Here is a 54,481-nt window from a genome sequence, read left to right as displayed (position 1 = left end):
CGCAACGGAAGTTCGCGATACGAGCGGCCCCGCGCCCGGTAGATCAGGTGATGCATGGGGCAGTTCATCGGCTTGAGGTAGTAGTCCTGGCCGGGTTTGCGCACGGTGCCGTCGTCGTTGTACTCCGCGTCGATGTGCATCGGCGGGTACATGCCGTCGGCGTACCACTCCAGGTGACCGGACGTGATGTAGAGGTGTTCCTTGGTGATGTGCGGGGTGTTGACGAACTCGTAGCCGGCCTCGGAGTGCTTGCGCCGCGAGTAGTCCTCCAACTCCTTACGGATCACACCGCCCTTGGGGTGAAACACCGGCAGGCCGGAGCCGAGTTCGTCGGGGAAGCTGAACAGGTCCAGCTCGACGCCGAGCTTGCGGTGGTCGCGGCGCTGCGCCTCCTCGATGAGCTCAAGGTGGCGGTCGAGTGCCTCCTGCGACTCCCAGGCCGTGCCGTAGACGCGCTGCAGGCTCGCGTTGTTCTGGTCACCGCGCCAGTACGCGGCGCTGCTGCGGGTGAGCTTGAACGCCGGGATGTACTTGGTGGTGGGGATGTGCGGACCGCGGCACAGATCGCCCCACACCCGTTCCTTGGTGCGGGCGTTGAGGTTGTCGTAGGCGGTCAGTTCGTCGCCGCCGACTTCCATCACCTCAGGGTCGTCGACACCGGACTTGTCGTCCACCAGCTCGAGCTTGTAGGGCTCGCCGGCGAGCTCCTCGCGGGCCTGATCCTTGGATTCGTAGACGCGCCGGGAGAACAGCTGACCGTCCTTGACGATCTTCTGCATCCGCTTCTCCAGCTTTTGCAGGTCTTCCGGGGTGAACGGCTCGGCGACATCGAAGTCGTAGTAGAAGCCATCGGTGATGGGCGGGCCGATACCCAACTTGGCCTGCGGGAACAGGTCCTGCACGGCCTGGGCCAGCACGTGGGCGCACGAATGCCGGATGACGCTGCGGCCGTCGTCGGTATTGGCGGCCACCGGAGTCACCTCGACGTCGGTGTCCGGGGTCCAGGACAAGTCGCGAAGTCGCCCCTCGCTGTCCCGCACCACCACGATCGCGTCGGGGGTCCCGCGGCTGGGCAGATCCGCCTCGCGCACCGCCGCGCCGGCGGTCGTCCCGGCCGCGACCCGGATCGGTGCGGCGGGGGCTGGGCTGAGGGCGGCGCTCATCGGGGAGTCTCCTACCATGCGTGGGCTAGTGCGAACGCTGTCATGCTATCGGGGTGGGCCATCGGGGTTGCTGATCAGGACCCCAGGCCGATAGGGCTCTTGAGCCACTCCTGCTCCAACCCGACGAGGCCCGCCGCGAAACCGACGACGCCGAACAGCCACAGCGTGCCGACCACGACCAGTCCCGTGAACGCCGCGCTGACCCCTTTGACCGCGATGTGCTGGCGGTCGAACCAGGCCATGACGGCGTCGTAGCGGGCCCGGACGTAGCGCAGCGCCCGCTTCGCGAAGTCGAATTCGCTGGCCAGGATCGCCAGGCCGAGAAACACGATGGCCCAGCCGGGTCCCGGGTACGGGATCGCCACGATGCCGACCGCCAGCACGAGCGTGCCGACGACGCCGACGACGATCCGGTAGGTGAATTCCGCGGCCGGGCGGGCGCGCAGCTGGTCCCGCCAGCGCGCCCAGCGCCGCTTCAGCTCGGCGAGGCTGGTGCCAACGCTCATGGCTGCCCCGGCTTGAGCCTGACGAACAACGCCTCGGCCTCGGCGAGCACGTCGTCGCCGTCGAGCAGTCGTCCCGCGACGAAGATCTTGCGGCCGTCGATGCGGTCGATGCCGGCCTGCACCTGCAGATCCTTCTCGATCGGGGCGATCTTGCGGTAGTCGACGTGCAGATATGCGGTGCGCTGGTACATGCTGCCGGTCAGTTTGGCGGCGGTGTAGCCGAGCAGCGAATCGAACAGCAGCGCCAGCGAACCACCGTGTACCGCGCCGTTGCGGCCGAGGTGGAAGCGACGGAAGTGGGCGGTTCCGGTGATCTGGTTGTCTGCAGTCCGTTCCAGATGCACCGGCACGTTGTTGACGTTGCCGCGGTTGGGAAGGTCCATCCGCCGGCCCGACGGCGAATTCCACTCGTCGGCCTCGTACGGAGCCAGCAGGGCCGACACCTTCTCGATCAGGTCGGCCGCCTCGGTGATGACCTCGTCGGGGGCGTCAGCGCTGCGGGCATGGTCCTGCAGCGTGCGCACCGCCTCGATGAAGCGACCGTAATCGGGGCCCCCACGATCGGTGGGGTCGGGCGGATTGAACCCACCGCCGGGGTGCGCGCCGGCGGTGTCGATTTCTGGGGCCACGAAGCCACCGTATTAGTGCCATGGTGGTGGTGTGAAACTGCACGACCTGGCAGAGCTGTCATTGACCTATCCGGAGGTCGGTGCCACGGCCGGCGAACTGCCCCCGGGCTACCGGCACACCCGGGCCTCCGCGGCGATCGGCACCGGCCGTGACCGCTTCGAGCAGGCGGGCGCCGACGTGCTGCAGTGGGGCATGCAACGGGGCGCGGGCCTGCGGGTGCAGGCCACCTCCGACTCCGCCGCCGAGGGCACCGAGTTGATCGTCGGACTCGGCCCGATCCCGGCACCGTGCCGGGTGGTCTACGTACTCGACGAAGCCGACCGCCGGGGGTTCGCCTACGGCACGCTGGCCGGCCACCCCGAATCGGGCGAAGAGTTGTTCTCGGTCCGCTACGACCCGGAGACCGACTCCGTGCATGCCGAGGTGGCTGCGTTCTCCCGCCCGGCCACCTGGTGGAGCCGGTTGGGCGGGCCGGTGACCCGGCTGCTCCAGCAGATCGTGACACGCCGGTATCTCAGCGGTATCTGAGCTTCAATAGCCCTATGGGATACCGGGTGATTCAGTGGGGCACGGGCGCGGTTGGGGTCGAGACGCTGGCGGCGACGCTGGACGACCGTCCCGATCTCGACCTGGTCGGCGTTCGGGTGTATTCGGATGCCAAGAACGGTGTCGACGTCGGCGACCTGCTGGGCCGGGCCCCGATCGGGCTCCGCGCCACGAGCGATGTCCAGGCCATCTTGGACCTGGAGGCCGACTGCGTCGTGTACACCCCGCGGACCACGAACCTCGACGACGTGTGCGCGCTGCTGGCCGGCGGCAAGAACGTGGTGACGACGGCGTTCCTGTTCCATCCGCAGCGCCTGCCCGAGGCCAGCCGCGACCAGCTGCTCGAGGCCTGCACGGCGGGCGGGACGACAGTGCACGGCAGTGGCCTCAACCCCGGCAACCTGTCCGGTGCCCTGCCGTTGGTGCTGTCGGGTATGAGCCGGCGCATCGACAAGATCACGCTGCAGGAACGCGCCGATTGGTCGGATTACGACAGCACCCACATCACCTTCGACAACATGTCCTTCGGCCGTCCTGTCGACGAGATCGGTGTCGACGCAACCGAATTCCTGGCGTTCAACAACGAACTCTTCACCGAGCAGGTGTGGCTTCTGGCCGACGCACTAGGCGCCGACATCGACGAGGTCACCTCGTCGGTTGAGGCTGTCCCCGCACGCCACGACCACCAGATCTTCGACCACGTGCTGGAAGCCGGTACCACGGCGGGGCAGCGGTGGAACTGGGTCGGGGTTCGCGACGGCGAGCCACTCATCGAGATCGAGACCCTCTGGACCGTCGGCAACGAGTACCCCGATCACTGGCCGCGGCCCAAGCACGGCTGGACGCTGACCATCGAGGGTGACCCGTCCATGCAGACCCATTTCTTCAGCCTGGCCAGCTTCACCCGCGAGGCCACGATGGCCGAGCACGTGCGGGCGGCGAACGTCGCCACGGCGATGCAGGTCCTCAACGCGGTACCGGAGGTGTGTGACGCCGCGCCCGGGTTCGCCACGCTCGCAACGCTGCCACTGATCCGCAGCCACACCGGGTTTCGGCGCCGGTGACTACCTGACGACGGCCGAGCTGGGCTCTCTCGGCGCACCGAGCATGTCCCGGTGCGACGGGGGCACCCGGCCACCTTCGTCGGTGATGCCGTAGCGGGTCGCGAGCTCGGCACCGATCACCGTGTGCCCGGACAGCTGCGTCAGGTCCGGATCCCGGTACAGCGCGTCGATGAGATAGCCGGTGAACTCCGGGGTTTCGGCGTGCTCGGCGGTCTTGGCCAGCGCGCCGGGGTGCCCGGCGAAGGCGGCCTTGAATTTCTCGGTGAGCAGGATGCCCATCCAGATCGAAACCGTCGACACTCCGGTATCGGCGAAGTCCACCGCCATATCCGCGGCGAGCTTGTCCACACCGGCCTTCTGGGCGCCGTAAGCGGGCCCGTGCATGTAGCAGACCGAGCCTGGTGACGAGGTGAACGCGATCAGTCCGTGGTCGGCGGCCAGCAGCAGTGGCGCGGCATACCAGGACGCCACATACGCCGTGCGTAATCCCACATCCAGCACGTCGGCCAGTTCGATCGGTTTCTCCCAGAACGGTTTCGGGTTGACCAGATCGTCGTGGACCGCGGCGGCGTTGTTGACCAGAAGGTCCAGCCGGCCCTCCTGCTCGCCGATCCGCTCGAACAGCGCACCCACCGCGGCGTCGTCGGAATGGTCGAGGCGGACGGCAATACCGCCCTCCCCCGGATCGGTCACCGTGCGTCCGGTGACATACACCCGCCATCCCGAGGCGAGTAGGGCTGCGGCGATCCCGCGGCCCGCGCCGCGACTCGCCCCGGTGACGACAGCGATCGGGGTATCCACGGACATCAACCTACGGGGGTTTTCGACGTGTGGACACACCGGTCAGCGCGACGGCAGGCCGAGCCGTTCGAGTTGCTCGCGGAGCCGGTGCCGCCCGGACAGCGAGTGCGGCCCGGCCAACCGGCTCAACACCCGCTCACTCCAACTGCCCGACAACCCGTATCGGGTGTTGTAGACCGCCAGGCGTTCGTCGTAGCCAGGCAGGTGCGAATCGGCGGACGCGGCGTCGTACTGCTCGTGATGCAGCACCGCGGCCTGGGGTAACCGTGGTTTGATGCCGGCGTTCTCCGTCGGATCGGGTGTACCAACCGCGAGCCCGAAGGTTGCGACTGCGTGCGGCGGTAGCCCGAGCTCCGCCGCGACCTCCTCGGGATGGTTGCGGACGGCCCCGACGAAAACTGTTCCCAGACCCTGGGATTCGGCGGCCACCACGGCGTTCTGCGCAGCCAGCGCAGTGTCGACGAAACCGATGATCGTGGATTCCAGGTAATCTGCGCCGTCCAGCGCGGCCCCGGTCCGCTGCGCCAACCGGCGGGCCCGCCCCAGGTCTGCCACCCAGACCAGGAACAACGGGGCCTCGTTGATGAACTGCTGGTTGTTGGCCAGGACCGCCAACCGGGCCTTGCGCTGCGGATCCCGCACGGCGATCACGCTCCAGGGCTGCAGGTTCGACGAGGTCGCCGCGGACTGGGCCGCGGCGACCAGCGCCGAGAGTTGCGCGTCGCTCACAGGTTGTCCGCTGAACTTGCGCACGGACCGGTGCGCGAGTTGCAGGGCGAGGGTGGCGTTGTGCACCTCGAGCGCAGCGTCGACATCGCCGTAGCGTGCGATGACCGTCATCAGGATCCGTAGAACGGCACGCCGGACACCGACTCGGACGAACGTCCGTCGACACCGGTGGGGACATCGCCTTCGAGGGTGACGCGGTACAGCACCCGGTCGTAGTCGAGGTGACCGGCATCGTCGATCGCCAGGTGCGCGGTGGCCCGGTTGTCCCAGAACGCGATGCTGCCCGGCGCCCAGCGGAACCGGACGGTGTACTCGGTGCGGGTCGCCTCGTCCCACAGCAGCTTCAGGATCGCCTCGCTCTGAGTCGGCGAGTAACCGCGGATCTCCCGGGCCCCGCGGGTGAATCCGGGGCTGACGAACAGTGCGCGCTCCCCCGTTACCGGATGCACCCGGACCGCGGGGTGATACGTCACCAAGTTCGCCTCGCGTACCTTGCGATCCCGCTGGCTGCCGGCCACTGCCCGGGTGTTGAACTGGTGCCTGATGTCGAGCGTGTCGGCGAAGTCACGCAGATCCTTGGGCAGGTTCTCGTATGCCGCAACGAGATTGGTCCAGGCGGTGTCACCGCCGTAGGGCGGCAGGATGTGTGCCCGCAGGATCGACGCCGCGGGCGGGTTCACCAGTGCGGTGACGTCGGTGTGCCAGCTGTTGTCGTAGGAGGTGCGCTTTCGGCCCAGATGGCGTTCGTAACGGCGGCTGTCGATCGGCAGGATCTCGGGGAACCCGTCCGGCGCTTCCTCCTCGTGCGGATGGGCCGGAGTCACCTTGCCGAACTTCCGCGCGAAGGCGACCTGTTCCGCGTGGCCGATCTCCTGGTCCCGGAAGAAGATCACCTTGTAGGTGTGCAGCGCATCGCGGATCTCGTCCACGACACCGGCCTCCAACTCGTCGCGCAGATCGACACCGCGGACTTCGGCGCCGATGTAGCCGGCAACCGGCACGATGTCCAGACCCGTATCGGTGAGCGGCTTTTCGGTGACATCAGTCATCTGTGGACTCCCTTGTGGTGGCGTGATGGTGGGCTGGCGAGGCGTCGTTGACCGTCTCGCTCAGGTCAGAATCGACGCGCAGGTGGTGGTGAACAAGCGTCTGTGGCTACCGGAACCTTTCAGTGCGACTTAACATCTCAGGCACCGCCCGCAGGTGCGAGAATTACAACCGGCGTGATTCCTGCGCCCGGAATGTGCCAAAACCCCTGATCAGGGCGGCGAGACGGGCCCAACCGGCCGCACATGTCAGCGGCCGCGCCGATCTGTTCTGCGATCATCACCTCGCAGGAGGTGCCTGATGCTGGACTTACGTCGGATGATGCTGCTGTCCGATCTCGCAGACCTCGGCTCGGTGACCGCCGTGGCCGAACATCGCAACATCACGAGTTCTGCAGTATCCCAACAACTTCGTGTCCTGGAGGAAGAAGCAGGCGCAGTCCTGTTCCGTCGGGACGGACGAACCCTCGGACTGACCCGCAGCGGCCAGGTCCTCGCCGAGCATGTGCGTCGCGTCCTGGCCGCCGTCGACGACGCCATGAGCGCGGTCGCCGAAACCAGGGACCGGGTGGCAGGGCAGGTCGCCATCGCCACGTTCAACATGGGGATTCCGACGCTGGCCGTTCCCCTGATGCAACGGCTCAGCACCGCCGAGCCGGATCTACGTGTGCAGGTTCAGCAGGACACGAGTTCGGGCGCGTTGCGCCTGCTGCGTCAGGGTGAGGTCGACGTCGCGATCACCTGCCACTACGACGTCCTAGGCCCCGACTCCGCCGGCGGACTGACCACCGTGCCGTTGCTGTTCGAACCACACGTGCTGCTGGCGCCCACGCAGTCCCACCTGAGAATCCGCACCCAGGGCCTGTCCGCCCTGGCCGACGGGTTCTGGGTGACCGGCCCTCAAGGCTCCGGTCTGGAGATCGCCGCGACGCATGCGTGCCAGCGCGCCGGTTTCACCCCACAGGTCAAGCACCGGCTGATCGGCGCCCAGAACATCTGCGAGCTGGCGGCCACCGAGGTAGCGTCGGCCATTGTGCCCCGGTTGTCGGTTCCCTCCAGGCTGGAAGGACTGCTCGTGGACGACCTCACTCTCGGCGGACGCACCATCAGTGCCGTGGTGCGCGCCGGCCGGCAGCGCGATCCCAACATCGCACTGATCCTGCGCACGCTGCGGACGATCGCCGAACAGGCTTTGCCCGGACAGTCCACCGAGCCGCTGGGTGTCGCGTCGTGACCACGGCCCGACCGCTCGTGGTGTACGGGGTCGGCGCGATCGGCGGCGTGATCGCCGCACGGTTGCGGCTGGCCGGATTCGACGTGACAGCTGTCGCCCGCGGAGAGCACCTCTCCGCGATCCGCGCCCGAGGCCTCACCCTGGTGACACAGGCCGGTACCGATGCCGTGGCCCTCCCGGCCGCACCGAGCGCCCGCGACGTGGACTGGTCGGCCAACCCGGCGGTGATACTCGCGGTCAAGAGCCACCAGACCGCCTCCGCCCTGGATGATCTCAGCGCCTACGCCCCGCCGGATACCGCGGTGTTCGTCGCGCAGAACGGAGTGGCCAACGAGCCCGCCGCGCTGCGGAGGTTCGCCAATGTTTACGGCGTCACCGTGATGCTCCCGGCAGCTCACCTCGACCCTGGCGTGGTCATTCAGCAGAGCCACCCGGTGGCGGGAATCCTCGATCTCGGCCGCTACCCCACCGGCCATGACGAGCCGGCCGAACAGGTCGCCGCCACGCTCCGCGAGTCCGGGTTCCATTCCTCGGTTCGCGACGATGTCATGGCGTGGAAGCACCGCAAGCTGATCGCCAACCTGGGCAATGGTGTGATCGCGGCATACCGTCCGGGACCCGACGCCGATGAACTGGTCGCTCGTGCCCGCACGGAGGCCGAACACGTGCTCACCGCGGCCGGCATCCCCTTCGTCACCGCCGAGCAGGATGCACTGCGCCGCGGGGATCTACTGCAGGGCAGGGTCAACGACGATTACCTGAGCTCCACGTGGCAGAGCGTGGCCCGAGGCCACACCCAGGTCGAAACCGACTGGTTCAACGGTGAAATCGTGCTTCAGGCCCGCCTGCACGGTCTGCGGGCGCCCGTCAACGAACTGATCCAGCGAGTCACCGCCGAACATGCCCGGGTGGGCCGCCCGGTGCGTTCACTGGACGCGACCGCCGCCCTCAAGAAGCTCGGGGCGGAGTCTCACCCTAGGCAACCGCGGTCCACGCAACCGGCAGGTGTTTGACGCCGTGCACGAACGCTGAACGCAGGATAGCCGGCTCGCCGATCGCCACGATGTCGGGAACCTGGCGACGCAGTTCATCGAAGGCCACCCGGATCTCCCGCCGGGCAAGATTGGCTCCCAGACAGAAGTGCACGCCGCCACCACCGAACCCGATGTGCGGATTGGGATTTCGCAACACGTCGAACCGCCATGGCTCGGCGAAGGCCTGCTCGTCACGGTTGGCCGAGTTGTACCACATCGAGACCTTGTCTCCCGCCTTCATCTGAACGCCGCCGCGCTCCACGTCCTCGGTGAGGGTGCGCCGCATGAAGATGATCGGTGACGCCCACCGAACGATCTCTTCGACTGCAGTCGGAGAGATCGTGTCGAAGTCGTTCCACCACCTGGCGCGTTCGTCGGGATAACGGCTCAGCGCCACCATGCCGTGGCTGATGGCGTTGCGGGTCGTATCGTTGCCCGCCGCCGTCAGCAGAATGAAGAAGGACGCGATCTCGTTGGACGACAACCGTTCTCCGTCTACTTCTGCCTCGACGAGACTCGTCGTCAGATCGTCTCCGGGATGCGCGCGGCGCTGTTCGGCCAGTGCCACGCCATAGCCGGCCAACTCGGTGGCGACCTGCAGATACCCAGTGAAATCGTCGGTGGACACCTCGTCGTCCCCAGCTCCCATGAGCACCGAGGTCCAGTGAAAGAGCTTGGCCTGATCTTCCTCCGGGACGCCCATCATGTCGCAGATGATCTGCAGCGGCAGCGGCGAAGCCACCTCCTCGACGAAGTCCGCGGTGCCATCCGGGTGTGCGTCCACCATGGCGGACACCAGCCGCTGGGCCCTGTCCCGCACGCTCTGCTCGATCCGCGCGATCACCTTCGGGGTGAAGGCCCGGTTGACGATGCACCGCAGCCGGGTGTGGCGGGGATCGTCCAGTGTGATCATCGACCCGAAGAACTCGGCGATCTCGGCGGGAACGTCGTTGAGTGTCGTGCTGGTCGGGCTGGAGCTGAACAGCTCGGGATGCCGGCTGGCGAAGTGCACATCGTCGTAACGGGTGAACGCCCAATGCCCGGCGCCGCCGGGAAATCCGGCGTATTCGGCCACCTCGAAGAATGAGATCGGCGCGTCGTGACGCAATGTGGCGAAGGCGCCGTCGCGAGCGTCGTCGTCACGCCCCCAGAAGTCGAGCGATCCGAGGTCGATCTCGGCAAGGGGTACCGATGGTGGCACGGCGCCGTTGTCACGGTGGGCGATGCCGGTGATTGCTGTCATCGTGGTCCTCCCGACCTTCCCGACCTTCCCGACGGCCCGGACCCCCGGTCACCGGCCCCACCGCCCTACCGCAGTCTGACATCTCGCACTGCGACGGTCCAGCATTGTGAGCCCAATCGTGCTGCGGCTATTGGCGTTCGCAATCAATCCGCACATGCGCGGCGATCTCGTCGCTGGTCGTCAACCATACGTCGGGTTGAGCAGCCAGAAATTGCAGAACCTGATCGAAGTACTTGTGCCGGAACGGTTGCCCGATCACGAAAGGGTGCAGCGCCAACGCCATCACCCGCCCGCTGATGGCCGAATCCGCGTGCAGCTGCTCATACTGATCGACCACCATCTGCACGAACTCAGCTCCGGTGAAACCTTTCCCGAAGATCAGCAGATCGTTGAGCTCGACCGAATACGGCACACTGAGCATGCCCGGGACCGCCAACGGATAGGGCTGGTCATCGTTGGTCCAATCGAGGACATAGTGAAAACCGAGTTCGGCCAACAGTTCCGGAGTGTGCGCGGTTTCGGTCAGGCCCGGCCCCATCCAGCCCTGCGGGCGCCGGCCCGTCGCATCGGCGATGTCTTCGGCAATGGTGGTGAGAATCCGACGCTCCTCGTCGACAGCCAACCCGGTGTGCAGAATCGAGTTGGTCTGCCCGTGCGCCAGCCATGCCCAGTCCCGTTCCACACCGGCGGCGACGATCTGCGGATGGTGTTCGATGACGGCCGTGTTCAGCAGCACGCTGGGACGGATACCGTGCCGGTCGAGGGCCTCGATGGTGCGCCAAATCCCCACCCGCGCGCCGTAATCCCGCCAACCGTAGTTGAGCGCATCCGGGGTCAGCTCCGCCGTCCCCGGCCAGATACTCGTCGAGGGCCGATCGACGAGGAAATGCTCGACATTGAGTCCGATGTACACCGCCACTCGGGCGCCACCGGGCCAACGGATCGGCGGGCGTTCGGTGATCGGACTGTAGGCGAAAGGCGGTTGCGACGTGGTCATGGCGAACCTTACGAGCTCACACCAATGTCAGGGTCAAGTCGGGTGGGTATAACTGGCATATGCGCATAGGCGAACTCGCGCGTCGCACCGGGGTCAGCCAACGGTCGCTGCGCTACTACGAAGAGCAGGGACTGTTGGCGTCGGACCGCACATCTGGTGGGCAACGCGAGTATCCGGAGAAGGCTGTCGACCGCGTGATCCGCATCCAGGAGCTCTACGCCGCCGGACTGCACAGCCGCACCATCTCGTCGCTCCTGCCGTGTATGCGCGACACCGACGGCGGGCCGGCCCCTCAGGCCACGCCCCGGCTCCTCACCGAGCTGACCACCGAACGCAACCGGCTCGAGCAGGCAATCAGGGACCTGTCGACCTCACGCGAGATTCTCGACGGCGTGATCGACGCGGCATCGGAGTGATCTAAAGACTGTCGAGTGCTGCCTGCAGGCGGCGGCCGACCTCGGCGGCGATATCGGCCAGTGCCGGCTCGTCGGTCACCTCGGCCATCAGCTTGGGGTTCATCGCCTCGACGACGACCACGTCCTCACCACCGCGGCCGGTGCGCAACACCACGTTGCACGGCAACAGCACGCCGATCGGCGGAAACGCGGCGAGCGCCTTCTGGGCGAACTGGGGATTGCAGGCACCCAGGATCAGGTAGTCCCCCACCTCGTCACCGGCACCACCGCCCAGTTTGGCGTTGAGCGTGGCCCTGATGTCGATCTCGGTCAATACACCGAACCCCTGGTCGGCAAGCGCGTCTCGCGTGCGCGCGACCGCCTCATCGAACGGGCCTCTCGTGGTGGCCACCAACGCGATGTCCATCTCCTGGTTCCTTTCGTCCCGTCGTCGCACCCCGATTGACCTCACGCTACGCGCCGCGATGCCACGCGGTACGGAACAATCGTGGACGCCATGACTGACGACGACGATCCCCCCGCCATCAACCGGCGACCGCACATCCTGCGGCTCGTCGCCTTCGCGGCCTTTCTGTTCGGGCTTTTCTATCTGGTGGCCGTCGCGCGCGTCATCGACGTCGGCGACATCCGGGCCCTGGTCGCCTCGACGGGGCCCGCCGCGCCACTGGCGTATGTCGTGGTGTCGGCCTGCCTCGGTGCACTGTTCGTCCCGGGCCCGATCCTGGCCGCGGGCAGCGGGGTGTTGTTCGGTCCGGTGTTGGGCACCTTCGTCACCTTGGGCGCAACGGTGGGCACCGCGGTGGTGGCCAGCCTGATCGGGCGACGCGCCGGCCGCGACAGCGCCCGGGCTCTGCTCGGGGCGCAACGGGCCGATCGACTGGACCACCAGATCGAACGGGGCGGTCTGTGGGCGGTGGTCGGACAGCGGTTCGTTCCCGGACTGTCCGACGCCCTGGCGTCCTATGCGTTCGGAGCCTTCGGGGTGCCGTTGTGGCAGATGGCAGTCGGGGCGTTCATCGGCTCGGTGCCGCGCGCATTCGTCTACACCGCGCTGGGCGCGTCGATCGGTGATCTGTCGGCCCCGCTGGCCTATACGGCGATCGGGGTGTGGTGCGTCACCGCCGTCGTCGGGGCGTTCGCCGCCCACCGCGGCTACCGCTCCTGGCGCCGCCACCACTCCGGGGCTGATCAGGCCCCGGAGCAGACGCCCTAACCGCTACTTGCCGAAGCCGGCGTTGCGCAGCGCCTCGGCCATCGAGCCCATGGGCTGATTCGAGTCCCGGCGACCGGAGTTGTTGCCGCGGTTCTGGTTTCGCCGGTCACCGCCGCGCCCCTGATTGCCACGGCCTTGGTTGCCACCACTGTCACGACGGTTCTGGCCGCCCTGACCGCCACGATCGTTGCGGTCGGGGCGCTTTCCCTGCTGCGGAGTGTCGTTGAGCCGCAGGGTCAGTCCGATCCGCTGCCGTTCCACGTCGACCTCGACGACCTTGACCTTGACCACCTGACCCGACTTCACCACCTCATGCGGGTCGGAGATGAACCGGTCGGCCATCGCCGAGACGTGCACCAGTCCGTCCTGGTGCACGCCCACGTCGACGAAGGCGCCGAAGGCGGCCACGTTGGTCACCACGCCCTCGAGCACCATGCCGGGCTTGAGGTCGGCGACCTTCTCGACGCCGGCGGCAAAGGTGGCGGTGGAGAACGCCGGCCGGGGATCACGCCCGGGCTTCTCCAGTTCGGCCAGGATGTCGGTCACGGTGGGCACACCGAACCGCTCGTCGGCGAAGTCGGTCGGCTTGAGACCCCGCAGGGTGCGCTCGTCACCGATGAGCTCGGCGAGCGTCACGTTGGAGCGGTCGAGGATGCGCCGAACCACCGGATAGGACTCGGGGTGCACCCCGGAGGCGTCCAGCGGGTCCTCCCCGTCGCGGATCCGCAGGAAGCCCGCGCACTGTTCGAAGGCCTTGGGGCCCAGCCGCGGAACGTCCAGCAGCGCTTTGCGGCTGCGGAAGGCACCGGCGCTCTCACGGTGGGCCACGATGGCCTCGGCCAGGGATTCGGTCACCCCCGACACCCGGGCCAACAGCGGCACCGAGGCGGTGTTGAGATCCACCCCCACCGCGTTCACCGCGTCTTCGACGACGGCATTGAGACTGCGCGCCAGCGAGCCTGGCGTCACGTCGTGCTGGTACTGCCCCACCCCGATCGACTTCGGGTCGATCTTGACCAGTTCGGCCAGCGGATCCTGTAGACGACGGGCGATCGAGACTGCGCCGCGCAGCGTCACATCGAGGTTCGGCATCTCCCGCGCCGCGTATTCGGACGCCGAGTACACCGAGGCACCGGCCTCGCTGACCATGGCCTTCGCCGGCGCGTTCGCCCCGGCCGACCGGATGTCGGCGATCAGCTCACCGGCCAACGCGTCGGTCTCGCGCGAGGCGGTGCCGTTGCCGACGGCGATCAACTCGACGTTGTGCCGGGCGATCAGGGCCGCCAGTGTGGCCTTGGCCTGGTCCCACTGCTTCTGCGGCTGGTGCGGGAAGATCGCGCACGTGTCGACCACCTTGCCGGTGGCGTCGACGACGGCGACCTTGACCCCGGTGCGGAAACCCGGGTCCAGACCGAGAGTGGCGCGGGTGCCGGCCGGCGCGGCCAACAGCAGGTCCTTGAGGTTGCGGGCGAACACGGCCACCGCCTCCTCCTCCGCGCGCTGCCGGAGCCGGATGCGGGCGTCCACAGCGGCCGAGATCATCAGCTTGGCGCGCCAGGCCAACCGCACAGTGGTGGTCAGCCACGGAGTGGCCGGGGCCTTGGCAGCCATGTCGATGCCGAGCGACTGGGCGATCATCGCCTGGTAGAGGTCGTCCTCACCGCCGTCGAAGTTGAGTGACAGCGCCTGTTCCTTCTCGCCGCGCAGCACTGCGAGCACCCGGTGTGACGGCATGTTCTCCAGCGGCTCGGAGAACTCGAAGTAGTCCCGGAATTTCTGCGCGGCTGGGCTTTTCGCCGCTTCTTCGGACCACGGGCCGGTGCGCAGCGAACCGTCGGCCCAGAACTTTTCGCGGGTCGCGCCGACCAACTCGGCATCCTCGGAAGCCCGCTCGATGATGATGTGACGGGCACCTTCCAGTGCGGCGGCCGCGTCGGCGACGTCGTCGTTGAGGAACTCGCCGGCCACCTCGTCGGGCACCAGCGTCGGATCGGCCAACAGCCGCTCCGCCAGCGGCTCCAGCCCGGCCTCCTTGGCGATCTGGGCCTTGGTGCGCCGCTTTGGCTTGTAGGGCAGGTAGATGTCCTCGACCCGGGCCTTCGTGTCGGCGGCCATCAGGGCCGCCCTGAGCTCGTCGGTGAGCTTGCCCTGCTCCTCGATCGAGGCCAGCACGGCTTCCCGACGCTGGTCGAGCTCACGCAGGTAGCCCAGGCGTTCTTCGAGCGTGCGCAGCTGTCCGTCGTCGAGACTGCCGGTGACCTCCTTGCGGTACCGGGCAATGAACGGGACCGTCGCGCCCTCGTCCAGCAGCGCCACGGTGGCGACGACCTGTCCCTCGCCCACGGCGAGTTCCTCGGCCAGACGGGCAGTTACAGATTTGATGGTTCCGACGGTCACGCTCTGAGTCACGTCGGAGGACCCTACCGAATCGGACGGACAACACTCCGTCACCGCCACGTGTGTGTCCGGCCACGAAAAAACGGCCCCGGATTTCTCCGAAGCCGCCTGAGGTGCTGGTGGTCCCGGCTGGGTTCGAACCAGCGACCTTCCGCGTGTGAGGCGGACGCTCTCCCACTGAGCTACGAGACCGTGGGAACGACGTCGAACACTAGCACGCGTTTCCGGTCAGACCCGAATCGGCATCCAGCCGATCGACTTGTTTGATTTGCCAAATATGCACGCCGATGCGGGCGTATGGTCACCCGTCATGGTTCACCTGCGGGTCCGCTGGCCGGCGGTCAGCGGCGCAGTTTTTGCTGCTAGTGCACTATTTTCGGGTTGCCACAGCGCCCCGGGCGCCATGACAGATCAGGCACCGGCCGTAACGCCCAACATCCAGAGCGTCGCCGACCTGGTGAACCGGCAGGTCACAGGCCCGACGAGCTTCGACTCACCGTCGGGCAACGTGCGGTGCTACCTCGATACCGCGACCGCGCGTTGCGACATCATCGAACGTAACTGGGCCCCGCCCCTACGACCGGCCAGTTGCGCGTTCGACTACGGCCACGGGATGACGCTGAGCCCCGGGCGCCCCGCGCAATTCGCATGCGCCGGCGACACCGCGCCGCGCGCGGACCTCCAACTGGCCGACCGAGACTCGATCACCGCAGGGGTGCTGCGCTGCGAGAGCACTGCGACGGGCATCACATGTCTCGACGTGAAGAGCCGCCACGGGTTCACGCTCTCCCGGCAGGCCTATCACCTGTTCTGAAACACCGTTTTTGACCGCGCTTTGCCCTCCCGTAATGGGGATTTGTGTCTGCGCACGTCGGTGGACTAATGTTCTGCATCGCGACGGGCGACGATCTCGCTCGTGGCGCGCGGATGTAGCGCAGTTGGTAGCGCATCACCTTGCCAAGGTGAGGGTCGCGGGTTCGAATCCCGTCATCCGCTCGAAGGTGCGATTTGTGGCATCAACCCCAGTGGTGGAGTGGCCGAGTGGTGAGGCAACGGCCTGCAAAGCCGTGCACACGGGTTCGATTCCCGTCTCCACCTCCAAGAAGGTTTTCAACCCGCGCGATTAGCTCAGCGGGAGAGCGCTTCCCTGACACGGAAGAGGTCACTGGTTCAATCCCAGTATCGCGCACCATAGTTTTACGAGGTGAGGTCCGGTTTTTACCGGGCCTTTCTTGTTTCTGGGCCCTGGTGCAAGGTTCGACTTTCCTTGCAGCCCTCGGTAATTCGCGAACACACGGGATGGCTTCAGCAATACTTCACAGGTGATTCCCGTCAGATACGCAGCGATCGCAGCAACCCTGCTCACCGTCGCCACGCCAATCGGGACCGCACATGCCAGCGAAGCCAGCTATCTGGAGCGCCTCAGAGTCGACTACGGCTACCAAATCGGGCCGGACTACGAACCGTATGCGCTGAAAACCGGGCATTTCGTTTGCGATTTGATGCACGATGGGACATCCCGCGAGACGGTCGTGGGACTGTTCAAGGTGTACAACGATCAGGCGACCCCCGAGCGCAAGCTGGGCCCGGCGGAGGTGAACGCCCTGATCGACGCGGCGCAATTCGAGCTGTGTCCTGACACGCTCGCGTAGGCGACAGATACCGCCGCCGGACGGAGCGACCCAGTGAGGCATCCCGTTAGATCATCCGGGCGTTCGAACATATGATCGATATGTGGGCGACATGCAGGCCATCGGCTACGGCGGGCAACCTGTCCGTGACGCGTTCCGCGTCGTACGGCCACCCGCGCCCGTCCTGGTCGATCTGGTCGCTTTGTTCCCCCGCGAGCCACACCTCACAGGCCGCTACCACCCATTGGGCATCCAGATGAGCAAGGTCGTCGAAGGCAAGCTCACCTGCTGGGCGCTGTGCGAACAGGGCCAGTGGTGGGGCCTCGTCACCTACCCCGTCCGCTACGGCGCGAGCGAAAAGACGGTGACCCACTGGATCCCCGCATGGGTACTCAAGCCGCATGACAGACAAGACGAAAAGGCTTCGCGAGGTGTTCCAAATCGTCGGCGAAGCTGATCAGAACGATGTCGATCCGTACTCGCCTGCATCTGACCACACCTGCTGATATGTGGACCCGTCCCAGATCCAGATCGATGACGGGTTGGCGAACGCCGATCCATTCCAGATCTTTGGGGCGCCATTGACGAACGAGAAGCCGTTCCACACCGTGAGGTCGGGCATCAGGGCACCACGTAGAGGACGCCGGTAACCCCAGTGGTGGGAAGCGTTCCGATGATGACGCTGCCCGCTGCGCCGGATTGAACAGCCCCGGTGATGCGGGAGTCGTTGCCCTGGCATGCCGTTCCCGCCGTCGCACCGTACGACACCGACAGTGTGCGGTTCGCCGACAGGTCACCACCACCGATCAGGCCCGTGCCCGCCGTGATCGTCGTGGTTCTATCCGCTTTCCCTGACAATGCGGTGACCGCCGTGGCAAGGTCCGTGGTGTTCTGATTGACGGCGTCTGCGACAGCGTTATGGTCCGACGCGGTGAACAAGTCGCCGATGGTCCAATCATTTCTCAATGGCATGGTTGGCATCTTGGTCGGTGTCACGCAGCGAATCCCCGGAACTGAGAAACCTGACATCCGCCGCCAGCGGCCAGCACATAAGTAGCGGCAGGACGGCGCTTTTCGGCGAAGCTGCTGAACTCCTGTCGCCGCCCGGGGCCGGTACCTACGCCGGCGGGAGGGGCTGAGCGGCGGCCGGGATGGGGTTCGGGATGATGGCGCCGATCGCCGGCGGTGGCGCCACCGGAGGGGCGGGCGGCGGAGGAGGAGGCAGCGCAGGGCCCGGCGGCAGCGGCGGGGGCAATTGAGGTGGGGGCGGCAACGGATCCACAACCGCGGCAGGGTCGGCGATCGGACTGCCCGGTGGAACTTCGTCGAGCCGGGTCGCGAGAACCGGCACGGTGATCACCGCACCTTGCAGCCCACACTCGTTGGACTGGATGGTGGTGGTTTGAGCGCCGGCCAGCCCGCCGTCGGGCTGCGATGTCAAAGCCAAGGCCGTATCCGTTGCCTGTGTCAGCCCGACGTTCGGGCCCTCGCAGGGCAGTGAGCCCTGCCCCGGATCCCCCTGCCAAGAGTTGTTGATGAAGCGGAATACCGCCGTCATGCCGCCGCCATCGAGGTAGGGAACGGCATGGTTGGTGCTGTCCATGCGTGTCGACGTCGTGACACATCCCGAGGGCGTACAGGCCGATCGGAATGCCCACCAGTAGCTTGCGATCTGGTTGCCCGCCGCGGGCCAGGGGTTGCCGTTGAGAGTGGCGTGGGGGTTGTCGTAGTCGAGGCGGTAGAGGCCGTCGAAGACCGGGCTGCTGGGCGCTGGGGTGGCCGCCGCGTTCGTGGCGCCGGCAACGGCTGTGCTCGGTGGTGGGCTGGGCTGCTCGCTGGCTGCAGCGTCAGCGGATGGCCACAGCTGCCACATGCCGACACCGGCGACGACGCAGACGGCGGCGGTCGCCACTATGGGCGCCCAACCTGGCGTCTGGGGCAACCGAAACCCGGGCGGGGACATCGGGGCAGCTGACGCCGGCGCCAAAGTCACCGCGGGCAACGGGGTTTCATCGGCCAGGGCGTGGGCAAAAGTGCCGCAGCTGACGAATCGGTCAGCCGGGTTCTTGGCCAGAGCTTTGGCCAGCACCGGATCGAGGTCGGCCAGCTCGGGCCGCACGTCGGCCAACGCCGTCGGTTTGGAGTTGACGTGGCGGCTGACGACGACAGCGGGATTGGGATGCTCGAACAGCTGCGTTCCGGTCAACAGGTGGTAGGCGGTGCAGGCCAGCGCGTACTGATCTGCGCGGCCATCGACGTTCTCCCCCATCAGTTGTTCGGGCGCGGCATAGCCGGGGTTGTCTGCAGCCTCGGCGTTGCGTGCGACACCGAGGTCGACCAGAACGGCGTGCGGCCCCGCATCACCGTCGGCGTCGGTGACGACGATGTTGGCCGGCCCGACGTCGCGATGCAGGGAACCGTGCTTGTGTGCGTAGTCGAGCGCACCGGCGACCGCGATGATGATGCGGAAAACCTGTTCGCGCGGCATCCCGTCGGGGTACCGCTGATCGAGGAGACCAGCGAGATTCGCGCCGTCGACGAAGTCCCTCGATATCCAGAACTGACCGTTGTGTTCCCCGCGGCCACGGACCCTGGCGATGCTGGGATGCCACAACGCGGCGGCCACATCCGCCTGACGGTTAAACCGCTCCCGGTATCCGGGCTCGTCGGACCAGTCCTCGGGCAGCACCCGCAGCGCCTCAATGCCACGACGCCGGGGATGCTGAGCGACGTAGACCTCCCCCGCCCCGTCCGGCCCCAGCGGGCGAACGATCCGGAACACGGAGAACGTCTCATCGACGTTGAGCGCCATCCAGGAATCCTACGAACTGCACTCCGACGCCTGTCGTCGGCATCCGGATCACGGAGCCGTTTCGCGGGGTGCGGACTGTTTACGTTGCCCCGCAATGCAAGTCAAAACCGAGGAATTTGTGTCTGTGTGCGTCCGTGGGCTACTGTTCGGCTTCGCGACGGGCGACGATCTCGCTCGTGGCGCGCGGATGTAGCGCAGTTGGTAGCGCATCACCTTGCCAAGGTGAGGGTCGCGGGTTCGAATCCCGTCATCCGCTCAGAAGGCCGAGTCGGTCAGCGCGCCACCGCGTACCGCTCGGTTGTCCAGCGGCCCAGTTCTGTGCGCCAGGTGAGCTCGACCTCGGTGTCGCCCGCCGCGGCCAGCACTACGCCCAGGCTGACAGAGTCACCCGGATCCACCGAACTCACGGTTTTCTCGGCCGACCCCGAGGTGTTCGACGCCTTGGCCGTGACCGAGCGAGCCTTGTCACGCCCCGTGTTCTCCACTCGCATGACACCCTCTTCGGCCCAGACGACACGCCACGCAACGAACGACTTCTCCGTCCCCAGCTCGCGACCGCGAGCCGCTTCATCCATCACCTGCCCGATGAGGATCCCGAGCTGAGCCTGGTTCACCCGAATCCGCTTGGCGAGCACTTCGTTGCGCCACGCCGCGGCACCGATCGCGAGCAAGACCGGAAAGAACAAGAACACCACACCCACGACCCACCCGAACAGTCCTCCCACAAGTGCGCAGATTACGCGAAGCGGCCGATCGCGTCCTGAATCCGCGGGGTCAGCGCGGGATCCCACCCTCGCGGCGCGAGGATGTCGACCCACAGGTCAGCGGCATCCGGTCCGAACGCATGCCCATACCCGTAGGGCACGTCGGCGGAGAAAATCATGTCTAGCGTGACCTGCCAGAAGGTGACCAACGGTAGCCAGCGCATCCCCGGGTCCACGTCGGGCCCCAGCGGTTCCCGCAACCAGTCCGGCCGGTGCAGCAGCAGGTCGAACGACCACCACGTGATCGGATCGCTGGCGTGCTGCCAGAACACCACACGTGGAAACTCCCAGGGCCCAGCGAGATTCACGTCGGAGGTCCGGGAGGCGAAGCGGATATGGCGTCCTCCGTCGATCACCGGTAGTCGTTGCAGCGAGCCGGGATCCCGGTTGGCGGTGAGTCTCCCCCACGGCTGCGCGAAGTTGGGCGTTCCCACCAACAACGCGCCATCGGTGCGGCTGACGATATCGGCGCCGGAGGCGAACGCCGACTGGCCACCGAAGGAACCCAGGCTCTCCCCGAACACCACCAGTTTCGGCCGCTTGATCTCCGGCAGCGCCGCCCAGACCCGGTGCACCGCTTCGAACAATGCCTGCCCTGCCAAGGGTGGGGTCTCCCGGTCGGCGATGAAGGACAGCGCGCTGGGCAGGAACGAATACTGCATCGACGCGATCGCGGTATCCCCGCCATTGACGTATTCGAGGGCGGCCGCCACATTCGGGTTCACCCAGCCACGCCCGGTGGTGGTCACCACGGCCAGCACCTTGCGCTCGAAGGCGTGAGTGCGGTGCAGCTCGGCGACGACCTGCCCGGCAATGCCGTCGACGCTGTCGGCGGAGGTGCGGCCGGCGTACACCCGGATCGGCGTACGTGCGGGCGCGCCGGTGACGGCCGAGATCTGTTCGGCGCTGGGGCCACCGGCCACGAAACTTCGGCCTTCACGCCCGAGGGTGTCCCACGCCTGCGCCGACGCCGGCGAACCGGAACGCTCCGGCACGCTCGGTTGCGTTACGCCCTCGACGGTGCTCTTGTCGGCCGCCTTCGCAGAACGTTCGGCCATGCTCAGCAGGCCGCGGTGCAGGGCGCCGTCGAGCCCCATCACCACCAGCGTCACCACGATCACCACGGCAGCCAACCGGGCCACCGGACCGGGCACGAACCGGCCACCGACATCAGTCAAACGATGGGTGGCCCAACGTAATCCGCGCCCGATCGCCACGAGCGCCAGTGCGATCACCAGGGCGAGGAGCAGCACCAGGAAGTAGAACGACCGCTCGGCACGAGGCATGCCGATCAGGTCGCGCAGAATCTGCTGCCACCATGACCCGAGCACCAGGAACGTCGGGACAACCACGGCGGCGGCACCGGCCAGTGTCCACCACCCGATCCGGCGGCTGCGCGCGGACCATTGCGGGCTGATCCCGCAACGCCGCACTACCCACGCCGTCGCGCACCCCAGCCCGTATCCGATCCCGACACTGATACCCGTCGCGACGCCCTGCAGATACCACGCCCGCGGCAACAGAGACGGGCTCATCGACCAGGCGAAGAACAGCAGCGCGACGGCCAATCCGACCGGATGCAGGGCGCGCGCGGCTTGTGCCACGCGCCCACGGATGGGTAAGTCCCGCAAGGCTCGCAGCACGACGTACCGCCCTTCATTCAGTTGGGTATCGAGACTGTAGTGGACGGCGGGTTCTCCACCTGCCGGCTAAGGCTGGACTAACAGAATTCGCAGGCAGGGCGGGCGTTAGACTCGAGCGTGCCCAGGATCAGCGCCTCATCGGTCGAAGAACACCGCGAGCAGATCCAGCAGCGCATCTTCGAGGCATTCGCCGCCCTGATGACCGAGCACAGCTTCGACGCGATCACCATGGCCAAGCTCGCGGCCGAGGCCGGCATCGGGCGGACCGCGATCTATCACCACTTCCCGGACAAAGAGTCGGTGGTGATCGCATTCGCGTCCCATGAGACGAGCCGCTACCTCGACGGGCTGCGCAACGCCCTGTCCGAGGTGGACGATCCCGTTGGGCGACTGAGGGTTTACATCCGGCACCAGCTCGAAGCCGGGCAGGAATTCCACATGGGCATGGGCATGCAGCTCTATGGCGCCCTGTCGGACGAGACCATGCTGGCCATCCGCGATCACGTGGTGGCGGTCGAGGACGTGCTGCGCGAGATCCTCGCGCAGGGCGTGGCCGACGGGCAGTTCACCGTCGACGACGAGGCCGCCACGATGTCGCTGATCCACGCGTGCCTGGCGCCACGCCACCTTCCGGTGGCCGCCATCGAGCAGTTTGTCCTGCGCGCACTGTCCGCAAAAACGTAGGTCCCCACGGCGCGCGACCCGGTGCTAGGTTTCCTGACAGATTGTCGGCATGATGTTGACAACCTGTCGTTAAAACACCTGGAGCCAGAGTATGCCGAGCGCCGTTGCCCCCGAGACCGTCCGATCGCTGTCCGTCGCCATGCGCGAGGACTCGCGAAGCGAACACGAGGCCGCCGAGCAATCGTCGTTCATGTCGGAGTTGCTCAGCGGGCGGGTCAACGGCCAGGGCTACGTTGATTACCTGCTGCGACTGCGCGCGGTCTATCGCACCCTGGAGGACACGGTCCGAGCCCGACGGACCGACCCGGTCGTCGGCGCGTTCCATGACCCGATGCTGGAACGGTTGGCCACGATCGACGCCGACCTCGACCATTGGGCACCGGACTCAGCGCGCGAGGTCCACTCCCCCGCCGCCCAGGCCTACTGCACCAGGATCGCCGAATCTGATTGGGGTGGAGCACTTCTGGCCCACCACTACACCCGTTACCTCGGCGACCTGTCCGGCGGCCAGGCCATCGGCCGAGTCCTCGACCGGTCCTTCGACCTGGACGGCGCCGGACTGTCGTTCTACGAATTCCCGATGCGCCCAAAGCCGTACAAGGACGCTTACCGGGCCCGACTCGATGGTCTCGACCTCGATCAGGGCGACATCGACCGCGTCGTCGACGAGGTCAAGGTGGCCTTCGCGCTGAACCAGGCACTGTTCGACGAACTCACCGCCAACCTGCCGGCCTACCGCCGCTGACCCACGCTCAGACGAACTGACGATTGCGCCATCCACATAGGAACTTCATACCCCAAATCGGCACAAGTTAGCTTATGCTAACCATACTTAGCCACTGGGGGAGCAAAGCGATCGAGAGGAGAACCGGGCTGCCGGCACGCGCTGCATCCCGGACAACGCGATGACTATCTGCACCCCCGTCCACCCGTCGGCAAACGACGCCACGTCGCCCGTCCTGGACGGTCTGTCATGACCACCCCGGTGTGGATGGCGCTGCCTCCCGAAGTGCATTCAGCTCTGCTCAGCAGCGGTCCGGGCGCCGGGCCACTGCTGGCGGCGGCAGGGGCATGGGCCTCGTTGAGTACCGAATACTCCTCGGCTGCAACCGAATTGACGACAGTGATGGGTACGGTGCAGGCCGGGGCGTGGGAGGGGCCCAGCGCCGAGCGGTACGCGGCGGCGCACCTGCCCTACCTGGCCTGGCTGGGCGCCACGAGCGCGAGTAGCGCACGGGTGGCCGCCCAGATCGAGACGGCAGCGGCCTCGTACACCGCCGCTCTGGCAGCGATGCCGACGCTGGCCGAACTGGCGGCCAACCGCACGACCCTCGGTGTGCTGGTGGCCACCAACTTCTTCGGGATCAACACCGTCCCCATCGCGGTCAATGAGGCGGACTACGTACGGATGTGGATCCAGGCCGCGACCACGATGACGGTCTACCAGGCGTCCACCGAGGTTGCGGTGGCGACCACACCGCCGTCGACGGCGGCACCGGTACTGCTGGCGCCGGGTGTCGGGGAAGCGGGCTCCGGGTCGGCGACGATGATGCAGTCTGCCGCTGTGGCCCGGGCCGGCGAGTCGGGCTCTTCCCTCAGCCTGAGCGATGTGCTCAGTTCGTACGAGGAGTTCATCGAGTGGATCAAGGCCAACGATCCGATCGGGAACTGGCTGGCCGAACAGTCTGAGCATTTCTACGGGATGTACGACCAGCTCAGGGAATTCATTCTCGAGCCCTGGCGGATCCCGCAGGTCCTCGCCGAGATCATCGCCGATCCGTCGTTGTTGTTCAGCACCTACATCAACGTGTTCTTCCTCGGCGCGTACACCGCAGTCTTCGCCGTGCTGGGCACTCCGCTGTACGCCGCGGCGGTCGCGGCGGCGTCCCCGGCCATGCTCGGACTACTCGGGATCGTCGGACTGGCCCAGGCCTACGACATTCCGATCGACGCGCCGGCCGAGGAGATCGCCCGCGCCGAGCCGCCCGCGGTGGCCGCGATGCCCGGCTCTGCCGCGCCGGCATCGGTGGCGGCGGGCGCCGCACCTGCGCCTGCACCTACCTCCGCTCCCGCCGCCCCTGCACCGTCGACTCCCACTCCGATGCCCGCCGGAGCCGAGCCCGCCCTGTATGCGGTGCCGGGCGGGGGTGCCGGATTCGGTTTCGGCGCGACGTCGCGGTACAGCGCCACCGCCAGGGCTTCGGACTCGGTAGGCGCGTCCGCTGCGGCTGCCGCCACGGCCGCGGCGATCAACAAGCGCCGGTCGCAGGCCCGCAAGCGACGCAGCGGAACCGCCAAGGACCGCGGTTACCGCTATGAGTTCATGACGGCCGACGGTGTCGCCGCACCGCCGTCCGGGCAACCCGTCACCACGAGCGCCTCCGAGAGTGGGGCCGGAAACCTCGGATTCACCGGAACCGCAGTGAAATCGACTGTTGCCGGACCGGCCGGGCTGACCACGTTGACCGACGACGCCTTCAGCGACGGAACGACGATCCCGATGATGCCCGGTAGCTGGCAGTCCGGGGCGGACGCCCCGCTCGCGACAGAGGATGACGCCTAACCGATCCATGTTGAGTCGGTGAGCAATTCGTGAGAACCCGCGGGATCTGCCGTCCACGGGCAGCGACACCCGGGAACTCATGGCAATACTGGTGATTCCGCCGGAAGGGAGCACCAGGTGAGCAGTGGCACCACACAGTCGTCCGCCTGGGAGAGCACGCTGCCGCACTTCTCCACCGTCGAAAAGCACGGCCACATCACCGTGTCCGTCTCCCGACCGTCAGAAACGCTGCGATTCTTCGCGGCACTCACCTTCATCCTGTGGGTACCGGTCGCCGTCGGCGCAGCGTTCTGGATCCACAGCATGCAGACCCGCGACCCGTCGACCTGGTTGGGCATCGCCGCAATCGTCGGCTCGTTTCTTCCCGCCATCCTGGCGACCATCGTCGCCGACGAGGCCCGCGACACCTTCGGCCAGCGCAGCACCGGCAACCGGGTGGCCCTGATACCCGCCCTCGCCGGCGTCGCGGTCGGCCTGCTCGGGGCAGCGGTGTGGATCGGCGGCTGGACCGGCGGGACCCTGGCACTGGTCAGCGTGGCGTGCTCGGGCGGCGCGGCGCTGGCCACCGCGGGGGCGTGGCGGGGCATCCGCCATACCCGTCGCCGGCAAGACCGGCTAGCGGCCCTGCGCCGGCACGGTGCGCGGTCGCCCGGCGAGCTCCGCAACGTGGAATTCCTGACGCGCTGGACCGGCGACGACCCCGAGTTCACCGTCACCGTCGCATTCGAGGGCCCGACCGGACGCCGGGTGGTGAGGGCGAACATGGTCGCCCATCACTCTCGGGTTCCGCTGGCCGGCTCGCGCGTCGTGGTCTTCAGCGCACCTCACGACACGGGCGACGACGTCCTCATCGAACTCGACGCGGCCAACGCGCCCAAGTTCGACCGTGACCCCGGCGGCCGGTACCGCAAACCGAGCGGGAACTAGCCCGCGCGCTTGGCAAGCTCGCGCAGCACCAGATCGGTTGCGTCCCAATCCATGCACTTGTCGGTGACGGACTGGCCGTAGGTGAGCGGCCGGGCCTCGGGCGACTGCGCCCCGGCGACCAGGAAGCTCTCCAGCATGACGCCGCTGACCGGCAGACCGTCCCGCACCATCTGAGCGACCTCGGTGGCCACCACTGCCTGGCGGACGTGATCCTTGCCGGAATTGGCGTGGCTGCAATCGATCACCACACGGCCGGGCAGCCCGGCGCCGGTCAACTTGGCCGCGGTCGCGACTACGGCGTCGGCGTCGTAGTTCGGTCCCGCTGTGCCACCACGCAGGATGACGTGGCAGTCCTCGTTGCCTGCGGTGTTCACCAGCGCACCGCGGCCCATATCGTCCATCCCGAAGAAGACATGTTGAGCGGCAGCGGCTTTCACGCCGTCGACCGCGACCTGAATGTTTCCGTCGGTGCCGTTCTTGAACCCGACCGGCATCGACAGACCCGACGCCAGCTGGCGGTGTACCTGCGACTCGGTGGTCCTGGCGCCGATGGCTCCCCACGCCACGGCGTCGGCAATGTACTGCGGGCTGGTCGGTTCCAGGAACTCGCACCCGACGGGCAGGCCGATGTCGATGATGTCGAGCAGGAGTTGACGAGCGACGCGCAAGCCGCGGGTCACGTCGAAAGTGCCGTCCATACCGGGGTCGTTGATCAGGCCCTTCCAGCCGATCGTGGTGCGCGGCTTCTCGAAGTACACCCGCATCACGATCTTGAGCTGATCTTTGAGCTCGTCGGCCACCTTCACCAGGCGGCTGGCGTACTCCAGCGCGGCTGCGGGATCGTGCACCGAACACGGGCCGACGACGACCAGCAGCCGGTCGTCCCGACCTGCCAGGATGTCGGCGATCTCATCGCGGTCGCGGGCCACCCGCTCCGCGCGGCGCTCCCCCAGCGGGAATTCGGTCAGCACATCGTGCGGGCTGGGGATCGCGCTGAAACTGCGAACCCGTCGGTCCGATGTGGCTGGGGCTTTGGCGATCTGCGCCAAGTTCATTTTCGAGGTGCCTTCCTGGTGGTGGGCACCTGCAAGAGTTCCGGCGCCCTGTAACGACGAAAGGCAGCGACCGATGGTCACTGCCTGGGCTCCGGGTGGATGCGTGCTTAGTGCTGCGCTTTATCGGCTCCGCCCGGAGCCTCGATAAAGCGCCAATAGCTGGCACACACGCCGATAGTCACGTCGGCCAGGCTACACCACGTCCGGCGCGACGCCCCAACCGGTGCGTTCACAACCGTGATTTGTGACCACGCCCTACGATCCTGGGCATGCCGCTCAGCCCCCGGATGCCCGAGCTGGCAGCGTTCGAAGTGCTGCTGGCGATCGCACGTACCGGCAGCATCGGAGCCGCCGGTCGCGAGCTGGGTCTCACCCAGCAGGCGGTGTCGGCGCGGCTGGCCTCGATCGAATCGCAGACCGGGGTGCGGCTGGTACAGCGCAGCCCCCGCGGGTCGCAGCTGACCGCGGCCGGTGCGGTCGTCGCCGAGTGGGCCGACCAGTTGCTCGACGTCGCGGGGCGGGTGGACGCCGGCCTGGCGTCGATGCGTACCGAGAGCCGCGATCGCGTCACCGTCGCGGCCAGTCTCACCATCGCCGAACAACTCATGCCGCGCTGGCTGGTGTCGCTGCAGGCCGACGCGGCACGTCGCGGAGTGAACGCACCCGAGGTCATCCTCACCGCGGCCAACAGCGATCAGGTGATCGCCGGCGTCCAGGACGGGTCGGCCGACCTCGGCTTCATCGAATCCCCGGGTGTCCCGGCCGGACTGCACAGCCGGGTGATCGCCCATGACGAGCTGGTCGCCGTGGTGCCCCCGGATCACAAGTGGGCCCGCAGATCGGCTCCGGTCAGCCCCGTCGAGCTCAGCGAAACACCTTTGGTGTCAAGGGAAACCGGTTCGGGCACCAGGGATGCCCTCAGTTCTGCGCTGCGGTCCGCGCTGGGTCAGTCGAGCCGGCAGGCCGACCCGGCGATCGAACTGTCCTCGGCAACCGCGATGCGTGCCGCGGTGCTGGCCGGCGCCGGGCCCGCCGTGATGAGCCGACTGGCCGTCGAAGACGACCTCACCCTGGGCCGGCTGCGTGAGGTACCCGTCGACGGACTGGACCTGCACCGCGAACTGCGGGCCATCTGGTCGGGTGGCCGCACCCCGCCGGCCGGGGCGGTGCGCGAACTGCTCAGCCACATCGCCTCGGCGCGTTGAACCCGGGCCACCGGAACCTGGTGCTCGATCCGTGCCGGTGACTTCAGCCGCGCAGTAGCCGACCGGTCCGCACCCCGCGAAGGGTATTGGTCGCGACGGTGGCCCATGCGGCCAGCAGCAGCACGTACAAGGCGACAGCCAGCCAGGAAATGGCAACGGCACCGGTGGCGACGCCCAGTGCAGACGCTCCCGTCACGCAGGTCCCCACCGGGAAGGTGAAGCTCCACCAGGTCAGGCTGAATGACAGCCCACGGCGCGCACCATGCACGGTGAGTGCCGTCGCGAGGCAGAACACAAACGCTCCGAAGCCGCCCATCACCAGGCCGTAGACAATCCCGAAGGCGTGCAGAGCGGAGACCGTGGCACTGTCGGTGAGCACCGAGCCGGCATGGGCGGCCAGCAGATTGGCCGCGGTGATCGACTGACCGACGACGCCGAGCACGATCCACACCGTCGGAATCGCCTGCACCTGACTGAACCCGCCGTGCATGAGCCGCGAATACACCATGGTGGTGGTGATCAGACCGGCCAGCAGGCTCAGGCCGAACATGGCATAACAGGCGACCAGCAAGGTCATCCCCGCTTGTCCCGGACCGAGGTGCGACAGCAGCAGGGCGCCAGTGGAGGCCGAGACCATGGGTGACACCACTGGCATCATCCAGGCCGGCACGGCCTCGACGTCGGTGTGATCCTCACGGGTGATCATCGCGAACGGAAGCCACAGGCTGACAACCAATCCCAGCGCCGTGCCGGCGATCCACAGCACTACGTCGAGGGCCAGCGCCGCGGACGGGCCGATGATGCCCGGCCCGAAAAGCAGCGCACCCGCTCCGACGGTGAGCAGCGCCATCGCCGGGGCGCCGTAGAACTGCCCCACCACCTGGTGTCCCGCATAGGCCTTCGCCTGTTCCCGATGCCGGATCCAGTGCGTGGCGAAGGCCGCGGTCAGGATCACCAGCACGGCGGCGGCGAGAATCCATACCGCAGTGGCGAACTCGTGCAGACCCGGCAGGTGCAGCGGCAGCGTGGCCGCCGCCGTCGCGACGATTCCGGTGCCCATCACCGAGGCGAACCAGTTCGGCGTGATGTGCCGGAAGGCCGAACTCGCAGTGTCCAATTCGGCCAGCAGGGCGGTATGAAACGGCCTTGCCGCGGTGTAAGTCGCCGTGTAGGTGGTCACCTCGCCAATGCTGGTGGCCGCAACCGATCAGCGGTAGGCACCACGATCTTGTGGCGTCACAAGCCAGGCTTGTGACTCACACGTATCGGTTCCGGCCGGCCAGCGCGCCCGCCACCATCTGCACCAGGTAGATGACCATCACCATGGCAAACGGCGCCGTCCAGCCGGCGGTCATGTCGTGAAGCAGCCCGAACGAGAACGGACCCACACCGGCCAGAAGATAGCCGAAACCCTGCGCCATGCCGGAGAGTCGTGCGGTGTCCTCCGCGTTGCGCGCGCGCAGCGCAATCACGGTGAGCGCCAACGAGAACACGCTCATTCCGATGCCCACGAAGAAGCTCCACAGCAGCGGCGCCGCGCCGGGATCGACGAGCAGCCCGATCATGCCGATCATGCCGACCACGCCGAGCCCCACGATCCAGCCACTCTGGTGCTTCTGCTTGGCCGCCAGCGGCGGAACGATCAGGCTGATCGGGACGGCCAGGATGGACACCAACCCGAGCAACAGGCCGGCGTCGGTCTTGCTGACCCCGCTGTCGATGAACACCTCGGGCAGCCAGCCCATGACGATGTAGGCCAGGAACGACTGGCAGCCGAAGAACAACGTGATCGTCCAGGCCAACGGACTGCGCAGCAGCGAGCGACCGGCCGCCCCCGACGAGGCCGCCTCGGTGCGGGCGGTGCTGATTCCCCGCGCGCCCACCAACCAGAACAGCAGCGCGAGAATGGCCACCAGCGCCCAGGCACCCAACGCGCCCCGCCATCCGCCGAGCAGAGGCTCCAGCGGTGGGGTGACCGCTGAACCCAGCGCCCCGCCGCCCTGCAGGGCCGCGGTGTAGACACCGGTCATCAGTCCGATCTGGGCCGGAAACGAACCCTTGATCACGACCGGGATGAGCACGTTGACCAGCGCGATGCCTCCGGTGGCGACCAGCGTTCCGCCGATCACCACGTACGGTCCGTCGAGCACCCGGGCCACCAGGCCGACGCTCAGAATCACCAGGGCGACCGAGATCGCCCGGCCCAAACCGATCCGGCGGGCCAGCCACGGCGCGGTCAGACCCGCCGCGGCGAAGCACAGGCCGGGCAGAGTGGTCAGCACGCCGGCCCACACGGCCGAGGCGCCGAGCGACTCCCGCATCTCGCCGAGAACCGGCCCGATGCTGGTGATCGCCGGACGCAGGTTCAGCGCGGTCAGGACCACCGCCACGATCAGCAGGGCACCGCCCGCCGCCATCTGTGCAGGGCGTACCTCTACGGCACCGTCGAGTTCGAGCTCCAGATCGTGCTCGTAACCGTTCAGCGTTTCCTTGCGCAGAGACCTACTCACCCGGTTATGATGCCATACATCCCATGATTGGATGAAAGGACTTTCACGTGCCGCTCGCCACAACGCGACGCACAGGCCTCGTCGACCAGGTGATCGAGCAACTGCGCACCCTGGTCACCTCGGGCGAATGGCCGGTCGACAGCCGCATCCCCACCGAGCCCGAACTGGTCGAGGCCCTCGGCGTGGGACGCAACACCGTGCGCGAGGCGGTCCGAGCCCTGGCACACAACGGCATCTTCGAAGTCCGGCAGGGTGACGGCACCTATGTGCGCGCCACCAGCGAGGTATCCGCGGCCCTGCGCCGGCTGTGCGGATCCGAGCTGCGCGACGTGCTGCAGGTCCGGCGCTGCCTTGAAGTTGAAGGGGCCCGTCTGGCCGCCGTCGCGCGCACCGAAGCGGACCTTGTCGAACTACGCGCCCACCTGGCACACACGGACACCACGGACCACGCTCAATTCACCCACTCCGACACCGAGTTCCACCTGGCCGTGGTGCGGGCGTCGCACAATCCGGTACTCGTCGAGATCTACCGCGGGCTCCTTGAGGCGATCACCGCCAGCGTCGCGACGACAAGCGCGGGTCCCGGCGGGATGTTCCCGCACGACGATCTGGTCGACGCGATCGCGGCCGGCGACGTGGAACGGGCCGGGCAGGAGGCGGCAGGCTTCCTCGACGAACTGCTGGAAAGGTCCCCGGCTCAGGACTGCTGAGCCTCCCCCGCCTTCCAGGACTCCGCCCAGTCCCACAATCCCGACAGCGCCGCCCCCAACCCGGCACCGGTGACCGTCAGTTCCCAGGCCCCGGTTTCATTCTTGACGACCAGCCCGGCCGCCACGAGTTGTTGCAGCCGCTCCGACAACATGCTCGACGAGCAATTGCCCATATGTCGGCGCAGTTCGAGGAATCCCAACGACCCCGGTTCGAGCTCCCAGATCACCCGCAATACCCAGCGCTGGCCCAGCAGCTCCATGACGGCCAGCATCGGCGCATTCGCCGGGTCTTCACCACGGCGAACGAACTCGGGTCCACTTGCGCTTCTCATTTAGAACCATCATATTGGTTCTAAATCAGAAGCACGGAGGCAGTCATGAAAGTCGCGCTCGTCACCGGCGCATCACGTGGGATCGGCGCCGAGGTCGCGCACCAACTCGGAGCCGCCGGCGTGCACGTGATCGTCAACTACCGCGAGAAGATCAAGCGGGCCAAAGCGATCGTCGACGCCATCGAGGCGAGAGGCGGCCAGGGGTCCGTCGCGGGGGCGGATGTGTGCGATCCCGATGCGACCGCCAACCTGATCGACCACATCAGGGATACATTCGGCCGCCTGGACATGTTGATACTCAACGCTTCCGGCGGCCTGGAGCGTGGCGCCGACGCGGGCTACGCGATGCGGATCAACCGCGACGCCCAGGTACGCCTGGCCGAGGCGGCGCTGCCGCTGCTCGCCCCCGGCGGCCGCATCGTGTTCGTCACCAGCCACCAGGCCCACTTCCACGGACAACAGCCGGTTCCCGACGATTACCTGCCCATCGCCGCGAGCAAGCGTGCCGGCGAGGACGCGCTGCGTGCGATGCAGTCCCGTTTCGACGACGCCGGTGTGTCGTTCGTGGTGGTGTCCGGCGACATGATCGAGGGCACGATCATCGTGCGGCTGCTGGCCCGCCGAGACCCCGATGCCGTTTCGGCCAGACAGATTCACGGCACCTTGCCCACCATCGAGGAGTTCGCCTCGGCGATCGTCGACGCCGCGCTCGAACCGGTCACCTCGGGCGACACCGTGTATGTCGGCGGTGCCGATTACGTCGCCACCGCGCACCCCTGACTCAGAAGGGCGCGTCCTCCACCCGCCGGGTCAACGGCAGCTGCAGCAGCAACCGCGCGCCGCCCAGCGGGCTTTCCGTCAAAGCAGCTGTGCCACCGTGCAATTCGGCTTGCTGGGCGACGAGTGCCAGACCCAGACCGGATCCCGACCGCGACGCTGTCGATCCGCGGGCGAACCGCTCGAACACTTCGGCCCGCTCGACCTCGGGCACCCCGGAACCGTTGTCGTCGACCACGATCTGCACGTCGTCGGCCGAACTGACTGCGCTCAGCCGGATTTCGGTGGCGCCACCATGCTTGACGGCGTTGGCGATGGCGTTGTCGATCACCAGACGCAGGCCCGCCGGCATGCCCAGCATCAATACCGTCGGCGAGGGCATCAGCGTGGCGCGCAGTCCCGGATACGTCCGCAGCGCGTCGTGCGCCGCGCGGTCGAGCAATTCGGTGACATCCATCGGCACGAAGTCCTCGACCGTGGTCAGCTCCCCCTGCGCCAGCCGCTCCAGGGCGGTCAGGGTGCCCTCGATGCGGCTCTGCGTGCGCATGACGTCCCCGATCACCTCCTTGCGCTGCTCGTCGGTCATGTCCAGCGTCGACAGCACTTCCAGGTTGGTACGCATCGCGGTGAGCGGGGTCCGAAGTTCGTGCGAGGCCACCGCGGCGAAATCGCGGGCCGATTCGAGCGCGGCCTTGGTGCGCTCCTGTTCGTTGCCGATGCGGGCCAGCATGCCCTCGACCGCCTCGGCGATCTGCACGGCCTCACGCACACCGCGGACCTGTACCTCGTCGGGCTTGGACTGGGCGTTGATGGCACGGGCCTGCTGAGCCAGCAGCCGGAACGGCGTGATCATCACCAGCGAGATCATCCAGCCCACCACGATGGTGCTGCCGATGACGCCACCGCAGATCAGCAGGACCCGCAGGTGCAGTTCATCGATCCGGCGCTGCGTCTCGGCCAGTGGTGCACCGAGCGCGATGGTCGCGGGGCCCGCCGTGAAGGTGCGTACGCGGTACTCGACGCCGTCGATCGTGGTGTTCGTGTAACCGTTTTCCAGCCGCGGAAGGACGATGTCGCTGGGCACCGAGACGCTGACGCCTCCGATGTGGGCGGTGCGGACGAGACCTCCGTCGTCGGGCATGGCCTTGTCCGCCGATCCCTGCTTGGTGGCGGTGAGCAGCGTGCTGACATCGCCGAGGCTGCTCAATGAATCCAGGCGCCGATCCAGCTGGCTGTACTGGTCGTTGGTCACGCCGATCCACACCCAGGTCCCGAGCGTGATGACGGTGACCACCACCGACAGCGCACCCACGATGACGATCGTGCGCAACGACAACACGCGCATCACCGGCCGCAGCACGGGGCGCAGCAGCGTCAGGACGCGATCTTCGAGATTCACCGGCGCCATCTTGCCCGATCCGGGCGAGCGGGCGCCGCCAGCACCGCACCGTCGACGCCCATCATCGTCAACTCATGGTTGACGATCAATTTTCGTCAACCTACAGTTGACGCATGAGCAAACCCGTCACCATCTCCAACCCCGTCCGCCTCGACGACCTCATCGGCGCGATCAAGAAGGCTCATACCGAACCGCTCGAGCAGTTGATCGATGCCGTGATCGCCGCCGATGCCCTCGGCGAGATCGCCGACCACCTCATCGGGCATTTCGTCGACCAGGCCCGGCGCTCGGGCGCATCGTGGACCGACATCGGCAAGGCCATGGGCGTCACCAAGCAGGCCGTCCAGAAACGCTTTGTGCCGAAGGTCCCCGATTTCGACCCGGCCGCCCTTGACCCCAACGCCGGATTCGGCCGGTTCACCCCGCGGGCCCGCAACGTCATCGTGGTCTCCCAGAACACCGCGCACGAAGCCGGCAACACCGAGATCACCCCTGATCACCTGCTGCTGGCACTGTTCGCCGAGCCCGACGGCCTGGCCGCCAAACTCCTTGTCAGCCAAGGAATCACCGCTGAGACAGCTCGCTCGAGCATCACCCTGCCGCCGCCCGCCGGGACGGTACCGGCACTGATCCCGTTCAGCGCCGCGGCCAAGAAGGCGCTGGAACTGACATTCCGTCAGGCACTTCGGCTCGGCCACAACTACATAGGGACCGAACACATCCTGCTCGCCCTCGCCGAGGCCGAAGGCGAGGACGGGCCCCTGCACCGACTCGGCGCGGACCCCGAACGGTTCGAGACCGAACTCGCCGCGGCCCTGGCGCCGTTCACCGCGGAAGGCCAGGACAGCGCCGAACAGTGAACCCGGGAATGAAAGCGTCCGCGCAACCGTAGAACCTGACGTGTTACTCAACGACGCCGCACGCGAATTCATCGGCGCAGGTGCCGATGCCACGCTGGTCACCCTGAACCCGGACGGGAGCCCACAGGTCACCCTGGTCTGGGTGGCGCTGCAGTCCACACCGGACGGCGACGAGCTGGTGACCGCGCACCTGGCCGAGCACAAGAAGGTGCGCAATGTCCGACGCGACCCCCGCGTGGCCCTGACGATCGTCGATCCCGGACGGGTGGGCGAAGCGATGCGCCCCTACCTGGCGATCACCGGTACGGCCCGCATCGTCGAGGGCGGGGCACCGGAACTCCTCAAGGAGCTGGCGCAGACCCTGGCCGCCCCCGATGTTCCGTTTCCGCCCAAGGACGCACCGCCCGGTTGGCTCACCCGCATCCGGATCGACAAGGTTGGCGGCGTCGGCCCCTGGGTGTCCTGACCCATCCGGCTGTAACACGTTTCAATTTGTGCGATCATGCCTGGCATGCCTCGCTGGTTTGCGCTCATGTTCACGGCTGTGGTCGCCGCCGTCGCCGCCCTGGTGGCCCCGCCGACGGCCTCGGCCGAAAGCGCCCCGATCGGCAACATCGGCCAGACGCTGCGGGTCGAGACCGACAACGGCGTCGTCGCCGACGTCACGGTGCACGACGTGCTCGCCAGCGACGTACCGCCCGGTTGGGGCTGGAACGGCTCGCCGCGCTGGCGCGCCCAGGGCGGCCCGTGGCGGGCCCCGATCACCGTGACCACCATCGCTGCACCCAACCCTTACGCGATGGCGCTGGCGTTCACGTTCAACGGCGTCACCCCTTACGCCGACGCTTACGCCCCCAAACACACCGATGCGCCCAACCGGCTCGAGGCAGCGCTGCGCAATGCGCCTCCGGGAGCCACCGTCAACGGCGACGTCTACTGGGACGTCTACCGCGCACTGGTCACCAATGTGGTGTTGACCGACACCAAGACGGGCAAGCACCTGGCGCAGTGGAACCTGTGGCAGCCGGGCGCGCCCCTGCCTTGATGATCGCCCGTGCCACGGCGGCGGACCTTCCCGAACTCGCCGCGGTGGCAGCCGCCACCTTTCCGCTGGCCTGTCCCCCGTCGGTGACGCCGGACAACGTTGCCGCCTTCATCGCCGAGAACCTCTCCGAGGCCCGCTTCGGCCAGTACCTCACCGATCCGGATCGGATCGTTCTGGTGGCGCGTGACGGCTCGATCACGGGCTACGCCATGCTGATTCACGGCGTGCCCGACGACGCCGACGTGCAGCGGGCAGTGACGCATCGACCCGCACTCGAGCTGTCCAAGATCTATGTGCTGCCCGATCGCCACGGCCGCGGTGCCGCGCAGGCCCTGATGACCGAGACGCTGCGGACCGCGACCGATTCCGGCGTCGCCTGCGTGTGGCTCGGGGTCAACCAGGAAAACCAACGCGCCCAGCGCTTCTACGCCAAGAACGGTTTCACCGTCAGCGGCACCAAGACGTTCCGGCTCGGGACGGGTGTCGAGAACGACTACGTGATGGTCCGGCCCGTCTAGGCCGTTCTCTGCGCGGCAGCCGTCAACGCCAGCAGGCGCGAGGTGGCCCGCAGGTACTTCTTCCGGAAGCCTCCGGCGACCATCTCGGGGCTGAAAATGGTGTCCAGCTTGGTCCCCGACGCCAGCACCGGGACACCCGCGTCGTAGAGCCGGTCGGTCAGCGCGACCAGTCGCAGTGCGACGCTCTGGTCCTCGATCGGGTGCACCCCGGTGATGAACACCTCGGTCACATCCTCGATCAGAGCGTGATAGCGCGACGGATGCATGGTCGCCAGGTGCGCACACAGCACGTCGAAGTCGTCGAGGGTCGCGCCGACGACGCCCTCGGCCCGCTGCGCCACCTCGTCATCGGACAACGGCTCGGGCGCCGGTGGCAGATCGCGATGCCGGTAGTCGGGCCCCTCGATCCGGACGGTCGTGAATATCTGGGCCAGCGTGTTGATCTCGCGCAGGAAGTCCTGGGCGGCAAACCGGCCCTCGCCCAACTGCTCGGGCAGCGTGTTGGAGGTGGCCGCGATCGAGACGCCGCGCTCCACCAACGCCGAGAGCAACCGCGAGATCAGTGTCGTATTGCCCGGGTCGTCGAGCTCGAACTCGTCGATGCACACCACCGAATACTCGGAGAGCAGGTCGATGCACTCGTTGTAGCCGAACACGCCGGCCAGCTGAGTCAGCTCGCCGAACGTGGCGAACGCGGTCGGGGCGTCCCCCTGGGACAGCGTGTAATACGTCGAGGCCAGCAGGTGGGTCTTGCCGACGCCGAACCCGCCGTCCAGGTACAGCCCGACCCCGGGCAGGACCTCGCGCTTGCCGAACAGCTTCTTCTTGCCCGCCCGGCGAATCGCAGCCTGTTCGCAGAATTTGCGGCAGGATTCGACCGCGGCGGCCTGGGACGGTTCGGCCGGGTCCGGCCGGTAGCTGTCGTAGCTGACGTCGGCGAACGTCGGCGGCGGAATCAACTGTGCGACCAACCGCTCCGGAGTGACGGTGGGATGACGATCGGCGAGATGAGCGACGCCGCTGGACCCGTGCATTCAGGCAGCGTAACGACGTGCTCCAATTCAGTTCATGTCCGATGACACCGCCGGGACAGACCTGACCGTGCTGGGAAACGTCGACAAGATCGTCGACGGTCAGCTGGCTCACTACTACGCCTACCCCGATGACCTGCAGCGATGTTGGGTCCGGGGCAACATGATCAGCAGTCTGGACGGCGGCGCCACCGAGGACGGCAAGTCCGGCGGGCTGGGCGGTCCGGGCGACCGGGCTGTGTTCAATCTCATGCGCCAGAGCGCCGACGTCATCCTGATGGGCGCGGCGACGGTGCGGATCGAGAACTACTCCGGTGTACAGCTGTCAGCCGCCCAACGGCAGGAACGCCAGCGGCGCGGACAGGCCGAGGTGCCGCCGATCGCCGTCGTCACCGCGTCGGCCGCCCTCGACCACGAAGCCAAATTCTTCACGCGCACCGAGGTCCCACCGTTGATCCTCACCGCCACCCAGACCGTGGCCGACGCGCGTCGGCGGCTGGGCGGGGTCGCCGAGGTGCTCGGCGCCTCCGGCGCGGACCCGACGCGCGTCGAACCGGCCGTTGCGCTGCGAATCCTCGCCGAACGCAAGCTCTTCCGGGTGCTGACCGAGGGCGGCCCGTCGCTGCTGAGCCTGCTGATCGAAAACGAGCTACTCGACGAGTTGTGCCTGACCGTGGCACCGGTCCTCGTCGGCGGGGTGGCTCGACGCATCGCCACGGGTCCGGGCCATGCGCACACCCGGATGCGGCCTGCTCACCTGCTCACCGACGACGAGGGCTACCTGTACACCCGCTACGTCCGCGGCTAGTACAAACCGTGTCGCTACTGTGGTCAGCATGCGTCATCAGCTGGTGAAAGCCCTGCGGAGGTCGGCGGTCGCCGCACCTGTCCTGTCACTACTGCTCACCGCATGCTCACCCCTGCTGGCCGCAGATCCGCGCTATGCCACCAACTCCGGCGCCCACCCGCAGGGGCAGCCGGAAACCACCTCGGCGGCCCCAGCCGGCCCGCCCGGCATCGAAGCGCCCAAGAACGACCTGTCCTGGCGGGACTGCACGCCGCGCGTGTTCAACGGTGCCGGCATCCAGCCGCTGCCCGACATCACGCTGGACTGCGCGACCTACGACGCCGATCTCGACTCGATCAACGGGGCCACCGGCACGCTCAGCATCGGCGTGGTGCGGGCCCGGTCCACGCAGACCCCGGCCGATGCCGGCCCACTGGTGATGACCACCGGATCCGACATTCCCTCCTCGGTGCAGCTGCCGACGTGGCTGGCGCACTCGGGAACCGACGTTCTCAAATCTCATCCCGTCGTCGCAGTGGACCGGCGCGGCATCGGGATGTCCGGCGCACTGGACTGCCGCGACGTCTACGACCGTCAGGAAATGCTGGACCAGACGCAGTTTCAGGCCGGCGATGATCCGGTGGCCAACCTGGGCGCGGTCACCATGACCGCCACGACCAGTTGCACCGACACCATCGCCCCGGGCGACTCGGCCTACGACAACGCCCACGCCGCCGAAGATCTGGAACGGCTGCGCAGCACCTGGGATGTGCCCGCCCTGGCGCTGATGGGCGTCGGCAACGGCGCCCAGGTGGCACTGGCCTACGCCGGCTCACACCCCAACAAGGTGTCCCGGCTGATCCTGGACTCCCCGCTGCCGCTGGCCGTCGGCGCCGAGGCCGCGGCCGAGCAACGCGTCAAGGGACAGCAGGCCGCACTGGACGCCTTCGCCGCGCAGTGCGTGGCCACCAACTGCCCGCTGGCGCCGGATCCGAAGGGCGCCGTCGACGCCCTGCTGGCCGACGCCCGGGCCGGTCGCGGCCCCGGCGGAGCCTCGGTGGCCACCCTGGCCGACGCGATCACCACCGGCATGGGCTTCCCCCAGGGCGACCGCGTGGCCGCCACCAACAACCTGGCGAACGCCCTGGCCGCGGCTCGCGCCGGTGACGCCGGCCCGATCTCGGGCCTCATCACCCAGGCGGACAACCTGCGCCAATCCGACGGCCAGTTCGTCAACTCCTGCAGCGACGCCCTCAACCGGCCCACCCCGGACCGGGTCCGCGAACTGGTGGTCGCCTGGGGCAAGCTCTACCCGCAGTTCGGCGCCGTCGGCGCGCTGAATCTCGTCAAATGCCTCAACTGGCCCAGCGGCACGGCACCGAAAGACCCGCAGGACCTCAAGATTCCGGTGCTGCTGCTCGGCGTGCGCAACGACCCGATCGTCGGCAGCGAGGGTGTCGCCGCCGTCGCCGCGACCATCATCAACGCCGGCGCCAACAACCGGCGGGTGATGTGGCAGGGCATCGGCCACGGCGCCAGCATCTACACGCCGTGCGCGCTCCCGCCGCTCACCGGTTACCTCGACAGCGGCAAACTGCCCGAGACCGACACGTACTGTCCTGCCTGACGCGGGGCACGATCGGCGTCGGTGTACGGTTCGCTGGTGGCCGAAGCAGAACCCCCGACCAATTCAGTCCGAGTCGGTCTTCTGAACTCCTTCCGTCCCCGCACCTCCGCGCCGAGCACCGCTTCGGTGCTGCGCTCGGTGTTGTGGCCGATCGCGATCCTGTCGATCATCCATCGCAGCTACGTGCTGGCGACCAACGGTTACATCACCGACGACTTCGGGCCCGTGTATCGCGCGGTCTCGAATTTCCGCCGGCACTGGGCCATCTACAACGAGCATTTCAACTTCGTCGATCCGCACTACCTGTACCCTCCGGGCGGCACTCTGCTGCTGTCTCCGTTCGGGTTCCTGCCCGAGTTCGCATCGCGCTTCTGGTTTGTCGCGTTCAACGCGGTGGCCGTGATCATCGCGGCCTGCTTTCTGGTACGGCTGTTCAAGTTCTCCCTGACCTCGGTGGCGCTACCGGCCCTGCTGTTGGCCATGTTCTGCACCGAATCGGTCACCAACACACTGGTTTTCACCAACATCAACGGCTGCGTGCTGCTCGGTGAGGTGCTGTTCTTCTGGTTCCTGCTCAAGGGCGGCACCCGCAATGTCCTGATCGCCGGCGCGGCCATCGGTCTGACGCTGGTGGTGAAGCCGCTGCTGGTGGTGCTCCTGCTGCTGCCGCTGCTGAACCGGCAGTGGCGCGCGCTGATCACGGCCGTCGGTGTGCCACTGGTGTTCAACGCGGTGGCCTGGCCGCTGTCGGCCGACCCGATGGGCTTCATACGCAATACCGCGCCCTACATCCTGGAGACCCGCGACTACTTCAACTCCTCGATCCTGGGCAACGGCATCTACTACGGGCTGCCGATGTGGTTGATCATCGCGCTGCGCCTGGCCGCCGTGGTGCTGGCAGTGGTCAGCCTCTGGCTGCTGTACCGCTACTACCGTGAGCGCGATCAGCTGTTCTGGATGCTGACCTCCTCGGGTGTCCTGCTGGTCAGCTCGTGGCTGGTGCTCGGACTGGCCCAGGGCTACTACTCGATGATGCTGTTCCCGTTCCTGATGACGGTGGTGCTGCCGAACTCGGTGATCCGCAACTGGCCGGCGTGGCTCGCCGTCTACGGATTCATGACCATGGACCGCTGGCTGTTGTGGCGTTGGCCCACCACCGGCCGCTTCCTGGAGTACATGAAGATCACCTACGGCTGGTCACTGATGCTGATCGTGGTGTTCTGCGTGCTGTACTTCCGCTACCTGGACGCCAAGCAGGACGGCAGGCTCGACGAGGGTATCGACCCGCCGTGGCTGAGCCGCCCCAAGGAAGCCGAATCAGTCTGAGGTGAACTGCATGACCTGACCCGCCAACCGGGTACGGGTCTGCATCGCCAGGCCGTGGCGCGCACACACCTCGTCCAGTTCATCGGGATTCACCAGCCGGAACGGTGACCGGTCGAGCCGGTGGATCGCGGTCGCCATCGGGGTGCGGGTCAGGTCATAGCCGGTGAACACCCCGCCGGGCCGCAGCACCCGGGCGATCTCGGCGACCGCTTTCTCCCAGTCCACGATGTGGTGCAGCATCAGGCAGCTGAGCACCGAATCGAACGAGTCGTCGCCGAACGGCAGGTCTGTGGCATCGGCCCCGCGCACGGTCACATTGTCGAATGCCCCCAGCCGGCGGGCCGCGGTGCGCACCATGGCCGGGTCGAAGTCGGTGGCGGTGATTGCCAGCTCTGGGTTCGATTGGCGTAGCCGGGCGGCGATATCACCACTGCCCGAACCGATTTCGAGCACATCATGACCCAGCCGATCGACCGGGATGCTGCCGAGCACGGCCTGCCCGGTTCCTCCGCGCCACAGCGCCGTCTTGCAGAATGCGCGCTCGATCCGTGACATTGCCGGCATGAGAGCTCCCGTCCTCGATGTGCTGATACTCCACCCTGACCGGTTGTCGCCGCCATCGCTTGTACCGATCGGTCGTATGAGAGATTGAGGTGATGAGCGAAGACCGCGCCGCCTGGTCAGGTGCACTGGCGGTCGTTGCGGGTGCCCTGTGCTACACCGGCAAGCTGTCCGACGCCCGCCGACATCGCCACGCGGCCGCCCAGGTGGTGCGGTCCTGGGCAGGTCCGTTCGAGCTGGCCGATGCGCACGGACGCCGAGAGGTGACCTCCGCCGCGGTCATCCCGCCGGGGCGGGACCATTCGATCCGGATCCTCACGCCCACATCGGGGGTACTGGTCTTCCTCGACCCGAGCGCTTTCAGCCGTACCAGCCCCGACAATGACGATGTGGCCGAATGGGTGTCGACCGGTCGCGAACTTCCCTGTTGGACAAGTCCGTTGCCACCGGAACAGCTGCTCGACGACCTGATGGCCGCTCCGCCCACCGGCTACGCCCGGCCGACGGCAGAGAGCTGGCACGCCAGCGTGCTCGCCGCGGTCGAGTTGGTCCCGCGCCTGCTTCCGGACCCGGTCCGGCTCACCGACGTCGCACAACAGGTCGCACTGTCACCGAGCCGGCTCGGTCGGCTGTTCAACGAGCAGGTGGGACAGTCGTTTCCGACGTACGTTCGCTGGGCGCGCCTACGCTGCGCCGTGGAAGCCCTGCGCGACGGGGCATCGCTCACCGACGCCGCCCATGCCGCCGGGTTCACCGACAGCGCACACGCCAATCGGGTCTGTCACGAGATGTTCGGAATGGCACCGAGCCAGGCCAGCCGAGAACTGGTGTGGGCATAGCGCACACTGACGCGGAGCACGTAGCGTGGAAACATGACGACCGACGGTCCCAAGCTGCAACTGACCGATGACGAGTGGCGCGAGAAGCTGACCACGGAGGAGTTCGCCGTGCTGCGCCGGGCGGGCACCGAGCGCCCGTTCGTCGGTGAGTACACCGACACCAAGACCGAGGGTGTCTACGAGTGCCGGGCCTGCGGCGCCGAGTTGTTCCGCAGCTCCGAGAAGTTCGAATCGCATTGCGGCTGGCCGTCGTTCTTCGATCCGGCCGATTCCGCCGCGGTGATCCTGCGGTCGGACACGTCGTTGGGCATGCGGCGGGTCGAGGTGCTCTGCGCCAATTGCCACAGCCACCTGGGCCACGTTTTCGAGGGCGAGGGCTACCCCACCCCGACCGATCAGCGGTACTGCATCAACTCCATCTCGCTGAAGCTGGTGCCCAAGACGGAGTGAGGTTGGGCCTCAATCGACCCGGGTGGCGTGCACCTCCCAGAACGGCATGTGCACCCGTCCGTCGACCAGCCAGGGTTCGATGACCCGCAGCCGCTCCAGCAGCGGGGTCATCTGGTCGGCCATGTCAGGGTTGCGGGCCGCCATCATCTCGAAGACCTCGACGCTGACATTGCCCTGGTAGGTGGTCGTGCCGAGATAGGTGATCTCCCAGCCGGCGTCGGGAAGCACCCCACGGAAATCGTCGGCCGTCATCGAACGCGGCATCTTGAAGCCGTTGACGGTGTGGTCACCGAATTCGTACATGTAGAGCCGCGCACCGGGTTTCGTGGCCCGGTGCAGGGCCCGCGCGTACGAGTTCTGCAACTCGGGCTCGTCGGTGAAGACGTGATAGAAGGCGGTGTCGACGACGGTGTCGAACTTGCCTTCCAGCCCCTCCAGCTTGGTCGCGTCGGCCACCCGGAAGTCCACCGTCACGCCGGCCTTCTGCGCGTTCTGTCTCGCCCGTTCGATCGCGGCCGGTGAGGCGTCGATGCCCGTGGCCGACAAGCCTTTTGACGCGTAGTGGATGGCATGGTGACCAGGTCCGGTGCCGGGATCGAGCACCTCACCCTTGACGGCGCCCAGCGCGACGAGCTGCTGCACGACCGGCTGCGGCCCGCCGATGTCCCACGGTGTCGCGGCGGGCAGTCCATGCGCCGTCCGCTCGTCGCGGTACATCTCTTCGAAGCGATCGGATTCTTGCGGAGCAGTCATGTCCGCGAGGGTAGACCCGCTGACTGAAAGCCCAGGTCAGTCCACCTGCGGTCGTCACCCCCACCGTCACACCCACTGTCACGCTGGAGTGGCGCTCGACGGGCAGGGTCACTCTGGCGTGACAACGGGCCACGAACCCAACCCTCATTGTCACGCTGGAGTGGCCGTCGGGCTCGACAGCCACTCCAGCGTGACAAAGACAGAAATCGCCGAATGCTACGGCAGCTTGGCGACCAGATCCTCGACGCTGACCCGCGGGCCGGTGAAGAACGGCGTCTCCTCGCGGGTGTGGCGGCGGGCGTCGGTGGCCCGCAGATCGCGCATCAGGTCGACGATGCGATCGAGTTCGGGAGCCTCGAAGGCGAGGATCCACTCGTAGTCGCCGAGGGCAAACGCCGGCACCGTGTTGGCCCGCACGTCCTTGTAGCCGCGGGCGGCCATGCCGTGCTCGGACAGCATGCGGCGACGCTCCTCTTCGGGAAGCAGGTACCACTCGTAGGACCGCACGAACGGGTACACGCAGATGTAGTCGCCCGGATCCTCACCGGCGATGAATGCCGGGACGTGGCTCTTGTTGAACTCGGCCGGCCGGTGCAGCGCCACGCTGCTCCACACCGGGTCGCTGATGCGGCCCAGTGCGGTGGTGCGGCGGAAGTCCGAATAGGTCGCCTGCAGCGCCTCGATGGTCTCGGCGTGGGTCCAGACCATGAAGTCGGCGTCGGCCCGCAGGCCGGCCACGTCATACAGGCCGCGCACGACGACTCCGCGCTCTTCCTGGGTCTTGAAGAACGCCGCCGCCTCGTCGGTCACCTGGGTGCGTTCTTCACCCAATTCCCCGGGGCTCACCGCGAACACCGAGAACATCAGGTAGCGGAGGGTGGAGTTCAGTTCGTCGTAGTCGAGCTTGGCCATGCGCCTATCGTGCCACGCCGCCGCGCACCAGTTCCCCGGCCGCCCGGGTGGCGGTGCCCACACATGCGGGCACCCCGATCCCGTCGAGATAAGCGCCCGCCACCGCCAGGGTCGGCGGCAGCCCGGCGCGCAGTTCGGCGACCAACTCGCCGTGGCCCGGACCGTACTGCGGCATCGCGTCGATCCAGCGGTGGACATGGCTGTCCACCGGATCCACCGTGACACCGAACAGCGTGCTCAGATCGCGTGCCGACCAGGCCAGCAGGTCGTCATCGCCGGTGTTGGCGGCCATATCGTCGCCGTACCGGCCGAAGGACAACCGCACCATCTCGACATTCCCGCGCCGGCCCCACTTGCGGGAGGACATGGTGATCGCCTTGGCGTTGAGGCGCTCCCCCGCGGTCACGAGCACGCCCGATTGCTGCGGCAACGGTGTCCCGCCCGGCAGCGCCAGGGCCACCACCGCTGCCGATGCCACCCGGATGCGCCGGGCCGCGGCCGCCGTCTGCGGTGCGATGTGCTCGATCAGCGACGGCAGGTGCGGCGCCGGCACCGCCAGCAGCACCCCGTCCGCGTACCAGCTGGCCCCCTCGTCGTCGAGCACCGACCAGCCGCGTCCGTGCCGGTCCACCCGCACCGCGGTGACCTGGGCCCACCGCGCGTCGGCCCGGCGGCGCAGCTCCTCGAGCAGCACGGTGTAGCCGCCGTCGACGGCGCCGAACACCGGTGCGTTCGACGGCGGCGGCAGCGCCTCGCGCACCGCGTCGGTGAGGCTGCGGGCCCCGCGGTCCAGCGCGGCGGCCACCGACGGCACCGCCGAACGCACTCCGATCGTCGTCGACGATCCGGCGTACACGCCGGTGAGCAGGGGGTCGACGGACCGCGTCACCACCTGCGGGCCGAACCGGTCACCGACCAGCTCGGCGACCGACGGATCGGCGCCCGGAGTCCACTTCAGTGGCCGCGCGCGCTCGTCGAGGATGCGGGCCACGGTCTGGTCGTCGACGAGACCGAGCAGCGACGACGCCTGCGCCGGAATGCCCTGCACGGTGCCTTGCGGCAACTGATGCATCCGCGCACCGCTGTAGATCAGCGGGCGGGTGCCGGTGGGGCTGAGCCGTCGGCCGGCCAGTCCCAGCTCGTCGAGCAGGTCGAGCATCTCGGGCCTGCGCACGATGAACGCCTCGGCGCCGACATCGAACGGCTGCCCGCCGACCCGTTCGGTGCGCAGCACGCCGCCCAGCCGGTCCGCCGGATCGAGCAGCGTGATCTGCGCCCGGGGTCCGGCTGCCAGCCTCAACCGATAGGCGGCGACGAGTCCTGAAATACCGCCGCCGACAATGCAATAGGACGCACTCACAGGGAGTGCACCAGGGTCACCGCCTCGGTGATGATGCCGGGATCGGTCGCCGGCAGCACACCGTGGCCCAGGTTGAAGACGTGCCCGGCCGCCCCGGCGGCCACTGCTGCCCGCCCGTCGGCGACCACACGGCGCACCGCCTCCTCGGCCACCGGCCAACCCGCCAGCAGCACCACCGGATCCAGGTTGCCCTGCAGTGCGCGGCCGGGCTCGACCCGGGCCGCGGCGTCGACCAGAGCGGTACGCCAGTCCACCCCGACCATGGTGGCCGGCGCGGACCCCAGCGCCTCCGACATGGCGCCCAGCAGTTCTGCGGTGCCGACCCCGAAATGCGTCATCGGCACGCCGGCCCCGGCCATGGCGGCGAACACCCGCGTGGTGTGCGGCAGCACGTAGGCGCGGTAATCGGCCAGCGACAGCGTCCCGGCCCAGGAGTCGAACACCTGCAACGCATCAACCCCGGCGTCGACCTGGGCCTGCAGGAAGGCGATGGTCAAATCGGTCAGCGAGGCCATCAGGGCGTGCCAGGTGGCCGGCTCGCCCAGCATCATCGCCTTGGTGCGCTCGTGGTGTCGGCTCGGACCGCCCTCGACCAGGTAGGAGGCCAGCGTGAACGGGGCGCCCGCGAAGCCGATCAGCGGCACGTCGCCCAGTTCGCGCACCAGCATCGAGACCGCCTCGGTGACCGGCGAGACCTGTGCCGCATCAAGCGGTTTCATGGCCTCGACATCCGCCCGCGTCCGGATCGGCTGTTCGATCACCGGACCCACGTCGGGCACGATGTCCAGGCCGATCCCGGCGGCTTTCAGCGGCACCACGATGTCGGAGAACAGGATCGCGGCGTCCACCCCGTGCCTGCGCACCGGTTGCAGGGTGATCTCGCAGACCAGTTCCGGGTCGAAGCAGGCGTCCAACATGCGGTGCTGGGCGCGCAGCGCACGATATTCCGGCAACGACCGGCCGGCCTGGCGCATGAACCACACCGGCACACGGTGCGGAGTGCGGCCACTGGCGGCGGCAAGGTAGGGGGATTCGGGCAGCTCCCGGCGGGTACTCATCGGCTCCTATGGTGCCACGACCCGTCTGACGCGGGCCGTTGCCGGTTCGTGACTGCCTCACTCCGGCGCGCCTGCGTACCGTCCTTGCCTTATCAGCTAGCGTCAAAAGCCGTGACCTCTGCCGAACCGGCCCAGTTCCGGACGGCGGTGGCGGCGATGAGCGCCACCACCGTACGGCCGGAAATCGAGCTGGGTCCGATACGACCGCCCCAGCGGCTGGCGCCGTACAGCTATGCGCTGGGCGCCGAGGTCCGACATCCTGAGGCGACGGTCGTCCCGGAGCGTTCCGAGGGCGACGCCTTCGGACGGTTGATCCTGCTGCACGACCCCGAAGGCGCCGAGGCCTGGGACGGCACCATGCGGCTGGTCGCCTACATCCAGGCCGACCTTGACTCCAGTGAGGCCGTCGACCCGCTCCTGCCCGAGGTGGCGTGGAGCTGGTTGGTGGACGCCCTGGACACCCGCGCGGAGCACGTCACCGCGCTCGGCGGCACCGTCACCGCCACCACCTCGGTCCGCTACGGCGACATCTCCGGCCCGCCGCGGGCCCATCAGCTCGAGCTGCGGGCCTCCTGGACCGCCACCGATCTGGAGTTGGGACCGCACGTGGAGGCATTCTGTGAAGTTCTCGAGCACGCCGCCGGGTTGCCGCCGGCCGGCGTCACCGACCTGAGTTCCCGCACGCGCGCTTGACATGACCGACGAAAACCTTCCAGTCTCAACAGACTCAGGCGCTGCCGAGCCCGAAGAGTCCGAATCGACCCCGCTGCTCTCCCCCGCCGAAGGGGTGCCCGAGGTCTGTGTCACCGCCGGTGAAATCTCCTCAGCGGCAACATCTCTGGCCAAGGGCAGCGGCCCGTTCGCGATCGACGCGGAACGCGCGTCGGGCTTCCGCTACTCCAACCGTGCGTATCTGGTGCAGATCCGCCGCGCGGGTTCGGGCACCGCGCTGATCGACCCGGTCAACCACGGCGGCTCCCCCATCGACGCGATGGCGCCGGTGGCCGATGCCCTGTCCCAGGACGAATGGGTGCTGCACGCCGCCGACCAGGACCTGCCATGCCTGTCCGAGATCGGCCTGCGCCCGGGCAAGCTCTATGACACCGAACTGGCCGGTCGGCTGGCCGGTTTCGAGCGGGTCAACCTCGCGGCGATGGTCCAAAGGTTGCTCGGCCTGCAGTTGATGAAGGGCCACGGCGCGGCCGACTGGTCCAAACGCCCGCTGCCTGCCGATTGGCTCAACTACGCCGCGCTGGACGTCGAGGTACTGCTGGAACTGCGCAACGCGATCGCCGCGGTCCTCGAGGAGCAGGGCAAAACCGACTGGGCGACACAGGAATTCGAGTATCTGCGCACCTACGTCGCCCAGCCCACCCGGCGTGACCGCTGGCGGCGCACCTCCGGTATCCACAAGGTGCGCAACCCGCAGGCACTGTCGGCCGTACGCGAGCTGTGGACCACCCGCGACACCATCGCCCGCGGACGCGACATCGCACCCGGACGGATCCTGCCCGACGCGGCGATCATCAACGCCGCCACTACCGACCCCAAGACGGTCGAGGAACTGATCGCCCTGCCGGTCTTCGGCGGCGCCAAACAGCGCAAGAGCGCGAAGGTCTGGCTGGACGCCCTGGCCCGGGCCAGGGACAACACCGATCCGCCCGAGGCCAACGACGCTCAGAGCGGCCCGCCGCCCGCAGCGCGGTGGGCCAGACGCAAACCGGAGGCCGCGGCGCGCCTTGAAGCCGCCCGGGCCGGTCTGGCCGAACTGTCGCAGCGGGTCTCAGTGCCCGCCGAGAACCTCATCACCCCCGAAGTGGTGCGCCGGTTGTGCTGGGACTGGCGTCCTGTCGGCGACGTGGCCACCGCAGTGGAGGAATTCCTCGTCGAGGCCAACGTCCGGCCGTGGCAACGGGAACTGACGGTGCCGGTGCTGGCCGCCGCCCTCAGCTCCGACTGAGCCTCCGCCGATTCATCCGCCCACCCGGCCGATGTGGGCCAGGAAATGCGTCAGCACCCCCTGCGGATCCTCGATCTGCGGCCAGTGCGCGATGTCGTCGGCAAGCATCACGACGTCGGGATCGGGGATGACCTCGAGGTAGCGCTTCGCCATGTGCCGCCCGGAGTTCGGGTCCGACGGCCCGTCGATCAGCCGCATCGACACGTCGGTCTCCCGCATGGCCCGCACCCACCGGTTGCGGTGGGTATAGCGGTCGTTGACGAACCGTCCGACCTTGTGGACGACCCGCTTCCCGTCGTTGAACTCCAGGATCTGGTGGAACTTCTCCATCAGATCCTGCGACGGTTTGGTGTTCACGCCGAACATCTCCCTGATGGTGGGCTCCACCAAACGACGTGAGAACCGGCTGCCCTGCAGCGGACTCATGATGTCGCCCAACGGGGTTCGCGACATCGCCTTCTGCAGGAGCCGTGGCGTGTAGGCCTCGTTGAACAGTCCGCCGTTGAGCCAGGTGATCGATTCGATGTTCAGTGCGCCGTAGGACCGGTCACCGAACTGGTGGCGGGCCAGCAGTTCCTGACCCACCGAATCACCCAGGTCGTGGGCCAGGATGTGGGCGCTGCCGACGCCGAGGTGATCCAGCAGCGCCTCGTGCATGTCGGCATGGTCGGGCACCGTGTAGCCGTAGGCCACGGGCTTGTCGGAGAACCCCATGCCGATCATGTCCGGCGCGATGACGGTGAACCGCTCGGTCAACGTCGGCCAGATCAGTGACCAGTCCCAGGAGTTGAACGGATAACCGTGGATGAGTAGAAGATTCGGCCCGCTACCCTCGACCCGGTAGAAGATGTCGAAGCCGAGGTAGTCGAAAGACTGCCCGGCGTCCTTCCAGTTCTGCAGTTCGGCGTCCATGTCTGAAACCTATGCTGTCTGCGCGGGGACTGGAATATCGTCGATGCGATGGCGCAGCAGCAGGAAGCCGAAGACGAACAGGAACGAGAGCGTTTCGCAGACCGTGCCCTGAGGATCGCCGAGGATGCGGTCTACTGGTCGATCGCGGCACTCCTGCTCGTCGGGTCAGTCGTGCTGATCGTCGCGCAGGTCAACACCTTGCTGCGACTGGGCGGCAGCCCGACCACCCCCATCATGCTGGAGCTGCTGGACGGCCTGCTGCTGGTCTTCATCTTCGTGGAACTGCTCTATGCGGTGCGGACCTCACTGCGATCTCGTGAGCTGGTCGCCGAGCCGTTCCTGATCGTCGGCATCCTGGCCTGCATCAAAGAAATCGTCGTGGTGTCGGTGGACGCGGCCAAGCTGCTCGACAAGGGTCCGGAGTTCGCCCGCGCCATCGTTCAGGTCGGCGTGCTCGGCGGCCTGGTGCTCGTCCTGGCCATCGCCATCTTCGTGCTGCGGCTGCAACGCCGCGGCGCCGACCACATGCGCGACAAGCCGGACGATTCCTAGTCGACCTGGTGGCTGACTTCCTGCTCGCCCACCCGCGCGCCGATCGCGGCGATCCACCCCGTGATCTGGCGGGCGATGTGCTGATCGGTCAGACCGACCGCGGCGAGCACCTCGCCGCGCGAAGCATGCTCCTGGAACACCTGCGGGACACCGAGATCCCGGCATGGCACGTCGATCTCGGCGTGGCGCAGTGCCGCCGACACAGAAGAACCGATGCCGCCGTGCACGCCGTTGTCCTCGACCGTGACCACCAGCTTGTGCCGGCGGGCCAACTCTCCGATGGCGTCCGGAACCGGTAGCACCCAGCGCGGATCCACCACAGTGACACCGATGCCCTGGTTGCGCAGCCGCTCGGCGACTGCCAACGCCATCGACGCGAACGATCCCACCGCGACCAACAGCACGTCCTCGGTCAGCCCCTCGGCCGGGACGGCAAGGACGTCGATGCCGCCGCGCCGCTCAAGCGCCGGAATGTCTTCGCCCACATCGCCCTTGGGGAACCGCAGCGCCGTCGGGCCGTCGTTGACCGCGAGCGCCTCCCCGAGTTCCTCCCGCAGGGAGGCACCGTCGCGGGGGGCCGCGACCCGGATGCCCGGGATGATGCCGAGGACCGACAGGTCCCAGACCCCGTTGTGGCTGGCCCCGTCGGGCCCGGTGACACCGGCCCGGTCCAGCACCATGGTGACCGGCAGCTTGTGCAGTGCGACATCCATCATCAGCTGGTCGAACGCGCGGTTGAGGAACGTGGAGTAGAGGGCCACGACCGGATGCAGGCCACCCATCGCCAGGCCGGCCGCCGAGGTCATGGCGTGCTGCTCGGCGATGCCCACGTCAAAGAACCTGTCCGGGAACCGGTCCCGGAACGCACTCAGACCCGTGGGCCCCGGCATGGCCGCGGTGATCGCCACGACATCACGCCGTTTGGCGCCGACCTTGACCAGCTCGTCGGAGAACACCGACGTCCAACCGGGAGCGGAAGCCTTCGTCGGCAGCCCCGTCTCCGGGTCGATGACGCCGCAGGCGTGCATCTGATCGGCCTCGTCGTTCTCGGCATGCGCGTAGCCCATCCCCTTGCGGGTCACCACGTGCACGATCACCGGGGCCTTGAAGCCGCGGGCATGGCGCAGCGCGTTCTCCACGGCATGCTCGTCGTGACCGTCGATCGGGCCGACGTACTTGATGCCCAGATCGGTGAACATCACCTGCGGGGCGATCGCATCTTTGATGCCGGCCTTGATGCTGTGCATGCACTGGTAGCAGAACTCACCGACGACGGGCAGCCCACGGACCGCCTTGCGGCCCTCCTCCAGGATGCGCTCATAGCCCGGCTGCAACCGCAGCCCGGCGAGATGGTCGGCGAAGCCGCCGATGGTGGGCGCGTAGCTGCGGCCGTTGTCGTTGACGACGATGACCACCGGCCGGCCGCCCGTGGCGATGTTGTTCAGTGCCTCCCAGCACATGCCACCGGTCAGGGCGCCGTCACCGACCACCGCCACCACGTGGCGATTGCGGTGTCCGGTCAGCTCGAAGGCCTTGGCCAGACCGTCGGCATAGGACAGTGCGGTGCTGGCGTGGCTGGACTCCACCCAGTCGTGCTCGCTCTCGCTGCGCGACGGGTATCCGGACAGGCCGTCCTTGCACCGCAGGCTGTCGAAATCCTGTGCGCGACCGGTCAGCATCTTGTGCACGTACGCCTGATGGCCGGTGTCGAAGACGATCGGATCGTGCGGCGAATCGAACACGCGGTGCAGCGCCAAGGTGAGTTCGACGACCCCCAGATTGGGGCCGAGATGTCCGCCGGTTGCAGCGACCTTGTGGATCAGGAACTGACGGATTTCCTGTGCCAAATCAGTCAACTCGGACTGTGACAGGTGCTGCAGATCAGCGGGGCCGCGGACCTGTTCAAGCATCCAGCCAGTGTACGCACGCATCCCGAAGTCAGTCCTGTCGAGGCTGATAGATATCGGGCACACCGTCGTGGTCGGCGTCGACGGTCTCCAACTGGTGAATACGGCGATATGCGGCATTGCGCGACACCAGAACCACCGAGGCCAGCAGGCCCGCCACCACCGATCCGGTGACGACGGCGATCTTCACGTCGTCGTCAGCCACCGTGGAGTGCCCGAAGGCCAGTTCACCGATGAGCAGCGAGACCGTGAATCCGATCCCGGCCAACATCGCCACTCCGAGCACGTCCCGCCAGGCGAGATCCTCGTCCAGGCTCGCGTGGGTGAAGCGGGCCAGTAGATACGTGGTGGCCAGCACGCCGATGGGTTTGCCGAGCACCAGGCCGGCGATCACCCCGATGGTCACGGGGTGTGACAGGGCGCCGGCGAAGCCCGACCAACCACCGACCGTCACGCCCGCCGCGAAGAACGCGAACACCGGCACGGCAAACCCTGCCGACAGCGGGCGTACGAGGTGTTCGAAGTGTTTGGCCGACGCGTGGCGGCCCAGTACCGGAACGGTGAACCCGAGCACCACCCCGGCCACGGTGGCGTGCACACCACTGGCATGCACGAGCGCCCAGGCCACGATGGCCGGCGGCATCAGGATCCACCACTGGCGCACACCCCGCTGCACAGCAAACGCGTACAGCGCGATGGGGATCAGCGCGGCGGCCAACGGCCCGAGCGCCACGTCATCGGTGAAGAAGAAGGCGATCACCGCGATGGCCAGCAGATCGTCGACCACTGCCAGCGTCAGCAGGAAGATACGCAGCGCCGCGGGCAGGTGCGTGGACACCACGGCCAGCACCGCCAGCGCAAAAGCGATGTCGGTGGCGATGGGTACTGCCCACCCGCCGACGTTCTCGGGATGGCCCGAGAACAGATTGATCCCGACGAAGATCGCCGCAGGTACCACCATGCCGCCGACGGCTGCCGCGATGGGCAGCGCGGCCCGGGCCGGGTCCCGCAGGTCCCCCGCGACGAACTCGCGCTTGAGTTCGACGCCCACGACGAAGAAGAAGACCGCCAGCAGACCGTCGGCGGCCCAGGCCGACAGGCTCAGGTTCAGATGCAGCGACTGCGGGCCGATGACGAACTCCGAGAGCCGGTGATACCCGCTCGACCACGGCGAGTTGGCCCAGACCAGCGCCGCGCCCGCGGCGGCCAGCAGCAACGCCCCGCCGACAGTCTCGGTGCGCAGCAGATCGGAGACCCGCTGCCACTCCGGCCACGACCCGCGAGCAAGCAGACGTCGGCTGGTGTGTTCACGGCGATTGCTCATCGGGCTCCTGTGGTCAGCATGCATCGATCGCCGACCAGACTTCCCGGCACACCTGCGGTTCACGCTAACAGGTGCGGCATGCGAGCAAATGTCGATGAAGTCCGTGGCAGCGCCTCAAACCGGCGGCGAAACGCCGACCATCATGATTACGTAAGGTGTAGGCGAAGTCGATTACTCCGGGGTGCTGGTTGAGTCCATTCGATCACTATTACGCGCGTACCGCCCTGCTCGCTGCGCAGGGCAAGCGCGCCGGTATGCAGCGCCTAGTCGGGGTCACCATCGTCGGACTGAGTCTGGTCCCACTGCTGTTGCTGGTCAGTCCGATGGGGCCGCGGGGCGGCCTCCAATACGTCGCAGTGGCGGTCGGCATCGGCGGCCTGACCTTGGCGCAGTGGTGGTGGCGGCGGCAGTGGCCAAGCCGCACCCAGTCGTGGACCGTCGTGACCCTCGGGACGGCCTGCATCGCGGCGACCTGCATCCTGCTGGTGGATCCGGTGGTCGGCCTCATGGGTTCCAGTTCGTTGAGCCTGATCACCGCCTACACCGCATTCCTGCACAGCCGCCGGGTATTGCACCTGACCTGGGTGGCCTCCGGCGCCGTGGTGGCCTTCCTCGGGGTCCGGGTGGGCCTCACCGACGTCTGGCTGGGGGCCGTCGGCACGCTGGTC

The 54,481-nt window shown here is 67.5% G+C and carries 58 protein-coding genes and 5 tRNA genes (2 of these 63 cut by a window edge); 33 read left to right on the top strand and 30 right to left on the bottom strand.

From position 1 onward, the window contains the following. The 3 genes from thrS to AC4LGL_RS12260 all read right to left on the bottom strand — a co-directional run. A protein-coding gene (thrS, locus tag AC4LGL_RS12270; RefSeq protein WP_491838919.1) for a threonine--tRNA ligase crosses the window boundary here: on the bottom strand, window positions 1-1,163 show its 5' portion. Its footprint begins 892 nt before the window's first position; 1,163 of the gene's 2,055 nt are visible here — the first part of the coding sequence; it begins with the start codon at window positions 1,161-1,163; its stop codon lies off the left edge, out of view. A 74-nt stretch (window positions 1,164-1,237) separates the two neighbouring features. Next, entirely contained in the window at window positions 1,238-1,669 is a 432-nt protein-coding gene (locus AC4LGL_RS12265; RefSeq protein WP_491838918.1) for a TIGR02611 family protein, read from the bottom strand. Continuing rightward, entirely contained in the window at window positions 1,666-2,298 is a 633-nt protein-coding gene (locus AC4LGL_RS12260; protein WP_491838917.1) for a PaaI family thioesterase, read from the bottom strand. The genes AC4LGL_RS12265 and AC4LGL_RS12260 overlap by 4 nt, the downstream gene beginning before the upstream one ends. Window positions 2,299-2,329: 31 nt before the next feature. On the opposite strand from AC4LGL_RS12260, the gene AC4LGL_RS12255 reads away from it, so the two are divergent. Continuing rightward, window positions 2,330-2,827, top strand: coding sequence for a DUF1990 domain-containing protein (locus AC4LGL_RS12255; protein ID WP_491838916.1), 498 nt, complete (start codon window positions 2,330-2,332; stop codon window positions 2,825-2,827). A 14-nt stretch (window positions 2,828-2,841) separates the two neighbouring features. Next, window positions 2,842-3,909, top strand: a complete 1,068-nt coding sequence (locus AC4LGL_RS12250) for an NAD(P)H-dependent amine dehydrogenase family protein (RefSeq protein WP_491838915.1) — start codon at window positions 2,842-2,844, stop codon at window positions 3,907-3,909. On the opposite strand, the gene AC4LGL_RS12245 is transcribed toward AC4LGL_RS12250, so the two are convergent. The 3 genes from AC4LGL_RS12245 to AC4LGL_RS12235 are packed head-to-tail and all read right to left on the bottom strand — an operon-like array spanning window position 3,910 to window position 6,488. Continuing rightward, the gene (locus AC4LGL_RS12245) at window positions 3,910-4,716 is read right to left on the bottom strand and encodes an SDR family NAD(P)-dependent oxidoreductase (protein WP_491838914.1); all 807 of its coding nucleotides are present in this window, start codon (window positions 4,714-4,716) and stop codon (window positions 3,910-3,912) included. Window positions 4,717-4,752: 36 nt separating this feature from the next. After that, window positions 4,753-5,550 (bottom strand): NADPH-dependent oxidoreductase, encoded by a 798-nt coding sequence (locus tag AC4LGL_RS12240; protein ID WP_491838913.1) that lies wholly within the window; start codon window positions 5,548-5,550, stop codon window positions 4,753-4,755. Continuing rightward, on the bottom strand, window positions 5,550-6,488 hold the full coding sequence (locus AC4LGL_RS12235) for a TauD/TfdA dioxygenase family protein (protein WP_491838912.1): 939 nt from the start codon (window positions 6,486-6,488) through the stop codon (window positions 5,550-5,552). Before AC4LGL_RS12235 ends, AC4LGL_RS12240 begins: the two co-directional genes overlap by 1 nt. 298 nt (window positions 6,489-6,786) lie before the next feature. On the opposite strand from AC4LGL_RS12235, the gene AC4LGL_RS12230 reads away from it, so the two are divergent. Both AC4LGL_RS12230 and AC4LGL_RS12225 read left to right on the top strand, forming a co-directional pair. Beyond that, window positions 6,787-7,719 (top strand): LysR family transcriptional regulator, encoded by a 933-nt coding sequence (locus tag AC4LGL_RS12230; RefSeq protein ID WP_491838911.1) that lies wholly within the window; start codon window positions 6,787-6,789, stop codon window positions 7,717-7,719. Continuing rightward, on the top strand, window positions 7,716-8,732 hold the full coding sequence (locus AC4LGL_RS12225) for a ketopantoate reductase family protein (protein WP_491838910.1): 1,017 nt from the start codon (window positions 7,716-7,718) through the stop codon (window positions 8,730-8,732). Before AC4LGL_RS12230 ends, AC4LGL_RS12225 begins: the two co-directional genes overlap by 4 nt. Here AC4LGL_RS12225 and AC4LGL_RS12220 read toward each other — a convergent pair. Next, window positions 8,695-9,996, bottom strand: a complete 1,302-nt coding sequence (locus tag AC4LGL_RS12220) for a cytochrome P450 (protein ID WP_491838909.1) — start codon at window positions 9,994-9,996, stop codon at window positions 8,695-8,697. The genes AC4LGL_RS12225 and AC4LGL_RS12220 overlap by 38 nt on opposite strands. 127 nt (window positions 9,997-10,123) lie before the next feature. Then, entirely contained in the window at window positions 10,124-10,993 is an 870-nt protein-coding gene (locus AC4LGL_RS12215) for a polysaccharide deacetylase family protein (protein ID WP_491838908.1), read from the bottom strand. A 59-nt stretch (window positions 10,994-11,052) separates the two neighbouring features. Here AC4LGL_RS12215 and AC4LGL_RS12210 point away from each other — a divergent pair, with 59 nt between their 5' ends. Next, on the top strand, window positions 11,053-11,409 hold the full coding sequence (locus AC4LGL_RS12210) for a MerR family transcriptional regulator (RefSeq protein WP_491838907.1): 357 nt from the start codon (window positions 11,053-11,055) through the stop codon (window positions 11,407-11,409). A 1-nt stretch (window position 11,410) separates the two neighbouring features. Here AC4LGL_RS12210 and AC4LGL_RS12205 read toward each other — a convergent pair whose 3' ends face one another. Beyond that, window positions 11,411-11,815, bottom strand: a complete 405-nt coding sequence (locus AC4LGL_RS12205; protein WP_491838906.1) for a DUF302 domain-containing protein — start codon at window positions 11,813-11,815, stop codon at window positions 11,411-11,413. A gap of 90 nt (window positions 11,816-11,905) precedes the next feature. Here AC4LGL_RS12205 and AC4LGL_RS12200 point away from each other — a divergent pair, with 90 nt between their 5' ends. Next, the gene (locus AC4LGL_RS12200; RefSeq protein WP_491838905.1) at window positions 11,906-12,622 is read left to right on the top strand and encodes a TVP38/TMEM64 family protein; all 717 of its coding nucleotides are present in this window, start codon (window positions 11,906-11,908) and stop codon (window positions 12,620-12,622) included. 3 nt (window positions 12,623-12,625) lie between these two features. On the opposite strand, the gene AC4LGL_RS12195 is transcribed toward AC4LGL_RS12200, so the two are convergent. Both AC4LGL_RS12195 and AC4LGL_RS12190 read right to left on the bottom strand, forming a co-directional pair. Continuing rightward, window positions 12,626-15,031: a Tex family protein gene (locus AC4LGL_RS12195; RefSeq protein ID WP_491838904.1), complete on the bottom strand. Its 2,406-nt coding sequence runs from the start codon at window positions 15,029-15,031 to the stop codon at window positions 12,626-12,628. Between the two features lie 105 nt (window positions 15,032-15,136). Further along, a tRNA-Val gene (locus tag AC4LGL_RS12190) sits at window positions 15,137-15,211 on the bottom strand. A 211-nt stretch (window positions 15,212-15,422) separates the two neighbouring features. Here AC4LGL_RS12190 and AC4LGL_RS12185 point away from each other — a divergent pair. From AC4LGL_RS12185 to AC4LGL_RS12160, 6 genes are all read left to right on the top strand, one after another. Next, window positions 15,423-15,833, top strand: a complete 411-nt coding sequence (locus tag AC4LGL_RS12185) for a hypothetical protein (RefSeq protein WP_491838903.1) — start codon at window positions 15,423-15,425, stop codon at window positions 15,831-15,833. Window positions 15,834-15,942: 109 nt separating this feature from the next. After that, window positions 15,943-16,015: transfer RNA gene (locus AC4LGL_RS12180), tRNA-Gly, on the top strand. A gap of 31 nt (window positions 16,016-16,046) precedes the next feature. Beyond that, window positions 16,047-16,120 (top strand) — tRNA-Cys (locus AC4LGL_RS12175). 16 nt (window positions 16,121-16,136) lie between these two features. Beyond that, window positions 16,137-16,211, top strand: a tRNA-Val gene (locus tag AC4LGL_RS12170). Between the two features lie 130 nt (window positions 16,212-16,341). Next, window positions 16,342-16,671 carry a DUF732 domain-containing protein gene (locus tag AC4LGL_RS12165; protein WP_491838902.1) on the top strand — a complete coding sequence of 110 codons (330 nt, stop codon included), beginning with the start codon at window positions 16,342-16,344 and terminating at the stop codon, window positions 16,669-16,671. A gap of 91 nt (window positions 16,672-16,762) precedes the next feature. Next, window positions 16,763-17,107, top strand: a complete 345-nt coding sequence (locus tag AC4LGL_RS12160) for a hypothetical protein (protein ID WP_491839349.1) — start codon at window positions 16,763-16,765, stop codon at window positions 17,105-17,107. Here the strand turns inward: AC4LGL_RS12160 and AC4LGL_RS12155 are convergent, their stop codons facing one another. From AC4LGL_RS12155 to AC4LGL_RS12145, 3 genes are all read right to left on the bottom strand, one after another. Beyond that, complete coding sequence (locus tag AC4LGL_RS12155) at window positions 17,108-17,272, bottom strand: hypothetical protein (RefSeq protein WP_491838901.1); 165 nt, start codon at window positions 17,270-17,272, stop codon at window positions 17,108-17,110. After that, window positions 17,272-17,622 carry a hypothetical protein gene (locus AC4LGL_RS12150; protein ID WP_491838900.1) on the bottom strand — a complete coding sequence of 117 codons (351 nt, stop codon included), beginning with the start codon at window positions 17,620-17,622 and terminating at the stop codon, window positions 17,272-17,274. Before AC4LGL_RS12150 ends, AC4LGL_RS12155 begins: the two co-directional genes overlap by 1 nt. Window positions 17,623-17,767: 145 nt before the next feature. Further along, window positions 17,768-19,462: a serine/threonine-protein kinase gene (locus AC4LGL_RS12145; RefSeq protein WP_491838899.1), complete on the bottom strand. Its 1,695-nt coding sequence runs from the start codon at window positions 19,460-19,462 to the stop codon at window positions 17,768-17,770. Window positions 19,463-19,645: 183 nt separating this feature from the next. On the opposite strand from AC4LGL_RS12145, the gene AC4LGL_RS12140 reads away from it, so the two are divergent. Further along, window positions 19,646-19,718 (top strand) — tRNA-Gly (locus AC4LGL_RS12140). 16 nt (window positions 19,719-19,734) lie between these two features. Here the strand turns inward: AC4LGL_RS12140 and AC4LGL_RS12135 are convergent. Continuing rightward, complete coding sequence (locus tag AC4LGL_RS12135; RefSeq protein WP_491838898.1) at window positions 19,735-20,187, bottom strand: hypothetical protein; 453 nt, start codon at window positions 20,185-20,187, stop codon at window positions 19,735-19,737. An 11-nt stretch (window positions 20,188-20,198) separates the two neighbouring features. Further along, entirely contained in the window at window positions 20,199-21,830 is a 1,632-nt protein-coding gene (locus tag AC4LGL_RS12130) for an alpha/beta hydrolase (RefSeq protein WP_491838897.1), read from the bottom strand. 156 nt (window positions 21,831-21,986) lie between these two features. Between AC4LGL_RS12130 and AC4LGL_RS12125 the strand changes: the two genes are divergently transcribed. From AC4LGL_RS12125 to AC4LGL_RS12110, 4 genes are all read left to right on the top strand, one after another. Further along, a complete protein-coding gene (locus AC4LGL_RS12125) occupies window positions 21,987-22,553 on the top strand; it encodes a TetR/AcrR family transcriptional regulator (RefSeq protein ID WP_491838896.1) in 567 nt (188 codons plus the stop codon). A 91-nt stretch (window positions 22,554-22,644) separates the two neighbouring features. Next, on the top strand, window positions 22,645-23,298 hold the full coding sequence (locus AC4LGL_RS12120) for a biliverdin-producing heme oxygenase (RefSeq protein ID WP_491838895.1): 654 nt from the start codon (window positions 22,645-22,647) through the stop codon (window positions 23,296-23,298). Between the two features lie 228 nt (window positions 23,299-23,526). Next, on the top strand, window positions 23,527-25,116 hold the full coding sequence (locus AC4LGL_RS12115; RefSeq protein WP_491838894.1) for a PPE family protein: 1,590 nt from the start codon (window positions 23,527-23,529) through the stop codon (window positions 25,114-25,116). A 117-nt stretch (window positions 25,117-25,233) separates the two neighbouring features. Beyond that, window positions 25,234-26,043, top strand: coding sequence for a hypothetical protein (locus AC4LGL_RS12110; protein WP_491838893.1), 810 nt, complete (start codon window positions 25,234-25,236; stop codon window positions 26,041-26,043). Here AC4LGL_RS12110 and AC4LGL_RS12105 read toward each other — a convergent pair. Beyond that, a complete protein-coding gene (locus AC4LGL_RS12105) occupies window positions 26,040-27,098 on the bottom strand; it encodes a 3-deoxy-7-phosphoheptulonate synthase (RefSeq protein WP_491838892.1) in 1,059 nt (352 codons plus the stop codon). The genes AC4LGL_RS12110 and AC4LGL_RS12105 overlap by 4 nt on opposite strands. 269 nt (window positions 27,099-27,367) lie before the next feature. Between AC4LGL_RS12105 and AC4LGL_RS12100 the strand changes: the two genes are divergently transcribed. Continuing rightward, a complete protein-coding gene (locus tag AC4LGL_RS12100) occupies window positions 27,368-28,303 on the top strand; it encodes a LysR family transcriptional regulator (protein ID WP_491838891.1) in 936 nt (311 codons plus the stop codon). A gap of 43 nt (window positions 28,304-28,346) precedes the next feature. Here the strand turns inward: AC4LGL_RS12100 and AC4LGL_RS12095 are convergent, their stop codons facing one another. Together AC4LGL_RS12095 and AC4LGL_RS12090 are read right to left on the bottom strand one after the other, a co-directional pair. Next, window positions 28,347-29,483 (bottom strand): TDT family transporter, encoded by a 1,137-nt coding sequence (locus tag AC4LGL_RS12095; protein WP_491838890.1) that lies wholly within the window; start codon window positions 29,481-29,483, stop codon window positions 28,347-28,349. Between the two features lie 76 nt (window positions 29,484-29,559). Then, on the bottom strand, window positions 29,560-30,720 hold the full coding sequence (locus AC4LGL_RS12090) for a CynX/NimT family MFS transporter (RefSeq protein ID WP_491839348.1): 1,161 nt from the start codon (window positions 30,718-30,720) through the stop codon (window positions 29,560-29,562). A gap of 140 nt (window positions 30,721-30,860) precedes the next feature. Here AC4LGL_RS12090 and AC4LGL_RS12085 point away from each other — a divergent pair, with 140 nt between their 5' ends. Then, window positions 30,861-31,523, top strand: coding sequence for a FadR/GntR family transcriptional regulator (locus AC4LGL_RS12085; RefSeq protein ID WP_491838889.1), 663 nt, complete (start codon window positions 30,861-30,863; stop codon window positions 31,521-31,523). Here AC4LGL_RS12085 and AC4LGL_RS12080 read toward each other — a convergent pair. Beyond that, entirely contained in the window at window positions 31,511-31,855 is a 345-nt protein-coding gene (locus AC4LGL_RS12080) for a winged helix-turn-helix transcriptional regulator (RefSeq protein WP_491838888.1), read from the bottom strand. The two genes, AC4LGL_RS12085 and AC4LGL_RS12080, sit on opposite strands and share 13 nt — an antisense overlap. 45 nt (window positions 31,856-31,900) lie before the next feature. Between AC4LGL_RS12080 and AC4LGL_RS12075 the strand changes: the two genes are divergently transcribed. After that, complete coding sequence (locus AC4LGL_RS12075) at window positions 31,901-32,635, top strand: SDR family oxidoreductase (protein WP_491838887.1); 735 nt, start codon at window positions 31,901-31,903, stop codon at window positions 32,633-32,635. Between the two features lies 1 nt (window position 32,636). Here the strand turns inward: AC4LGL_RS12075 and AC4LGL_RS12070 are convergent, their stop codons facing one another. Further along, on the bottom strand, window positions 32,637-33,977 hold the full coding sequence (locus tag AC4LGL_RS12070; protein ID WP_064879281.1) for a sensor histidine kinase: 1,341 nt from the start codon (window positions 33,975-33,977) through the stop codon (window positions 32,637-32,639). Between the two features lie 167 nt (window positions 33,978-34,144). On the opposite strand from AC4LGL_RS12070, the gene AC4LGL_RS12065 reads away from it, so the two are divergent. Genes AC4LGL_RS12065 through AC4LGL_RS12050 form a run of 4 tightly spaced genes read left to right on the top strand, consistent with a single transcriptional unit; the run spans window position 34,145 to window position 36,454 of the window. Continuing rightward, window positions 34,145-34,891, top strand: coding sequence for a Clp protease N-terminal domain-containing protein (locus AC4LGL_RS12065; protein WP_491838886.1), 747 nt, complete (start codon window positions 34,145-34,147; stop codon window positions 34,889-34,891). A gap of 40 nt (window positions 34,892-34,931) precedes the next feature. Further along, on the top strand, window positions 34,932-35,357 hold the full coding sequence (locus AC4LGL_RS12060; RefSeq protein WP_135361876.1) for a PPOX class F420-dependent oxidoreductase: 426 nt from the start codon (window positions 34,932-34,934) through the stop codon (window positions 35,355-35,357). A gap of 45 nt (window positions 35,358-35,402) precedes the next feature. Next, complete coding sequence (locus AC4LGL_RS12055) at window positions 35,403-35,936, top strand: hypothetical protein (protein ID WP_491838885.1); 534 nt, start codon at window positions 35,403-35,405, stop codon at window positions 35,934-35,936. Then, window positions 35,936-36,454: a GNAT family N-acetyltransferase gene (locus AC4LGL_RS12050; protein ID WP_491839347.1), complete on the top strand. Its 519-nt coding sequence runs from the start codon at window positions 35,936-35,938 to the stop codon at window positions 36,452-36,454. Before AC4LGL_RS12055 ends, AC4LGL_RS12050 begins: the two co-directional genes overlap by 1 nt. On the opposite strand, the gene zapE is transcribed toward AC4LGL_RS12050, so the two are convergent. After that, entirely contained in the window at window positions 36,451-37,488 is a 1,038-nt protein-coding gene (gene zapE / locus AC4LGL_RS12045; protein ID WP_491838884.1) for a cell division protein ZapE, read from the bottom strand. The genes AC4LGL_RS12050 and zapE overlap by 4 nt on opposite strands. Before the next feature lie 34 nt (window positions 37,489-37,522). Here zapE and AC4LGL_RS12040 point away from each other — a divergent pair, with 34 nt between their 5' ends. Genes AC4LGL_RS12040 through aftC form a run of 3 tightly spaced genes read left to right on the top strand, consistent with a single transcriptional unit; the run spans window position 37,523 to window position 41,225 of the window. Continuing rightward, the gene (locus tag AC4LGL_RS12040; RefSeq protein ID WP_491838883.1) at window positions 37,523-38,293 is read left to right on the top strand and encodes a pyrimidine reductase family protein; all 771 of its coding nucleotides are present in this window, start codon (window positions 37,523-37,525) and stop codon (window positions 38,291-38,293) included. Window positions 38,294-38,321: 28 nt separating this feature from the next. Further along, window positions 38,322-39,899 carry an alpha/beta hydrolase gene (locus AC4LGL_RS12035; protein ID WP_491838882.1) on the top strand — a complete coding sequence of 526 codons (1,578 nt, stop codon included), beginning with the start codon at window positions 38,322-38,324 and terminating at the stop codon, window positions 39,897-39,899. A 33-nt stretch (window positions 39,900-39,932) separates the two neighbouring features. After that, a complete protein-coding gene (gene aftC / locus AC4LGL_RS12030; protein WP_491839346.1) occupies window positions 39,933-41,225 on the top strand; it encodes an arabinofuranan 3-O-arabinosyltransferase in 1,293 nt (430 codons plus the stop codon). Here the strand turns inward: aftC and AC4LGL_RS12025 are convergent. After that, on the bottom strand, window positions 41,217-41,789 hold the full coding sequence (locus AC4LGL_RS12025; protein WP_491838881.1) for a class I SAM-dependent methyltransferase: 573 nt from the start codon (window positions 41,787-41,789) through the stop codon (window positions 41,217-41,219). The genes aftC and AC4LGL_RS12025 overlap by 9 nt on opposite strands. Window positions 41,790-41,881: 92 nt before the next feature. On the opposite strand from AC4LGL_RS12025, the gene AC4LGL_RS12020 reads away from it, so the two are divergent. Together AC4LGL_RS12020 and msrB are read left to right on the top strand one after the other, a co-directional pair. Beyond that, entirely contained in the window at window positions 41,882-42,625 is a 744-nt protein-coding gene (locus AC4LGL_RS12020) for a helix-turn-helix transcriptional regulator (RefSeq protein ID WP_491838880.1), read from the top strand. Window positions 42,626-42,658: 33 nt separating this feature from the next. Next, window positions 42,659-43,075, top strand: a complete 417-nt coding sequence (msrB, locus tag AC4LGL_RS12015; RefSeq protein WP_491838879.1) for a peptide-methionine (R)-S-oxide reductase MsrB — start codon at window positions 42,659-42,661, stop codon at window positions 43,073-43,075. A 9-nt stretch (window positions 43,076-43,084) separates the two neighbouring features. On the opposite strand, the gene AC4LGL_RS12010 is transcribed toward msrB, so the two are convergent. The 4 genes from AC4LGL_RS12010 to hemE form a co-directional block, all read right to left on the bottom strand. Continuing rightward, complete coding sequence (locus AC4LGL_RS12010) at window positions 43,085-43,828, bottom strand: class I SAM-dependent methyltransferase (protein WP_491838878.1); 744 nt, start codon at window positions 43,826-43,828, stop codon at window positions 43,085-43,087. A gap of 216 nt (window positions 43,829-44,044) precedes the next feature. Continuing rightward, complete coding sequence (gene hemQ / locus AC4LGL_RS12005) at window positions 44,045-44,740, bottom strand: hydrogen peroxide-dependent heme synthase (protein ID WP_166904347.1); 696 nt, start codon at window positions 44,738-44,740, stop codon at window positions 44,045-44,047. Window positions 44,741-44,744: 4 nt separating this feature from the next. After that, window positions 44,745-46,100 carry a protoporphyrinogen oxidase gene (locus tag AC4LGL_RS12000; protein WP_491838877.1) on the bottom strand — a complete coding sequence of 452 codons (1,356 nt, stop codon included), beginning with the start codon at window positions 46,098-46,100 and terminating at the stop codon, window positions 44,745-44,747. Continuing rightward, window positions 46,097-47,158, bottom strand: a complete 1,062-nt coding sequence (hemE, locus tag AC4LGL_RS11995) for a uroporphyrinogen decarboxylase (RefSeq protein WP_491838876.1) — start codon at window positions 47,156-47,158, stop codon at window positions 46,097-46,099. Before hemE ends, AC4LGL_RS12000 begins: the two co-directional genes overlap by 4 nt. 156 nt (window positions 47,159-47,314) lie before the next feature. Here hemE and AC4LGL_RS11990 point away from each other — a divergent pair, with 156 nt between their 5' ends. Further along, window positions 47,315-47,851 carry a DUF3000 domain-containing protein gene (locus AC4LGL_RS11990; protein ID WP_491839345.1) on the top strand — a complete coding sequence of 179 codons (537 nt, stop codon included), beginning with the start codon at window positions 47,315-47,317 and terminating at the stop codon, window positions 47,849-47,851. 1 nt (window position 47,852) lies between these two features. Beyond that, on the top strand, window positions 47,853-49,118 hold the full coding sequence (locus AC4LGL_RS11985) for an HRDC domain-containing protein (protein ID WP_491838875.1): 1,266 nt from the start codon (window positions 47,853-47,855) through the stop codon (window positions 49,116-49,118). 12 nt (window positions 49,119-49,130) lie between these two features. On the opposite strand, the gene AC4LGL_RS11980 is transcribed toward AC4LGL_RS11985, so the two are convergent. Next, window positions 49,131-50,030 carry an alpha/beta fold hydrolase gene (locus AC4LGL_RS11980; protein ID WP_491838874.1) on the bottom strand — a complete coding sequence of 300 codons (900 nt, stop codon included), beginning with the start codon at window positions 50,028-50,030 and terminating at the stop codon, window positions 49,131-49,133. Window positions 50,031-50,078: 48 nt separating this feature from the next. Here AC4LGL_RS11980 and AC4LGL_RS11975 point away from each other — a divergent pair, with 48 nt between their 5' ends. Next, window positions 50,079-50,582 (top strand): phosphate-starvation-inducible PsiE family protein, encoded by a 504-nt coding sequence (locus AC4LGL_RS11975; RefSeq protein ID WP_491838873.1) that lies wholly within the window; start codon window positions 50,079-50,081, stop codon window positions 50,580-50,582. On the opposite strand, the gene dxs is transcribed toward AC4LGL_RS11975, so the two are convergent. Together dxs and nhaA are read right to left on the bottom strand one after the other, a co-directional pair. Next, window positions 50,579-52,492 (bottom strand): 1-deoxy-D-xylulose-5-phosphate synthase, encoded by a 1,914-nt coding sequence (dxs, locus tag AC4LGL_RS11970; protein ID WP_491838872.1) that lies wholly within the window; start codon window positions 52,490-52,492, stop codon window positions 50,579-50,581. The two genes, AC4LGL_RS11975 and dxs, sit on opposite strands and share 4 nt — an antisense overlap. 28 nt (window positions 52,493-52,520) lie before the next feature. Next, on the bottom strand, window positions 52,521-53,813 hold the full coding sequence (gene nhaA / locus AC4LGL_RS11965) for a Na+/H+ antiporter NhaA (RefSeq protein WP_491838871.1): 1,293 nt from the start codon (window positions 53,811-53,813) through the stop codon (window positions 52,521-52,523). A gap of 188 nt (window positions 53,814-54,001) precedes the next feature. Here nhaA and AC4LGL_RS11960 point away from each other — a divergent pair, with 188 nt between their 5' ends. Beyond that, a protein-coding gene (locus AC4LGL_RS11960; RefSeq protein WP_491838870.1) for a GGDEF domain-containing protein crosses the window boundary here: on the top strand, window positions 54,002-54,481 show its 5' portion. The gene runs 609 nt beyond the window's last position; the window shows 480 of its 1,089 coding nt (coding positions 1-480); it begins with the start codon at window positions 54,002-54,004; its stop codon lies beyond the right edge, outside the window.

It is taken from the genome of Mycolicibacterium arcueilense, from assembly GCF_058536225.1.
This window is presented reverse-complemented; position numbering and strand designations above follow the sequence as displayed.

Excerpts from the sequence above, each read along its gene's own strand:
- AC4LGL_RS12010 (WP_491838878.1), bottom strand. The coding sequence starts at position 43,828 with ATGACTGCTCCGCAAGAATCCGATCGCTTCGAAGAGATGTACCGCGAC.
- AC4LGL_RS12035 (WP_491838882.1), top strand. The coding sequence starts at position 38,322 with ATGCGTCATCAGCTGGTGAAAGCCCTGCGGAGGTCGGCGGTCGCCGCA.
- AC4LGL_RS12100 (WP_491838891.1), top strand. The coding sequence starts at position 27,368 with ATGCCGCTCAGCCCCCGGATGCCCGAGCTGGCAGCGTTCGAAGTGCTG.
- AC4LGL_RS12240 (WP_491838913.1), bottom strand. The coding sequence starts at position 5,550 with ATGACGGTCATCGCACGCTACGGCGATGTCGACGCTGCGCTCGAGGTG.
- AC4LGL_RS12055 (WP_491838885.1), top strand. The coding sequence starts at position 35,403 with ATGCCTCGCTGGTTTGCGCTCATGTTCACGGCTGTGGTCGCCGCCGTC.
- AC4LGL_RS12245 (WP_491838914.1), bottom strand. The coding sequence starts at position 4,716 with ATGTCCGTGGATACCCCGATCGCTGTCGTCACCGGGGCGAGTCGCGGC.
- AC4LGL_RS12150 (WP_491838900.1), bottom strand. The coding sequence starts at position 17,622 with ATGCCATTGAGAAATGATTGGACCATCGGCGACTTGTTCACCGCGTCG.
- AC4LGL_RS12230 (WP_491838911.1), top strand. The coding sequence starts at position 6,787 with ATGCTGGACTTACGTCGGATGATGCTGCTGTCCGATCTCGCAGACCTC.
- zapE (WP_491838884.1), bottom strand. The coding sequence starts at position 37,488 with ATGCACGGGTCCAGCGGCGTCGCTCATCTCGCCGATCGTCATCCCACC.
- AC4LGL_RS12070 (WP_064879281.1), bottom strand. The coding sequence starts at position 33,977 with ATGCGCGTGTTGTCGTTGCGCACGATCGTCATCGTGGGTGCGCTGTCG.
- AC4LGL_RS12155 (WP_491838901.1), bottom strand. The coding sequence starts at position 17,272 with ATGCCCGACCTCACGGTGTGGAACGGCTTCTCGTTCGTCAATGGCGCC.
- AC4LGL_RS12220 (WP_491838909.1), bottom strand. The coding sequence starts at position 9,996 with ATGACAGCAATCACCGGCATCGCCCACCGTGACAACGGCGCCGTGCCA.
- hemE (WP_491838876.1), bottom strand. The coding sequence starts at position 47,158 with ATGAGTACCCGCCGGGAGCTGCCCGAATCCCCCTACCTTGCCGCCGCC.
- nhaA (WP_491838871.1), bottom strand. The coding sequence starts at position 53,813 with ATGAGCAATCGCCGTGAACACACCAGCCGACGTCTGCTTGCTCGCGGG.
- AC4LGL_RS12050 (WP_491839347.1), top strand. The coding sequence starts at position 35,936 with ATGATCGCCCGTGCCACGGCGGCGGACCTTCCCGAACTCGCCGCGGTG.
- AC4LGL_RS12235 (WP_491838912.1), bottom strand. The coding sequence starts at position 6,488 with ATGACTGATGTCACCGAAAAGCCGCTCACCGATACGGGTCTGGACATC.
- AC4LGL_RS12075 (WP_491838887.1), top strand. The coding sequence starts at position 31,901 with ATGAAAGTCGCGCTCGTCACCGGCGCATCACGTGGGATCGGCGCCGAG.
- AC4LGL_RS12105 (WP_491838892.1), bottom strand. The coding sequence starts at position 27,098 with ATGAACTTGGCGCAGATCGCCAAAGCCCCAGCCACATCGGACCGACGG.
- AC4LGL_RS11985 (WP_491838875.1), top strand. The coding sequence starts at position 47,853 with ATGACCGACGAAAACCTTCCAGTCTCAACAGACTCAGGCGCTGCCGAG.
- AC4LGL_RS11990 (WP_491839345.1), top strand. The coding sequence starts at position 47,315 with ATGAGCGCCACCACCGTACGGCCGGAAATCGAGCTGGGTCCGATACGA.
- AC4LGL_RS12025 (WP_491838881.1), bottom strand. The coding sequence starts at position 41,789 with ATGCCGGCAATGTCACGGATCGAGCGCGCATTCTGCAAGACGGCGCTG.
- dxs (WP_491838872.1), bottom strand. The coding sequence starts at position 52,492 with ATGCTTGAACAGGTCCGCGGCCCCGCTGATCTGCAGCACCTGTCACAG.
- hemQ (WP_166904347.1), bottom strand. The coding sequence starts at position 44,740 with ATGGCCAAGCTCGACTACGACGAACTGAACTCCACCCTCCGCTACCTG.
- AC4LGL_RS12210 (WP_491838907.1), top strand. The coding sequence starts at position 11,053 with ATGCGCATAGGCGAACTCGCGCGTCGCACCGGGGTCAGCCAACGGTCG.
- AC4LGL_RS11980 (WP_491838874.1), bottom strand. The coding sequence starts at position 50,030 with ATGGACGCCGAACTGCAGAACTGGAAGGACGCCGGGCAGTCTTTCGAC.
- AC4LGL_RS12265 (WP_491838918.1), bottom strand. The coding sequence starts at position 1,669 with ATGAGCGTTGGCACCAGCCTCGCCGAGCTGAAGCGGCGCTGGGCGCGC.
- msrB (WP_491838879.1), top strand. The coding sequence starts at position 42,659 with ATGACGACCGACGGTCCCAAGCTGCAACTGACCGATGACGAGTGGCGC.
- AC4LGL_RS11975 (WP_491838873.1), top strand. The coding sequence starts at position 50,079 with ATGGCGCAGCAGCAGGAAGCCGAAGACGAACAGGAACGAGAGCGTTTC.
- AC4LGL_RS12200 (WP_491838905.1), top strand. The coding sequence starts at position 11,906 with ATGACTGACGACGACGATCCCCCCGCCATCAACCGGCGACCGCACATC.
- AC4LGL_RS12145 (WP_491838899.1), bottom strand. The coding sequence starts at position 19,462 with ATGGCGCTCAACGTCGATGAGACGTTCTCCGTGTTCCGGATCGTTCGC.
- AC4LGL_RS12215 (WP_491838908.1), bottom strand. The coding sequence starts at position 10,993 with ATGACCACGTCGCAACCGCCTTTCGCCTACAGTCCGATCACCGAACGC.
- AC4LGL_RS12020 (WP_491838880.1), top strand. The coding sequence starts at position 41,882 with ATGAGCGAAGACCGCGCCGCCTGGTCAGGTGCACTGGCGGTCGTTGCG.
- AC4LGL_RS12120 (WP_491838895.1), top strand. The coding sequence starts at position 22,645 with ATGCCGAGCGCCGTTGCCCCCGAGACCGTCCGATCGCTGTCCGTCGCC.
- AC4LGL_RS12065 (WP_491838886.1), top strand. The coding sequence starts at position 34,145 with ATGAGCAAACCCGTCACCATCTCCAACCCCGTCCGCCTCGACGACCTC.
- AC4LGL_RS12115 (WP_491838894.1), top strand. The coding sequence starts at position 23,527 with ATGACCACCCCGGTGTGGATGGCGCTGCCTCCCGAAGTGCATTCAGCT.
- AC4LGL_RS12090 (WP_491839348.1), bottom strand. The coding sequence starts at position 30,720 with ATGGCGGCGGGCGGTGCCCTGCTGATCGTGGCGGTGGTCCTGACCGCG.
- AC4LGL_RS12250 (WP_491838915.1), top strand. The coding sequence starts at position 2,842 with ATGGGATACCGGGTGATTCAGTGGGGCACGGGCGCGGTTGGGGTCGAG.
- AC4LGL_RS12185 (WP_491838903.1), top strand. The coding sequence starts at position 15,423 with ATGACAGATCAGGCACCGGCCGTAACGCCCAACATCCAGAGCGTCGCC.
- AC4LGL_RS12205 (WP_491838906.1), bottom strand. The coding sequence starts at position 11,815 with ATGGACATCGCGTTGGTGGCCACCACGAGAGGCCCGTTCGATGAGGCG.
- AC4LGL_RS12040 (WP_491838883.1), top strand. The coding sequence starts at position 37,523 with ATGTCCGATGACACCGCCGGGACAGACCTGACCGTGCTGGGAAACGTC.
- AC4LGL_RS12080 (WP_491838888.1), bottom strand. The coding sequence starts at position 31,855 with ATGAGAAGCGCAAGTGGACCCGAGTTCGTTCGCCGTGGTGAAGACCCG.
- AC4LGL_RS12160 (WP_491839349.1), top strand. The coding sequence starts at position 16,763 with ATGCAGGCCATCGGCTACGGCGGGCAACCTGTCCGTGACGCGTTCCGC.